53 protein-coding genes and 1 pseudogene (1 of these 54 only partly in view) are annotated in these 57,408 nt (G+C 62.1%); 26 read left to right on the top strand and 28 right to left on the bottom strand.

What is annotated here, in order from left to right:
• The 4 genes from QME24_RS08060 to QME24_RS08045 all read left to right on the top strand — a co-directional run.
• Nucleotides 1–411, top strand: the 3' portion of a protein-coding gene (locus tag QME24_RS08060; protein WP_009684425.1) for a penicillin-binding protein activator. It extends 1,407 nt beyond the left edge of the window; 411 of the gene's 1,818 nt are visible here — the last part of the coding sequence; its start codon lies off the left edge, out of view; the stop codon is at nt 409–411.
• Nucleotides 411–782 carry a YraN family protein gene (locus QME24_RS08055; protein ID WP_054889886.1) on the top strand — a complete coding sequence of 124 codons (372 nt, stop codon included), beginning with the start codon at nt 411–413 and terminating at the stop codon, nt 780–782. The genes QME24_RS08060 and QME24_RS08055 overlap by 1 nt, the downstream gene beginning before the upstream one ends.
• An 86-nt stretch (nt 783–868) precedes the next feature.
• A complete protein-coding gene (locus QME24_RS08050; RefSeq protein WP_029887793.1) occupies nt 869–1,462 on the top strand; it encodes a phosphoheptose isomerase in 594 nt (197 codons plus the stop codon).
• The gene (locus QME24_RS08045) at nt 1,459–2,037 is read left to right on the top strand and encodes a BON domain-containing protein (protein ID WP_192440905.1); all 579 of its coding nucleotides are present in this window, start codon (nt 1,459–1,461) and stop codon (nt 2,035–2,037) included. Before QME24_RS08050 ends, QME24_RS08045 begins: the two co-directional genes overlap by 4 nt.
• Before the next feature lie 148 nt (nt 2,038–2,185).
• On the opposite strand, the gene QME24_RS08040 is transcribed toward QME24_RS08045, so the two are convergent.
• The 7 genes from QME24_RS08040 to rplM form a co-directional block, all read right to left on the bottom strand.
• Complete coding sequence (locus QME24_RS08040) at nt 2,186–2,617, bottom strand: ClpXP protease specificity-enhancing factor (RefSeq protein WP_192440907.1); 432 nt, start codon at nt 2,615–2,617, stop codon at nt 2,186–2,188.
• A 10-nt stretch (nt 2,618–2,627) separates the two neighbouring features.
• The gene (locus QME24_RS08035) at nt 2,628–3,251 is read right to left on the bottom strand and encodes a glutathione S-transferase N-terminal domain-containing protein (protein WP_054905343.1); all 624 of its coding nucleotides are present in this window, start codon (nt 3,249–3,251) and stop codon (nt 2,628–2,630) included.
• Between the two features lie 115 nt (nt 3,252–3,366).
• Entirely contained in the window at nt 3,367–4,146 is a 780-nt protein-coding gene (locus tag QME24_RS08030) for a cytochrome c1 (RefSeq protein ID WP_029886542.1), read from the bottom strand.
• The gene (locus QME24_RS08025) at nt 4,146–5,357 is read right to left on the bottom strand and encodes a cytochrome bc complex cytochrome b subunit (protein WP_029886541.1); all 1,212 of its coding nucleotides are present in this window, start codon (nt 5,355–5,357) and stop codon (nt 4,146–4,148) included. Before QME24_RS08025 ends, QME24_RS08030 begins: the two co-directional genes overlap by 1 nt.
• On the bottom strand, nt 5,357–5,950 hold the full coding sequence (petA, locus tag QME24_RS08020; RefSeq protein ID WP_009684434.1) for a ubiquinol-cytochrome c reductase iron-sulfur subunit: 594 nt from the start codon (nt 5,948–5,950) through the stop codon (nt 5,357–5,359). The genes QME24_RS08025 and petA overlap by 1 nt, the downstream gene beginning before the upstream one ends.
• 262 nt (nt 5,951–6,212) lie before the next feature.
• Nucleotides 6,213–6,605 (bottom strand): 30S ribosomal protein S9, encoded by a 393-nt coding sequence (rpsI, locus tag QME24_RS08015; RefSeq protein ID WP_003260797.1) that lies wholly within the window; start codon nt 6,603–6,605, stop codon nt 6,213–6,215.
• Nucleotides 6,606–6,619: 14 nt separating this feature from the next.
• On the bottom strand, nt 6,620–7,048 hold the full coding sequence (gene rplM, locus QME24_RS08010) for a 50S ribosomal protein L13 (protein WP_003251819.1): 429 nt from the start codon (nt 7,046–7,048) through the stop codon (nt 6,620–6,622).
• A gap of 258 nt (nt 7,049–7,306) precedes the next feature.
• Here rplM and QME24_RS08005 point away from each other — a divergent pair, with 258 nt between their 5' ends.
• Together QME24_RS08005 and QME24_RS08000 are read left to right on the top strand one after the other, a co-directional pair.
• Complete coding sequence (locus tag QME24_RS08005) at nt 7,307–8,347, top strand: NADP(H)-dependent aldo-keto reductase (protein ID WP_009684435.1); 1,041 nt, start codon at nt 7,307–7,309, stop codon at nt 8,345–8,347.
• Between the two features lie 341 nt (nt 8,348–8,688).
• Entirely contained in the window at nt 8,689–9,609 is a 921-nt protein-coding gene (locus QME24_RS08000) for a GlxA family transcriptional regulator (RefSeq protein ID WP_177331338.1), read from the top strand.
• A gap of 120 nt (nt 9,610–9,729) precedes the next feature.
• Here the strand turns inward: QME24_RS08000 and zapE are convergent, their stop codons facing one another.
• The 3 genes from zapE to QME24_RS07985 form a co-directional block, all read right to left on the bottom strand.
• A complete protein-coding gene (gene zapE, locus QME24_RS07995; RefSeq protein ID WP_029886538.1) occupies nt 9,730–10,824 on the bottom strand; it encodes a cell division protein ZapE in 1,095 nt (364 codons plus the stop codon).
• Between the two features lie 84 nt (nt 10,825–10,908).
• Nucleotides 10,909–12,258, bottom strand: coding sequence for a tryptophan--tRNA ligase (locus tag QME24_RS07990; protein WP_192440910.1), 1,350 nt, complete (start codon nt 12,256–12,258; stop codon nt 10,909–10,911).
• 25 nt (nt 12,259–12,283) lie between these two features.
• Nucleotides 12,284–12,919, bottom strand: a complete 636-nt coding sequence (locus QME24_RS07985) for an alpha/beta fold hydrolase (protein ID WP_054905345.1) — start codon at nt 12,917–12,919, stop codon at nt 12,284–12,286.
• Nucleotides 12,920–13,054: 135 nt separating this feature from the next.
• On the opposite strand from QME24_RS07985, the gene QME24_RS07980 reads away from it, so the two are divergent.
• Nucleotides 13,055–13,492 (top strand): DUF1043 family protein, encoded by a 438-nt coding sequence (locus QME24_RS07980; RefSeq protein WP_009684440.1) that lies wholly within the window; start codon nt 13,055–13,057, stop codon nt 13,490–13,492.
• Nucleotides 13,493–13,721: 229 nt separating this feature from the next.
• On the opposite strand, the gene QME24_RS07975 is transcribed toward QME24_RS07980, so the two are convergent.
• Nucleotides 13,722–14,918: a methionine gamma-lyase gene (locus QME24_RS07975; RefSeq protein WP_054905346.1), complete on the bottom strand. Its 1,197-nt coding sequence runs from the start codon at nt 14,916–14,918 to the stop codon at nt 13,722–13,724.
• Between the two features lie 127 nt (nt 14,919–15,045).
• On the opposite strand from QME24_RS07975, the gene QME24_RS07970 reads away from it, so the two are divergent.
• Entirely contained in the window at nt 15,046–15,525 is a 480-nt protein-coding gene (locus QME24_RS07970; RefSeq protein WP_009684443.1) for an Lrp/AsnC family transcriptional regulator, read from the top strand.
• 96 nt (nt 15,526–15,621) lie between these two features.
• Here QME24_RS07970 and cysN read toward each other — a convergent pair whose 3' ends face one another.
• From cysN to QME24_RS07950, 4 genes are all read right to left on the bottom strand, one after another.
• Nucleotides 15,622–17,523 carry a sulfate adenylyltransferase subunit CysN gene (gene cysN, locus QME24_RS07965; protein WP_009684444.1) on the bottom strand — a complete coding sequence of 634 codons (1,902 nt, stop codon included), beginning with the start codon at nt 17,521–17,523 and terminating at the stop codon, nt 15,622–15,624.
• 53 nt (nt 17,524–17,576) lie between these two features.
• On the bottom strand, nt 17,577–17,918 hold the full coding sequence (locus tag QME24_RS07960) for a four helix bundle protein (protein ID WP_029887200.1): 342 nt from the start codon (nt 17,916–17,918) through the stop codon (nt 17,577–17,579).
• Between the two features lie 103 nt (nt 17,919–18,021).
• A complete protein-coding gene (cysD, locus tag QME24_RS07955; protein WP_009684445.1) occupies nt 18,022–18,939 on the bottom strand; it encodes a sulfate adenylyltransferase subunit CysD in 918 nt (305 codons plus the stop codon).
• A gap of 273 nt (nt 18,940–19,212) precedes the next feature.
• Nucleotides 19,213–19,971, bottom strand: coding sequence for a Nif3-like dinuclear metal center hexameric protein (locus QME24_RS07950; RefSeq protein WP_054912045.1), 759 nt, complete (start codon nt 19,969–19,971; stop codon nt 19,213–19,215).
• A 168-nt stretch (nt 19,972–20,139) separates the two neighbouring features.
• On the opposite strand from QME24_RS07950, the gene algW reads away from it, so the two are divergent.
• On the top strand, nt 20,140–21,300 hold the full coding sequence (gene algW, locus QME24_RS07945) for a Do family serine endopeptidase AlgW (protein ID WP_009684447.1): 1,161 nt from the start codon (nt 20,140–20,142) through the stop codon (nt 21,298–21,300).
• 31 nt (nt 21,301–21,331) lie between these two features.
• Here algW and QME24_RS07940 read toward each other — a convergent pair whose 3' ends face one another.
• From QME24_RS07940 to QME24_RS07925, 4 genes are all read right to left on the bottom strand, one after another.
• Nucleotides 21,332–22,096, bottom strand: coding sequence for an amino acid ABC transporter ATP-binding protein (locus tag QME24_RS07940; protein ID WP_003251792.1), 765 nt, complete (start codon nt 22,094–22,096; stop codon nt 21,332–21,334).
• A 10-nt stretch (nt 22,097–22,106) separates the two neighbouring features.
• Nucleotides 22,107–23,204, bottom strand: a complete 1,098-nt coding sequence (locus QME24_RS07935) for an amino acid ABC transporter permease (protein WP_009684448.1) — start codon at nt 23,202–23,204, stop codon at nt 22,107–22,109.
• 10 nt (nt 23,205–23,214) lie between these two features.
• Nucleotides 23,215–24,393: an amino acid ABC transporter permease gene (locus tag QME24_RS07930; protein ID WP_029887285.1), complete on the bottom strand. Its 1,179-nt coding sequence runs from the start codon at nt 24,391–24,393 to the stop codon at nt 23,215–23,217.
• A 67-nt stretch (nt 24,394–24,460) separates the two neighbouring features.
• Nucleotides 24,461–25,489 (bottom strand): amino acid ABC transporter substrate-binding protein, encoded by a 1,029-nt coding sequence (locus QME24_RS07925; RefSeq protein ID WP_009684450.1) that lies wholly within the window; start codon nt 25,487–25,489, stop codon nt 24,461–24,463.
• 332 nt (nt 25,490–25,821) lie between these two features.
• Here QME24_RS07925 and QME24_RS07920 point away from each other — a divergent pair, with 332 nt between their 5' ends.
• Nucleotides 25,822–26,478 carry an alpha/beta fold hydrolase gene (locus QME24_RS07920; RefSeq protein WP_009684451.1) on the top strand — a complete coding sequence of 219 codons (657 nt, stop codon included), beginning with the start codon at nt 25,822–25,824 and terminating at the stop codon, nt 26,476–26,478.
• 101 nt (nt 26,479–26,579) lie between these two features.
• Nucleotides 26,580–28,031, top strand: a complete 1,452-nt coding sequence (rhlB, locus tag QME24_RS07915) for an ATP-dependent RNA helicase RhlB (protein ID WP_054905658.1) — start codon at nt 26,580–26,582, stop codon at nt 28,029–28,031.
• 163 nt (nt 28,032–28,194) lie between these two features.
• Here rhlB and moaE read toward each other — a convergent pair whose 3' ends face one another.
• The 5 genes from moaE to QME24_RS07890 all read right to left on the bottom strand — a co-directional run bounded on the left by moaE (nt 28,195) and on the right by QME24_RS07890 (nt 32,297).
• Nucleotides 28,195–28,641, bottom strand: coding sequence for a molybdopterin synthase catalytic subunit MoaE (moaE, locus tag QME24_RS07910; RefSeq protein ID WP_054905659.1), 447 nt, complete (start codon nt 28,639–28,641; stop codon nt 28,195–28,197).
• A gap of 2 nt (nt 28,642–28,643) precedes the next feature.
• Entirely contained in the window at nt 28,644–28,889 is a 246-nt protein-coding gene (gene moaD, locus QME24_RS07905; RefSeq protein ID WP_054905660.1) for a molybdopterin converting factor subunit 1, read from the bottom strand.
• On the bottom strand, nt 28,889–29,359 hold the full coding sequence (gene moaC / locus QME24_RS07900) for a cyclic pyranopterin monophosphate synthase MoaC (protein WP_029887281.1): 471 nt from the start codon (nt 29,357–29,359) through the stop codon (nt 28,889–28,891). The genes moaD and moaC overlap by 1 nt, the downstream gene beginning before the upstream one ends.
• Nucleotides 29,360–29,496: 137 nt before the next feature.
• Entirely contained in the window at nt 29,497–30,891 is a 1,395-nt protein-coding gene (locus tag QME24_RS07895) for a PhoH family protein (protein WP_009684456.1), read from the bottom strand.
• A 278-nt stretch (nt 30,892–31,169) separates the two neighbouring features.
• Complete coding sequence (locus QME24_RS07890; RefSeq protein ID WP_280091687.1) at nt 31,170–32,297, bottom strand: polysaccharide deacetylase family protein; 1,128 nt, start codon at nt 32,295–32,297, stop codon at nt 31,170–31,172.
• Between the two features lie 137 nt (nt 32,298–32,434).
• Between QME24_RS07890 and yaaA the strand changes: the two genes are divergently transcribed.
• The 15 genes from yaaA (at nt 32,435) to QME24_RS07815 (ending at nt 51,948) form a co-directional block, all read left to right on the top strand.
• A complete protein-coding gene (yaaA, locus tag QME24_RS07885; RefSeq protein WP_009684458.1) occupies nt 32,435–33,214 on the top strand; it encodes a peroxide stress protein YaaA in 780 nt (259 codons plus the stop codon).
• Nucleotides 33,215–34,341: 1,127 nt separating this feature from the next.
• Nucleotides 34,342–35,658 carry a UDP-glucose/GDP-mannose dehydrogenase family protein gene (locus tag QME24_RS07880; protein ID WP_009684459.1) on the top strand — a complete coding sequence of 439 codons (1,317 nt, stop codon included), beginning with the start codon at nt 34,342–34,344 and terminating at the stop codon, nt 35,656–35,658.
• Nucleotides 35,659–35,731: 73 nt separating this feature from the next.
• A complete protein-coding gene (locus tag QME24_RS07875; protein WP_009684460.1) occupies nt 35,732–37,213 on the top strand; it encodes a glycosyltransferase family 2 protein in 1,482 nt (493 codons plus the stop codon).
• A 36-nt stretch (nt 37,214–37,249) separates the two neighbouring features.
• On the top strand, nt 37,250–38,416 hold the full coding sequence (locus tag QME24_RS07870) for a PilZ domain-containing protein (protein WP_054905662.1): 1,167 nt from the start codon (nt 37,250–37,252) through the stop codon (nt 38,414–38,416).
• A 12-nt stretch (nt 38,417–38,428) separates the two neighbouring features.
• Nucleotides 38,429–39,874 (top strand): alginate biosynthesis TPR repeat lipoprotein AlgK, encoded by a 1,446-nt coding sequence (gene algK, locus QME24_RS07865; protein WP_054905663.1) that lies wholly within the window; start codon nt 38,429–38,431, stop codon nt 39,872–39,874.
• Nucleotides 39,871–41,349 (top strand): alginate export family protein, encoded by a 1,479-nt coding sequence (locus QME24_RS07860; RefSeq protein ID WP_054905664.1) that lies wholly within the window; start codon nt 39,871–39,873, stop codon nt 41,347–41,349. The genes algK and QME24_RS07860 overlap by 4 nt, the downstream gene beginning before the upstream one ends.
• A 16-nt stretch (nt 41,350–41,365) precedes the next feature.
• Nucleotides 41,366–42,925 carry a mannuronan 5-epimerase AlgG gene (gene algG, locus QME24_RS07855; RefSeq protein ID WP_192440914.1) on the top strand — a complete coding sequence of 520 codons (1,560 nt, stop codon included), beginning with the start codon at nt 41,366–41,368 and terminating at the stop codon, nt 42,923–42,925.
• A 13-nt stretch (nt 42,926–42,938) separates the two neighbouring features.
• Entirely contained in the window at nt 42,939–44,381 is a 1,443-nt protein-coding gene (locus QME24_RS07850) for an alginate O-acetyltransferase (RefSeq protein WP_192440916.1), read from the top strand.
• Between the two features lie 7 nt (nt 44,382–44,388).
• Complete coding sequence (locus tag QME24_RS07845; RefSeq protein ID WP_054905667.1) at nt 44,389–45,492, top strand: mannuronate-specific alginate lyase; 1,104 nt, start codon at nt 44,389–44,391, stop codon at nt 45,490–45,492.
• 140 nt (nt 45,493–45,632) lie between these two features.
• Complete coding sequence (locus QME24_RS07840) at nt 45,633–47,090, top strand: MBOAT family protein (protein WP_281690800.1); 1,458 nt, start codon at nt 45,633–45,635, stop codon at nt 47,088–47,090.
• Nucleotides 47,091–47,100: 10 nt separating this feature from the next.
• Nucleotides 47,101–48,258: an alginate O-acetyltransferase gene (locus tag QME24_RS07835; RefSeq protein WP_192440918.1), complete on the top strand. Its 1,158-nt coding sequence runs from the start codon at nt 47,101–47,103 to the stop codon at nt 48,256–48,258.
• A 20-nt stretch (nt 48,259–48,278) separates the two neighbouring features.
• A complete protein-coding gene (locus QME24_RS07830; protein ID WP_029887405.1) occupies nt 48,279–48,926 on the top strand; it encodes an alginate O-acetyltransferase AlgF in 648 nt (215 codons plus the stop codon).
• 35 nt (nt 48,927–48,961) lie between these two features.
• Complete coding sequence (locus tag QME24_RS07825) at nt 48,962–50,416, top strand: mannose-1-phosphate guanylyltransferase/mannose-6-phosphate isomerase (RefSeq protein ID WP_054905669.1); 1,455 nt, start codon at nt 48,962–48,964, stop codon at nt 50,414–50,416.
• 202 nt (nt 50,417–50,618) lie between these two features.
• Nucleotides 50,619–51,083, top strand: a complete 465-nt coding sequence (locus QME24_RS07820; protein ID WP_280091688.1) for a multidrug transporter — start codon at nt 50,619–50,621, stop codon at nt 51,081–51,083.
• A gap of 52 nt (nt 51,084–51,135) precedes the next feature.
• Nucleotides 51,136–51,948 (top strand): SDR family oxidoreductase, encoded by an 813-nt coding sequence (locus QME24_RS07815; RefSeq protein ID WP_192440922.1) that lies wholly within the window; start codon nt 51,136–51,138, stop codon nt 51,946–51,948.
• Between the two features lie 130 nt (nt 51,949–52,078).
• Here QME24_RS07815 and QME24_RS07810 read toward each other — a convergent pair whose 3' ends face one another.
• From QME24_RS07810 to QME24_RS07795, 4 genes and pseudogenes are all read right to left on the bottom strand, one after another.
• On the bottom strand, nt 52,079–52,873 hold the full coding sequence (locus QME24_RS07810) for an SDR family oxidoreductase (RefSeq protein WP_235768058.1): 795 nt from the start codon (nt 52,871–52,873) through the stop codon (nt 52,079–52,081).
• A 152-nt stretch (nt 52,874–53,025) separates the two neighbouring features.
• Nucleotides 53,026–54,462, bottom strand: a pseudogene (locus QME24_RS07805) (efflux transporter outer membrane subunit); the annotation flags it as partial.
• On the bottom strand, nt 54,459–55,520 hold the full coding sequence (locus QME24_RS07800) for an HlyD family secretion protein (RefSeq protein ID WP_280091689.1): 1,062 nt from the start codon (nt 55,518–55,520) through the stop codon (nt 54,459–54,461). The gene QME24_RS07800 and the pseudogene QME24_RS07805, both read right to left, overlap by 4 nt.
• 28 nt (nt 55,521–55,548) lie before the next feature.
• A complete protein-coding gene (locus QME24_RS07795; protein ID WP_082414707.1) occupies nt 55,549–57,090 on the bottom strand; it encodes an MFS transporter in 1,542 nt (513 codons plus the stop codon).
• Between the last annotated feature and the right edge of the window lie 318 nt (nt 57,091–57,408).

Below are 57,408 nucleotides of genomic sequence, written 5' to 3'. Positions count from 1 at the left end.
CAAGCGCAGCAGATCAAGCCGACCCTGAATTTCCAGTACGCCGGTGACGTACCGGTGTACGCCACTTCCAACCTGTACAGCGCCAGCGGTGACGTCAACCAGTACAACGACATGAACGGCATCCGCTTCTGCGAAACCCCGTGGCTGCTCGATACCAGCAACAGCCTGCGCCAACAGGTGGTTCAGCAGTGGCCGCAAGCCGCCGGCAGCCTGGGCCGCCTGTACGCCATGGGCGTCGATGCCTACAGCCTGGCACCGCGACTGGGCCAACTGAAGGCGCTGCCGGATAACCGCGTCCAGGGCCTTTCCGGTAGCTTGAGCATCAACGCCAACCAGCGTGTGGAGCGCCAACTGCCATGGGCTGAATTCGCTGGCGGCCAGGTCAAGCGCCTGCCTGATACCCCGCGCTGATGGCTGCAGCATCACCGACCGGCGCCGGCCACGCTGCAGAAACCCAAGCCCTTGAGTACCTTCAGGGGCAAGGCCTGCGGCTGCTGGCGCGCAACTGGCGATGCAAAGGCGGCGAGCTTGATCTGGTCATGCTCGACGCCGATACAGTAGTATTCGTCGAAGTCCGCTACCGGTTGCACGCGGCCTTCGGAGGCGCCCTCGCCAGTATCGATGGGCGCAAGCAGAAACGGCTGGTGCATGCGGCCAGCCTGTTCCTGCTCAAGGAGCCCCAATGGGGCAACCACCCCTGCCGCTTCGACGTTGTCGCCCTGCAGGGTAGCCACCATGCAGGCAAACCGCTTCAGTGGCTGAAAAACGCCTTCGAGTGCTGAACCCTCTACGTTTTTTTTGCTCTATGTATCGCGGGCTGGTCGTTGTTGCGCGTAACAAAGGCCACCGCCCCATTTAAGGTCACCAGATGGACATGCAATCCCGAATTCGCCGGCTGTTCCAGGCCAGCATCGAAACCAAGCAACAGGCGATGGACATCCTGGCACCGCACATCGAGCAGGCCAGCCTGGTCATGGTCAATGCGCTGCTCAATGAGGGCAAGATGCTCGCCTGTGGCAACGGCGGCTCGGCCGGCGACGCCCAGCACTTCTCCTCGGAACTGCTCAACCGCTTCGAGCGCGAACGCCCGAGTTTGCCGGCCATCGCCTTGACCACCGACAGTTCGACCCTGACTTCGATCGCCAATGACTACAGCTATAACGAAGTCTTTTCCAAGCAGATCCGCGCACTGGGCCAACCGGGCGATGTTCTGCTGGCGATCTCCACCAGCGGTAACTCGGCCAACGTGATCCAGGCGATCCAGGCCGCGCATGACCGCGAAATGATTGTCGTAGCAATGACGGGGCGCGACGGCGGCGGCATGGCCTCGCTGCTGCTGCCAGAGGACGTGGAAATCCGCGTACCTTCGACAGTGACCGCGCGCATCCAGGAAGTCCACCTGCTGGCGATCCACTGCCTGTGCGACCTGATCGACAGCCAACTGTTCGGGAGTGAAGAATGACCCCTATGCGCCTTGGCCTGCTGGCCCTGACTCTGTGCCTGAGCGTTACCGGCTGCAGCTCGGTACTCACCTCTGCCCGCAATTCGCCCATTGAAGACGACCGCGGCACGCGCACCATCGGCAGCAAGATCGACGACTCGCTGATCGAAACCAAAGCCGCGGTCAACATCTCCAAGGCCAACCCGGACCTGGACAAGGGCTCGCACATCGTTGTCAGCAGCTACAACGGTATCGTCCTGCTCGCTGGCCAAACCCCACGCGCTGACCTCAAGAACCTTGCCGAGCAAACCGCCAGCCAGGTTCAACGGGTGAAAAAGGTGCACAACGAGCTGCAGGTCATGCAGCCGTCTTCGATTCTGGCGCGCAACAACGATGCCTGGCTGACCACCAAGATCAAGACCCAGATGCTGACTGACAGCGCCGTGCCCAGTTCGCGAATCAAGGTCATTACCGAGAACGGTATCGTCTACCTGCTCGGCCTGGTGACCCAGCAGGAGGCCAATTCCGCCACTGCCGTAGTGCAGGGCGTATCGGGTGTGCAAAAAATCGTCAAACTCTTCGAGTACATCGACTGAAGAACCCTGGGCCGGCAAGGCAACAATCCCGGCCTGGAAAAAGGCGACCCTTCATGGTTGATGCCTGTCAGTTAAGCGTTATTGGGGCTGCTTTGCGGCCCCAAATTACTTAACTGCTGGCATTAACCCTACAAGGTCGCCTTTTTTACTACTTGACCACTTTCAGGCTTGGTCGACCAGTCGGGCGCGGCGGCTGGCCACCACCTTCTGGCGGGCCATCGTCATCCGGCTGCACATCATCGTCTTCCAGGTCATCGCCATCCGTCAGCGGCTGCTCCAGCTCGAAGACCATGCCTTGGCCATTTTCGCGGGCGTAGATGCCCAGGATGGCGCCAACCGGCACGAACAGCAAATGGGTCACGCCACTGAAACGGCCCTCGAAACTGACCGCGTCGTTATCCATGTGCAGGTTGCGCACAGCACTTGGCGAAATATTCAGGACAATCTGGCCATCATTGGCGAAACCATCCGGTACCTGCACCTGTGCGTATTCGGCATTGACCAGCATATGGGGCGTGCAATCGTTGTCGACGATCCACTCGTACAGTGCTCGAACCAGATAGGGGCGACTGGAGTTCATCAACGGCTCCTTAAAGCTTGCGCATTTCACGTTCTACAGAGGACAGGCTCGCCTGGAATGGCTCGCGGGCGAACTGGCGCTCCATGTAATCCAGCAGCGGTTTCGCTTGCCGGGGCAACTCGATGCCCAACACTGGCAGGCGCCAGAGTATGGGCAGTAGACAACAATCGACCAGGCTTTGCTCATCGCTCATGAAACAGGCGAACTCATTGAACAATGGCGAAACACCGGTCAGGCTTTCGCGCAGGGCCTTGCGCGCTTCACTTCGGGTAGCCTCGCTGCTGCGCGAATCGAGCACGCTATCGGCAAGAGCACACCAGTCGCGCTGAATGCGGTGTATCAGCAAACGGCTGTTGCCGCGCGCAACCGGGTATACCGGCATCAGCGGCGGGTGCGGGTAACGCTCCTCGAGGTATTCCATCACCACGGTCGATTCATACAACGCCAGGTCACGGTCGACCAGGGTCGGCACACTGCCATACGGGTTGACCTCGGCCAGCCTGGGCGGCAGGCGCGCCGGATCGACATCGATGACCTGCACGCTGACACCCTTCTCGGCCAGCACCAGACGTACCCGATGAGAATAATGGTCAGCGGGGTCGGAATAGCAGGCTAACCTGTTGGTTGCGCCCATGTAGCGGCTCCTCGCACGAGATGCTGTGCAACTTTAAATGAAAACGCGCCCGGGGCATCCTGGCATTTCTGCCAGGCGCCCCGGGCGCGTTCAACAACCAGAAATTACTGCGTGATCAGTGCACGTCCTTCCAGTATTCACGCTTGAGCAAATAGGCGAATACGAAGAAGAAAGCCAGGTACAGCAACACATAGGTACCGATGCGCTGGCTTTCCAGTTTGACCGGGTTGGCCGAATAGGCCAGGAAGGTCACCAGGTTCTTGACCTTCTCGTCGAACTGCTCGGCGGTCAGGGTACCGGATTTCGGCGTAACGGTCAGCTGGTCACAGGCTTCATGGGTAATCGGGCTACCGGTCAACGGGTCGAATTGCTTCTTCCCATCGGTCACCGTCTGCACCTGCTTGCAGCCGATTACTTGGTTGCCCTGCAGGCCGACCAGCACGTTGGGCATGCCGACGTTCGGGAACACCTTGTTGTTCACCCCATAAGGCCGCGAGGGGTCCTCGTAGAAACTGCGCAGGTAGGTGTACAGCCAATCGGTACCACGTACCCTGGCCACCAGGGTCAGGTCGGGCGGCGCGGCACCGAACCAGGTCTTGGCGTCTTCGGGCTTCATGCCGATCTGCATGTGATCACCGATCTTGGCCCCGGTAAACACCAGCTTTTCGAGCATCAGCTCGTGGGGGATGCCCAAGTCATCGGCCACACGCTCGTAGCGTTGAAACTTGGCACTGTGGCAGCCCATGCAATAGTTGGCGAACGTCCGCGCGCCGTCCTGCATGGCGGCCTTGTCGGTCAGGTCGATATCGACCTTGTCCAGTTCCAGCCCGTGTTCGGCAGCGAAGCAAAAGGCAGGCATCAGTGCCAGCAAAAATACTGCAATCAACTTTTTCATCAGCCAGTCACCCTTTCCGGAACCGGTTTGGTCTTCTCGAGCCTTGTGTAGAACGGCATCAACAGGAAGTAGGCGAAGTACAGCACCGTGCACACCTGCGACAACAGCGTGCGCCCAGGTGTCGGTGCCAGCACGCCCAGCACGCCGAGGATGACGAAGGCCACGCAGAACACCAGCAGGAAGAGCTTGCTGATCCAGCCTTTGTAACGCATGGAACGCACCGGGCTGCGATCGAGCCAGGGCAGTACGAACAGCACCGCAATCGCCGCCCCCATGGCGATCACACCCATCAACTTGTCAGGCACCGCACGCAAGATGGCGTAGAACGGTGTGAAGTACCACACTGGGGCAATATGCTCCGGCGTCTTGAAGGCGTTGGCCTGCTCGAAGTTCGGCTTTTCCAGGAAGTAACCGCCCATTTCCGGGAAGAAGAACACCACCGCACAGAATACGAAGAGGAACACCACCACGCCGACAATATCCTTGACGGTGTAGTACGGGTGGAACGGAATGCCATCGAGCGGAATGCCGTTTTCGTCCTTGTTCTTCTTGATGTCGATGCCATCGGGGTTGTTCGAACCCACTTCGTGCAGGGCAAGAATGTGCAGCACCACCAGGCCGAGGATGACGATAGGCAGGGCGACCACATGCAGGGCGAAGAAGCGGTTCAGGGTAATGCCGGAGATCAGGTAGTCACCACGAATCCATTGGGTGAGGTCGCCACCAATCACCGGGATGGCACCGAACAGCGAAATGATGACCTGGGCACCCCAGTAGGACATCTGGCCCCACGGCAGCAGGTAACCCATGAAGGCCTCGGCCATCAGCGCCAGGTAGATCAACATGCCGAACAGCCAGACCAGCTCGCGGGGCTTCTGGTAGGAGCCGTAGAGCAGGCCGCGGAACATGTGCAGGTAAACCACGATGAAGAACGCCGAAGCACCCGTGGAGTGCAGGTAGCGCAGAATCCAGCCGTATTCGACGTCACGCATGATGTACTCGACCGAGGCGAATGCCTCTTCTGCCGAGGGCGTGAAGCTCATGGTCAGCCACACACCGGTGACGATCTGGTTGACCAGCACCAGTAATGCCAGGGAGCCAAAGAAATACAGGAAGTTGAAGTTCTTGGGCGCGTAATACTTGCTCAGGTGATCTTCCCACATCTTGGTCGCGGGGAAGCGAGCATCAATCCAGTCCATGAACTTGCTCATCATGCTTTCTCCTGGTCGACGCCGATGACGATGATATCGTCCGACTCGTACGAGTGCGGCGGTACGGGCAGGTTGAGTGGCGCCGGCTGCGACTTGTAAACACGCCCAGCCAGGTCGTAGTGGGAGCCGTGGCACGGGCAGAAGTAGCCACCCACCCATTTAGGGCCCAGGTCGGCTGGCGCAACCTCCGGGCGGAAGGTGGGCGAGCAGCCCAGGTGCGTGCACAGGCCGACGAGAATGAGGATTTCCGGCTTGATGGAGCGGACTTCGGGGTCGACATAGGTCGGCTGCACCGAAGATTTGGAATCGGGATCAGACAATTCGCCGGTAATTTTCTTCAGGTTACCGAGGATCTCCTCGGTGCGCCTGACGATGAACACCGGCTGGCCTCGCCACTCGGCTACCATCTGCTGCCCGGCCTCGACCTTGGCGATATTGACCTTCACCGGTGCTCCCGCGGCTTTCGCCTTGGCACTGGGAAACCATGACCCCACGAACGGTACCGCAGCCCCCACTGCTCCCGCTGCCCCGACCACGGATGTCGCGGCTACGAGGAAGCGGCGCCGGCCTGCGTTGACGCCGTCATTGCTCATTCAGTCCTCTCCCATCAGCTTGCTTGGCCTGTTGAACCAGGCCTGTACTTAGGTTGTGTCTGTGGCACTAAAATTTGGTCGCCATGGTAAGAAACAAATCCACACACTGACAAGGGATTAGCCGGGCAAGGGCCCAATACCAGCGCTTTGCTTGATCTGCGTCTATGCGACGAGCGGCCACAGACATGCTGACAGGTTAGTTCAAGGCAAAAAAAAAGCCCGGTTCCAAGGAACCGGGCTTTTTTCGACTGCCGAAGCGGTATTAACGCTTGGAGTACTGAGGACGCTTACGCGCTTTACGCAGACCCACTTTCTTACGCTCGACTTCACGAGCGTCGCGGGTGACGTAGCCAGCACGACGCAGAGCGCCACGCAGGGTTTCGTCGTATTCCATCAGCGCGCGGGTGATACCGTGACGGATCGCACCGGCCTGACCGCTGACACCACCACCGGAAACGGTGACGTAGATGTCGAACTTCTCAACGGTTTCGGTCAGCTCGAGCGGCTGACGAACAACCATGCGAGCGGTTTCGCGACCGAAGAACACGTCCAGAGAACGGTTGTTGATGGAGATGTTACCAGTACCCGGACGCAGGAATACGCGAGCGGTTGCGGTCTTGCGACGGCCAGTGCCGTAATTTTGAGTCGCCGACATAATGAACTATCCCGTTAGATCTTCAGTTCTTGAGGCTGCTGAGCAGTGTGTGGGTGAGCAGCACCCGCGTACACTTTCAGCTTGCGGTACATGTCGCGACCCAGCGGGTTCTTAGGCAGCATGCCTTTGACCGCGGTTTCGATAACACGCTCAGGGGCCTTGGCGATCAACTTCTCGAAGTTGATTTCCTTGATACCGCCCGGGAAACCGGAGTGGGAGTAGTACATCTTGTCGGAAGACTTGGCACCAGTCACACGAACCTGTTCAGCGTTGATAACGACGATGTAGTCGCCGGTGTCAACGTGAGGGGTGTATTCTGGTTTGTGTTTGCCACGCAGACGGGTAGCGATTTCGGTAGCCAGACGACCCAGGGTCTGGCCAGCGGCGTCGACTACGAACCACTCGCGCTTTACTGTTTCCGGTTTAGCAGTAAAAGTTTTCATTCTCTAAAGCCTCAGAGGCCGCCCAGCGAAAAATAGACGGCGAATCTTACTGGATAGTGCACAGCTTGCCAAGGGCAAGCGCGCAGCCGAACACTGACGCTTTTGGGGGCTCGGGTCGGGCACGCCAATATTCGACGGGGTTCTTCCTGCGTGATGGTGCATCACTTCCGCCACGCGGAGAGGGGCTGAATTATCCAGATTGCGCGAAAAATTTCAACCTGCTTTGATGAGCTTCCATTGCCAAGGAGTGTTTACCCGATGGAATACCGCCAGCTCGGCCGAACCGACCTCAACGTCAGCGCCCTGTGCCTGGGCACCATGACCTGGGGCGAGCAGAACGACCAGGAAGAGGCTTTCGGCCAAATTGCCCGGGCCAAGGCCGCGGGGATCAACTTCATCGACACGGCCGAAATGTACCCGGTGCCCCCACGCGCGGAAACCTACGCCGCTACCGAGCGCATCATCGGCAACTGGTTCAGGGCCAACGGTGACCGTGATGACTGGGTGCTGGCCAGCAAGGTTGCCGGCCCCGGCAACGGTATCAGCCACATCCGCGATGGCCAGCTCAAGCACAACCGCCAGCACATCGTCGCGGCGCTGGACGAGAGCCTCAAGCGCCTGCAGACCGATCGCATCGACCTGTACCAGCTGCACTGGCCGGAACGCAGCACCAACTTCTTCGGCAAACTGGGCTACCAGCACCTGCCGCACGATCACTTCACGCCGCTGGAAGAAACGCTGGAAGTGCTGGACGACCAGGTACGGGCGGGCAAGATCCGTCATGTTGGCCTGTCCAACGAAACGCCGTGGGGCACCATGAAATTCCTGCAACTGGCCGAAAGCCGGGGCTGGCCACGGGCGGTATCGATCCAGAACCCGTACAACCTGCTCAACCGCAGCTTCGAGGTGGGCCTGGCGGAAGTCGCCATTCGCGAGCAATGCGGTTTGCTGGCGTACTCGCCGCTGGCATTCGGCATGCTGTCGGGCAAGTACGAGAACGGCGCTCGGCCGGAAAACGCCCGCCTGACCCTGTTCAGCCGCTTTGCCCGCTACTCCAACCCGCAGACCGTGGCCGCCTGCAGCCGCTACGTGCAGCTGGCCCGCGAGCACGGCCTGGACCCGGCGCAGATGGCCCTGGCGTTCGTGACGGGCCAGCCGTTCGTGACCAGCAACATCATTGGCGCTACCAGCCTGCAGCAACTGGACAGCAACCTGGCCAGCGCCGAGCTGCACCTGAGCGACGAGCTGCTGGCGGCGATCGAAGCCATTCACCAAGCGCAGCCGAACCCGGCGCCTTGATCAGAGCTGCAAGCTGCAAGCTACAAGCTACAAGCTACAAGCTACAAGCTACAAGCTACAAGCTACAAGCTACAAGCTACAAGCTACAAGCTACAAGCTACAAGCTACAAGCTACAAGCTACAAGACAGAGCAGTCCGCATGCTGACCTGCTTTATCTTGCAGCTTGTAGCTTGAAGCTTGTAGCTTGAAGCTTGCAGCTCGACCAAAAAAATAAGACGATCCAGCCGGTGATTGACCACTCTACCCTATAAGAACAATGACAATGATGTTTACCCAACCCCCCGCGTCGCTGCGGCGCGTCAGCATCCTGGCCATTGACAAGGTGTTCGCTTCGACCTTGATGCAGGCCAAGGACTTCTTCCACCTCGCCAGCCTGCGCTACGGCAAGCAGCTGGGCCTGGGCTTGCAGCCCATGTTCGAGATCCGCCTGGTGAGCCCCGATGGCCTGCCCGTGGACAGCTTCAGCAATGTTCAGCTACCGGTCGACGGCGGCCTGGATGACGCCGATGTCATCATCCTGCCAGCCTACTGGGACGACTTCGACAACCTGCTGCAACGCTACCCACAGGTGCTGCCGTGGCTGCGTAGCCAGCACGCCCGCGGCGCGGTGCTATGCGCCGAGGCCAGTGGCGTGTTCTGGCTGGCCGAAAGTGGCCTGCTCGACGGCAAGGAGGCGACCACCTACTGGCGCTTCTTCAGCAGCTTCGCCGAGCGCTTCCCGAAGATCCGCCTGAACCAGGACAAGCACCTGACCGACGCCGACAACATCTATTGCGCTGGCGGCGCCACTTCGGCGTGCGACCTGTACATCTATCTGATCGAGCGTTTCTGCGGGGCCAATGTGGCCCGTGCGGTGTCGCGCGACATCCTCTACGAAGTGCAGCGCAACTACACGCCGGGGCGCATGGGGTTTGGCGGGCAGAAGCTGCATCAGGACCTGATCATCCTGCAGATCCAGCACTGGCTGGAAGAGCACTTCGCGGACAAGTTCCGCTTCGAGGATGTGGCGCGCAACCACGGCATGAGCATTCGCAACTTCATGCGCCGGTTCCAGGGGGCGACCGGCGACAAGCCGCTGCACTACCTGCAACGGCTGCGGATCGAAACGGCCAAGGGGTTGTTGTCGAGCACGCGCAAGAGCATCAAGACCATCAGTTACGAGGTCGGTTACGACGATGCCAGTTTCTTTGCGCGGCTGTTCCGCCAGCATACCGAGTTGTCGCCGAACCAGTACCGGCAGCAGTTCATGCAGGAGGCTTGAGGGCTTTCAGCAGCGGCAAGTTTCTAGCTGCAAGCTACAAGACAAAGCAAAAAGCCGGAGCAGCTCGTGGCCTGCTCCGGCTTTTTTTTGAGGCTTGCAGCTAGAAGCTTGCCGCTGATCTCAGGGCTTGTGCGCCCGAGACAGGAACTCGTGCGACTGCATCTCCAGCAAGCGGCTCAAGGTACGCTGGAACTCGAAGCTCAGGCGCCCACCGGTGTAGAGGTCTTTTAGCTCCACCTCGGCCGAGATGATCAGCTTGACATTGCGGTCGTAGAACTCGTCCACCATGTTGATGAAACGCCGCGCGATATCATCGGTGGTCACCCCCATCTGCTCGACATTGCTCAGCAGCACCGCGTGGAAGATCTTGCCCAGCTCGATGTAGTCGTTCTGGCTACGCGGCCCGTCGCACAATGCCCGGAAGTCGAACCAGGCAACGTCGTCGCACGTACGCAAGGCATTGATCGGGCGGTTCTCGATCATCAGCACGTCATTTTCGACCGCCTGGGTGCATTCCGGGGTCAGCGCCTTGAAGCTGGCACGCATGCTTTCGTGCGCTGCCTCATTGAGCGGGTAGTGGAACAGTTCGGCCTGCTCCAGATGACGCAGGCGGTAGTCCACGCCGCTGTCGACGTTCACCACGTCGGTGTACTGCTTGATCATGGCGATGGCCGGCAGGAAACGCGCGCGCTGCAGGCCGTCCTTGTACAAGCCGTCGGGCACGATGTTGGAGGTGGCGACCAGCGACACGCCGTTCTTGAACAGCTCTTCCATCAAGGTGCCGAGGATCATCGCATCGGTAATGTCCGAGACGAAGAACTCGTCGAAGCAGATCACCTTGGCCTCTTCGCTGAAGCGCTTGGCAATGATGGTCAGCGGGTTCTTCTCACCCTTGAGGGTCTTCATTTCCTCGTGCACACGCTTCATGAAGCGGTGGAAGTGGGTGCGCATCTTCTGCTTGAACGGCAGCGCCTCGTAGAAGGTATCGACCAGGTAGGTCTTGCCCCGCCCTACTCCACCCCAGAAGTACAGGCCCTTGACCGGGGTCTGCTCCTTCTTGCCGAACAGCTTGCCGAATACCCCCGGCTTGTTGTTCTGCGCCTGTACCAGGTCGTCGTACAGACGCTGCAGGTGACGCACAGCAGTTTCCTGCGCCGCGTCATGGAAGAAGTCGGGACGTTTCAGATCTGCTTGATAGCGTTCTAAGGGAGTCATGATTCGTTAGCGAGGCAACAAAAAACGGGCCGTCACTGTAGCGACCGGCCCGCTTTATGGCAATTGGAGTTGCGGCGAATTGCCTCAGTCCTGTTGTGGGGCCAGGGCTTCGTGCAGGCTTCGAATGGCTGCATCCCGCGCTTCAGCGCTGGCGAACTGCGGCCCGTCGGCAACCTGTTCACCGTTGAGCCACAAGCCGAAACCCAGGCCCTGCACACGCACATCGGCCTCAGCACCCTGCTGCAGTTGCTTGCTCACCGCACCTGCACTCTTGCCGTCGGCAAAGCTGCGCGACAACAGCAGTTGCTCACCGTCGGCGGCCAGCAGGCGGAAGCGGAAGCTGCCGTCCTCATCACGGAAGCTGACGAAACGCGCGCTCTTGACGGCCTTTTTCTTCACTTCGGTACTGGTTTGCACGCTGCTGCGGAACGAGCGCAGGCCAACCGCCTCGCGGAGTTGCTCCAGGAACGGGGTGGCAATCTTGCGGGCCTTGGCGGCCCCCGCCAGCAGGATATCCTCAAGGTCGGCCGGGCGCGCGATCAGCTGGTGGTAGTGCTCGCGTTTTTCCGCCAACTGGCCGTCCAGCAACTGGAACAGGCGCTGCTTGGCATCGCCCCAGCCCAGGCCCTGCAACAACTCGTCGCGGAACCCGGCGCACTGTTCTGGCGTAGCGAAGGCCTGGTAGAGGGTGAACAGGTGCGAAGTGTCCGGGTCCTTGGCTTCGCCAGGCGCACGCGAATCGGTCACGATGCGCGAGATGGCGTCTTTCATGTCCTTGGCGCTGGTGAACAACGGAATGGTGTTGTCGTAGCTCTTGGACATCTTGCGCCCGTCCAGGCCCGGCAGGGTCGCCACGCTTTCTTCGATCACCGCCTCTGGCAGGGCGAAGAAGTCCTTGCCTTGGCCGAACAGGTGGTTGAAACGCTGACCGATGTCCCGGGCCATTTCCACGTGCTGGATCTGGTCGCGGCCCACCGGCACCTTGTTGGCATTGAACATCAGGATGTCGGCCGCCATCAGCACAGGGTAGCTGAACAAGCCCATGGTCACGCCGGCATCCGGGTCTTCACCGGCTTCCACGTTCTTGTCCACCGAGGCTTTGTAGGCATGTGCACGGTTGAGCAGACCCTTGGCTGCAACGCAGGTCAGCAACCAGGTCAACTCGGGGATTTCCGGAATATCGGACTGGCGGTAGAAGGTCACCTTGTCGGCGTCCAGGCCACCGGCCAGCCAGGTGGCGGCGATTTCCAGGCGCGAGCGCTGGATGCGCAGCGGGTCGTCGCACTTGATCAGCGCGTGATAGTCGGCCAGGAAATAGAACGAGTCGACACCGGGCTGCTGGCTGGCACGGATCGCCGGGCGGATGGCGCCGGCGTAGTTGCCCAGGTGCGGAGTGCCGGTGGTGGTGATACCGGTAAGAATGCGCGTGGTCATGGGTGTTCGCTTATTCAGGCTTGGCTCAGTTCGAAAGGCGCGGCAGCAGCAGATCCTTGAGATCGGTCAGCTTGCCATGAAAGAAGTGTCCGCATTCTGCCACTTTCAGCAGCTCATGGGGGCGCGACAGGCTGTCGGACCAATCGTAAACCAGCTGCGGCGCGACCACTTCATCGGCCTCCGGCTGCACCACGGTGATCGGGCATTGCTGTGGCAGGGGGAATTCGTCGGTCAGGCGCATTACCGCTGGGGCAATCATGAACAAGTGCTGCAGGCTCACGCCGCCCGCCTCCAGGCGGCCAGCCAGGCTGGTGGCAACGAAGCCGCCGAACGAGAAGCCCATCAGCACCAGCGGCAATTGCGGGTGCTTATCGCGCAGCCAGGCCGCAGCAGCCTCGGCATCGGCCACTTCGCCTGCGCCCATGTCGTGGCTGCCAGCGCTCTGCCCAACGCCCCGGTAGTTGAACCGCAGGGTCACATAGCCGGCATCACGGGCGGTGCGCTGCAGGGTCGAGACCACCTTGTTGAGCATGGTGCCGCCCTGAACCGGGTTGGGGTGGCAGATCAGCACCGCTCCGCGGGCATCGGCCACGTCCAGGTACAAGGCTTCCAACTGACCACTGGGGCCATCGATGAACAAGGGGGTTTCGCGGACAAGCAAGGCACTACTCCGTGACCTCGGGGTGGGTCGTTTCGTCTAGGTGAGGAATTCTGTTCTGATTTGCGATCGCTCGCGGTATACAGCGCAGGTCTGAGCCGTTAACGTAAAGCAAAGCCGTTTATAGAGGAAGGACTCGTGGAACTCTCGCTCCTTGTTTGGTTGTTGCCGACCTTGGCCCTGGTCATTGGCGTGGTCGTCGGTTTCGTCGTGGCTCGCCTGCTGCCCAATGCCGCGCCCAGCAGCACGCAGCGCCAGCTGGATGAAATGCAGAAACGCTTCGACAACTACCAGAACGAAGTGGTTACCCACTTCAACAGCACTGCAGTACTGGTCAAGAAGCTGACCCAGAGCTACCAGGATGTCCAGGACCACCTGGCCGACGGTGCCAACACCCTGGCGCTGGACGAACTGACCCGCCAGCGCCTGCTGGCCGCCCTGCACTCCGAAGGTGCGCATGGCCCCCGTGATCGCCTGACCCCGCCGAAGGACACTGCCGAAGTGCCGCGCGATTATGCGCCAAAGGTGCCGAATTCCCCGGGCATGCTCGACGAGAGCTACGGGCTCAAGCGTTGATTCGCTGAACATAAAGAAGGCCTCGCGAGAGGCCTTTTTTGTGGGCAGCCCAGGTACGCCACAGCATTTGAAATCTGCGCAATATCTGTGGGAGCGGGCGTGCACGCGAACACCGGCGTAGCCGGTGCCAGCCACCGCGCTGGATTCTTCGCGGGCACGCCCGCTCCCACAGGACCCTGCTAAATCAATAAGTTATGTACTGTTCTATGAAACGGCCAGCCCAAACAACCTAGCTGCAGGCCTGCAATGCCTGCTCGACATCCGCCAGCAAGTCTTCCACATCCTCCAACCCCACCGACAAGCGCACCAACCCCTCCGATATCCCGTGATGCGCCCGCTCCTCTGGCGTATAGCTGGAATGGGTCATGCTCGCGGGGTGCTGCGCCAACGATTCGGCATCCCCCAGGCTCACCGCCCGGGCAAACAGCTGCAGTGCATTCATGAACTTGCGCCCGGCCTCGATGCCACCCTTGAGCTCAAAAGCAATCATCCCGCCCGGCAAACGCATCTGCCGCTGCGCCAGCTCGTATTGGGCGAACGATGGCAAGCCCGGGTAGTGGATAAGCTCGACCTGAGGCTGCCGAGCCAGGAACTGCGCCACCTGTAGCGCATTGGCGCAATGGCGGTCCATGCGCAGTGCAAGGGTCTTGATCCCGCGCATCAGTAAAGCCGCGTCATGCGGGGATAGCACCGCCCCGGTCATGTCTTTCAACCCTTCCAGACGGATACGGTCGACCAGCGCCTTGCGCCCCACCACCAACCCCGCGGTGATATCACCATGGCCACTGAGGTACTTGGTCGCGGAATGCACCACCAGATCCGCCCCCAACGCCAATGGCCGCTGCAGGTAGGGCGTGCAATAGGTGTTGTCGACCACGATATGCAAGTCATGCCCACGGGCCACGTCGGCGACCGCCGCGATATCCACCAGCTGCATGTTGGGATTGGCTGGCGTCTCAAAGTAGATCATGCGTGTCTTGCGGGTGATGGACGCCCTTAAAGCCTTGGCGTCATTGAGGTCGACGTGACGGACCTTCACCCCGAACTGGCCAATGCCGTGATGCAGAAACGCAAAGGTGCACCCATACAAGGTATGCCCCACGATCAGTTCGTCGCCGGGGCGCAGCAGTGTCCAGATTGTCGAGGTAATCGCGCCCATCCCCGACGCCAGCGCCAAGCCTGCCTCACCACCCTCCAGCGAAGCCATACGCTCCTCCAGCAGCGCCAACGTGGGGTTGGAGATGCGGCTGTAGAAATGCCCTGCCACGTCCCCGGCAAAGCACGCTGCGCCGTGTTCAACAGTGGGAAAGGCATAGGTGGCGGTCTGGTAAACCGGCGGCACCAGCGCGCCACTATGGGACAGCGGGTCGTAGCCGTGGTGGATGGCTCGCGTGGAAAAACCGGTGTTGTTATGGGAGTCGCGCATGGCAACAGCCTCTTGTGGTTTGCTATAAGCTTATGCCACCGAGCTGCCCGAATTTTTCCAAAGTAGCCCACACAGCGGCCTGCTTGGTGGAAAGAAAACAACAATCAAACAAGCAGGAGGGCAAAACATGCCTTCGAGCCTCGATCGCACCGACCGCGCCTTGCTGGCCGCCCTGCAGGACAACGCCCGCCTCACCGTTGCCGAACTCGCTGACCAGGTGGCACTGACCACCTCGCCCTGCTGGCGCCGCGTCAAACTGCTGGAGGACAACGGCTACATCACCGGTTACCAGGCCGTGCTCTCGCCCAAGTCACTGGGGTTCGGCGTCACTGCTTTTGTCAGCATCATGATGGACTCGCACACCAAGGACATGGCCCTGGCGTTCGAGCAGCGGCTGATGGAAATTCCCGAAATCGTCGCCTGCCACAACATCTCTGGGCGCTACGACTTTCTGCTGGAGATTCTGGCGAGGGACCTGGAATCGTTCGGCGAATTCACCCGCGAGGTGCTGCAGCGGTTGCCGGGGGTGAAGGAGATCTATTCGAGTTTTTCCTACAAGGCCGTCAAGGAGCGCCGGGTAATTCCTGTATCGGAACACCACATCTGAACGGCAAGCACGCCCCCCTGGCGCATCACCAGGCGTGAGACAACCTGCACAAAAAAACCCCGCCGAAGCGCGGTTTTTGGTAGTGCAGGCCAGCGCTTAGATAGCACCACGCTGACGCAGTACGTCCAACACCTGTTTAACGCCTTCGTCCACGCTGGTGGCCTGGGTGTCGATCACCAGGTCGGCATCCAGCGGCACATCGAACGGGAAGCTTTCGCCCGGGATGTTGTCGCCACCGGCAGCGTACAGGCCCTGTGGGTCACGCTCGCGGCAAACGAGTGGGGACGCCTGCACGTAAACCGTTACCAGGCGATCCTTGCCGATCAGCGCCTTGGCCTGTTCGCGGCCTTCGGCATCCGGGGCCACGAACGCTGCCAGGGTCAGCATGCCGGCTTCGTTGAACTGGCGCGCCACATGGGCGGCACGGCGCCAGTTTTCGGTGCGGCCAGCGCGGTCCTGCGGCAGGCCCTTGTTCAGGTCATGGCGCAGGTTCTGCCCGTCGAGCACGTACACTGCACGGCCCATGTCGAACAGCTTGCGCTCAACGGCATAGGCCAGGGTGCTCTTGCCGGCGCCAGAAAGGCCACTGAAGAGCACGGTGGCTGGCTGCTGACCGAAACGCAGGGCGCGCTCCTCGGTAGACACGTGGGCCTGCTTGCCATGCTGGCCGGTGCTGCCATGCGGCAAGACTGGCTGGGCGATGATCATGCCGGCGCCGACGGTGCCGTTGGTGAGGCGGTCGATGACGATGAACGCACCGGTTGTGCGGTTGCTGTCGTAACCGTCCAGGGCAATGGCGCTGTCCAGGGATACCTTGACGCGGCCAATCTCGTTCAGCTGCAGGGCGCTGGCGGCGTCCTTCTCGAGGGTGTTCACATCAACCTTGTGGGTGATACTGGCAATCGAGCCCGGCACGTAGCTGGTGGCGCGCTTGATGTCGTACTTTTTGCCCGGGAGCATCGGCTCTTCGGCCATCCACACCAGCATGGCGTCGAACTGGTCAGTGACCGGCGGCACGTTGTCGGCATGCACCAGCAGGTCGCCACGGGAGATGTCGATCTCATCTTCCATGGTCAGGGTCACGGCCTGGCCTGGGCCGGCGCTTTCCAGTTCACCTTCATAGGTGACGATGGACTTGACCCGGCTGCTCTTGCCCGACGGCAGCACGACAATTTCGTCGCCCTTGTGCACCACGCCGCTGGCGAGGGTGCCGGCAAAACCGCGGAAGTTCAGGTTCGGCCGGTTGACGTACTGCACCGGGAAACGCAGGTCGGTGAAGTTGCGGTCAGCCGACACTTCGACGGTTTCGAGGATTTCCATCAGGGTCGGGCCGGTGTACCACGGCGATTGCTCGCTGTGGTTGACCACGTTGTCACCCTTGAGCGCCGACATCGGCACGAAGTGCAGGCTGCTCGGGGTCAGGTTGATGGCTTCGGCGAACTTCAGGTAGTCCGCCTTGATGGCCTCGAAGACGCCTTCATCGAAGCCCTTCAGGTCCATCTTGTTGACCGCGACCACGATGTGCTTGATGCCCAGCAGCGACGCGATGTAGCTGTGGCGGCGGGTCTGGGTCTGCACGCCATAGCGGGCATCGACCAGGATGATCGCCAGGTCACAGGTGGATGCACCGGTGGCCATGTTGCGGGTGTACTGTTCGTGGCCCGGGGTGTCGGCGATGATGAACTTGCGCTTGGCGGTGGAGAAATAGCGGTAGGCGACATCGATGGTGATGCCCTGCTCACGCTCGGCCTGCAGGCCGTCTACCAGCAGCGCCAGGTCGACCTCTTCGCCGGTGGTGCCAGACTTTTTCGAATCGCGGGTGATGGCCTCGAGGTGGTCCTCGTAGATCATCTTGGAGTCGTGCAACAGGCGCCCGATCAGGGTGCTCTTGCCGTCATCCACGTTGCCGCAGGTGAGGAAACGCAGCAGTTCTTTACGCTCGTGCTGAGCCAGGTAGGCGAGGATGTCCTCGCTGATCAGATCGGATTGATGACTCATTGCATTCAAGCTCCAAGCTGTAAGCTTCAAGCAGCAAGCTTGTCGGCGTACAGCTAGTTAGAAATTTTGTTGATCAACCCAGCAAGCATTCTGGATAGCTCACGGGTTTCAGTTATCCAGTCGTTGGCCAATTCGGCAGGCAAATAACCAATTTCACCGGCGATGATCAGTTGGGTCCGCAGTTCTGCGCAGGAAGCCTTCGCCACGCTCAGGAACCATGCTTTCTCCCGCATTCCTCTGCGCTCCATTCCCTCAGCGATATTGGAGGGGATTGAAACGGCTGCTCGAGTGATTTGGGACCTGAATCCAAAATCCCGACACCCAGCAAATGCCCGATATATCTCAACGGCTAAATTTTTACTTCTCTGCCAAACCAGCAACTTCTCAAAACCCACTGCAGGCACTCCCTGTGCGCCCGCAATGCAGGCGGCAGTCCACAAAAATCAGAAACTACTCGCTCCGCTTCTGTCTTGCAGCTTGCCGCTTGTAACTTGAAGCTTAGAAATAACCCTGACGTTTCTTGTCTTCCATGGAACCGGCGCCATCGTGGTCGATGACCCGGCCCTGGCGCTCGGAAGTGCGCGTCAGGAGCATTTCCTGAATGATATCGGTGAGCGTTTCGGCCTCCGACTCGACAGCGCCCGTGAGCGGGTAGCAGCCGAGGGTACGGAAACGCACCTTCTTCTTGACGATGCGGGCCTTTTCTTCCTCGGAGAGATGTTCGAGGATGCGCTCGTCGTCGATCATGATCAGGGTGCCGTTCTTCTCGATGACTTCACGCTCGGCAGCGAAGTACAGCGGCACGATCGGGATGCCTTCGAGGTAGATGTACTGCCAGATGTCCAGTTCGGTCCAGTTCGACAGCGGGAAGACGCGGATCGACTCACCTTTGTTGACCTTGCCGTTGTACACGTTCCACAGCTCGGGGCGCTGGTTCTTCGGGTCCCAGCGGTGCTTGCTGTCACGGAACGAGTACACACGCTCCTTGGCCCGCGACTTCTCTTCGTCGCGGCGAGCACCACCGAAGGCGGCGTCGAAACCATGCTTGTCCAGCGCCTGTTTCAGGCCCTGGGTCTTCATGATGTCGGTGTGCTTGGAGCTGCCATGGGTGAACGGGTTGATGCCCTGCGCCACACCCTCGGGGTTGACGTGGGTGATCAGCTCCAGGCCCATTTCCTCGACCATCTTGTCGCGGAACCTGTACATCTCCTGGAATTTCCACTGGGTGTCGACGTGCATGACCGGGAACGGCAGCTTGCCCGGGAAAAAGGCCTTGCGCGCCAGATGCAGCATCACGGCGGAATCCTTGCCGATCGAGTACAGCATCACCGGGTTGTCGAACTCGGCGGCCACCTCGCGGATGATGTGGATGCTTTCCGCCTCCAGCTGTTTCAAGTGCGTCAGTTTGTCGACCATGGCTACTCACGAAAAACGATCTTATGGACGGCCTGCGGGCCGTGTTCGAGCGGATCACTGTATCACAGGGGCTGCTTCTATTTAGGCGGCCAGCTAGATCGAAAAAGTCTAACGATATGACTGGGGGTTAGGCTAATGCCTGTCAGTCAAGCGTTAACTGGGGCTGCTTTGCAGCCCTTCGCGGGCACGCCCGCTCCCACACGTCTGGCGCTGAACTCAAGAAATGCGCGACCCCCTGTGGGAGCGGGCGTGCCCGCGAAGGGGCCAGTGAGGTCAGATCGGGTTAGGGCAATCGATGAACAGGTGTTCCACGGCAAACCGCCGCGCCAGGTAATCACCCAGCGCCTGCACCCCATACCGCTCGGTGGCATGGTGCCCGGCAGCGATGAAGCTGACGCCATTCTCCCGCGCACTGTGGTAGGTCTGCTCCGATGCCTCACCGGTCAGGTACAGGTCTACCCCGGCGGCAATCGCCGTGTCGATATAGCCCTGCCCGCCCCCGGTACACCAGCCGACCCGGCGGATCATTTCGTCGCCTTCGACCAGCAGCGGCTCACGCCCCAGCACCTCCTGCACGCGCCGGGCAAAATCGCGGGCGGTCACCGGTTCGGCCAGCGAACCGACCAGCCCGACCACCTTGGGGTTCTCCGGGTCAAGCGGCCCTTCGACGGTAATCTCCAGTTGCCGCGCCAGCTGCACGTTGTTGCCCACCTCAGGGTGTACATCCAGCGGCAAGTGGAATGCCAGCAGGCTGATGTCGTTGTTCAGCAAGGTTTTCAGGCGGCGCTGGCGGATGCCGGTGATGCAGGGGTTTTCGCCCTTCCAGAAATAGCCGTGGTGCACCAGCACCAGGTCGGCTCCGGCCTCGACCGCGGCATCCAGCAACGCCTGGCTGGCGGTGACACCGCTGACGATACGGCTGACCTGCGGCCGGCCTTCGACCTGCAGGCCATTGGGGCAGTAGTCCTGGATCCTGGCGCTGCCCAGGTAACGCTCGGCTTCTTCAACCAGGGTGTTTAGCGCGACGGCCATGAAAATCTCCTCGAAAACTGCACACTCCCCAGGCACAACGCACAGGGAACGCCCGTATAATGCCGGCCATTATGGGCCGTCGCCGGCACTGGGGGAACCGGTGTATGATCGCGCGCGCTCATGCCCCACCGCGCGGCCACTGGCCCCCGCCCTTTTCAGGACTCGTTCATGTTCAAGGCTTTGCGTTACTTTGGCTGGCCCCTGCTTACCGGCGTATTGATCGCCGTGCTGATCATCCAGCGGTTTCCGGAATGGGTCGGCCTGCCCAGCCAGGACGTCAACCTGCAGCAGGCACCGCAGACCACGAAGATCATGCAGGGCCCGGTATCCTACGCCGACGCCGTGACCCTCGCGGCCCCGGCGGTGGTCAACCTGTACACCACCAAGGTGGTCAACAAGAGCGCCCACCCGCTGTTCGAAGACCCGCAGTTCCGCCGCTTCTTCGGCGACAACCTGCCCAAGCAGCGCCGCTGGGAATCGAGCCTGGGCTCGGCAGTGATCATGAGCCCCGAGGGCTATCTGCTGACCAACAACCACGTCACCAGTGGCGCCGACCAGATCGTGGTGGCCTTGAAGGATGGCCGCGAGACCCTGGCCCGGGTCATTGGCAGCGACCCGGAGACCGACCTGGCGGTATTGAAGATCGACCTGAAGAACCTGCCCGCCATCACCATCGGCCGCTCCGACACCATCCATATCGGTGACGTGACGCTGGCCATCGGCAACCCGTTCGGCGTTGGCCAGACCGTGACCATGGGCATCATCAGCGCCACTGGCCGCAACCAGTTGGGCCTGAACAACTACGAAGACTTCATCCAGACCGACGCCGCGATCAACCCGGGCAACTCCGGTGGTGCGCTGGTCGATGCCAACGGCAACCTGGTCGGCATCAACACGGCCATTTTCTCCAAGTCTGGTGGCTCGCAGGGCATTGGCTTCGCCATCCCGGTCAAGCTGGCACTGGAGGTGATGAAGTCGATTGTCGAGCATGGCCAGGTGATCCGCGGCTGGCTGGGTATCGAAGTGCAGCCACTGAGCCAGGAACTGGCCGAGTCGTTCGGCATGAAGGACCGCCCAGGCATCGTGGTTGCAGGCATCTTCCGCGAAGGGCCGGCGGCCAAGGCCGGGCTGCAGCTGGGTGACGTGATCTTGAGCATCAACGGCGAACCGGCAGGTGACGGGCGCAAGTCGATGAACCAGGTGGCGCGGATCAAACCGAACGAAAAGATCACCATCGAGGTGATGCGTAACGGGCAGCAGCTCAAACTGGTGGCCGAGGTGGGGCTGCGGCCGCCACCGGCACCCGCTGCCCCACAAGAAGAGAAGTAAACATCGGGGCCGCTTTGCGGCCCCGGCTGTATCAATGCAGGATCTGACTGAGGAACAACTTGGTCCGGTCGCTGCGTGGCCGGTCGAAGAAATCATCCGGTGCCGCCTGCTCGACGATTTCACCTTTATCCATGAAGATCACCCGGTTGGCCACGGTGCGGGCAAAGCCCATCTCGTGGGTCACGCAGAGCATGGTCATGCCATCTTCGGCCAGACCCACCATGGTATCGAGCACTTCCTTGACCATCTCCGGGTCCAGGGCCGAAGTAGGTTCGTCGAACAGCATGATTTTCGGCTTCATGCACAACGCCCGGGCAATCGCCACGCGCTGCTGCTGGCCACCAGACAACTGCCCCGGGTACTTGTGCGCCTGTTCCGGGATACGTACCCGCTCCAGGTAATGCATGGCAATCTCTTCGGCCTTGCGGCGCGGCATCTTGCGCACCCACATCGGCGCCAAGGTGCAGTTCTCCAGAATGCTCAGGTGCGGGAACAGGTTGAAGTGCTGGAACACCATGCCCACTTCACGGCGGATCGCCTCGATCTGCTTGAGGTCGTTGGTCAGCTCCACGCCATCGACCACGATGCGCCCCTGCTGGTGTTCTTCCAGGCGGTTGAGGCAACGGATGGTGGTGGACTTGCCCGAGCCGGACGGCCCGCACAGCACGATACGCTCGCCCTGGCGAACATTGAGGTTGATGTCCTTGAGCACATGGAACTGACCGTACCACTTGTTCACACCCTGCATCTGGATGATCCCTTCGGGGCCGGCAGGCTGCTTGATCGCTTCACTCATTTCGAAACTCCTAACGCTTGTGGCCAGTGTCCAGCTTGCGCTCCAGGTGCATGGAGTAGCGGGACATACCGAAACAGAAAATCCAGAACACCAGGGCGGCGAAAACGTAGCCCTCGGTAGCCATACCCAGCCAGGCCGGATCGGCGGCGGCTTGCTTGACACTGTTCAGCAGGTCGAACAGGCCGATGATGATCACCAGGCTGGTGTCCTTGAACAGGGCAATGAAGGTGTTGACGATGCCAGGGATCACCAGCTTGAGCGCCTGCGGCAGGATCACCAGGCCCATCGCCCGCCAGTACCCCAGGCCCATGGCTGCGGCCGCTTCGTACTGGCCCTTGGGGATGGCTTGCAGACCACCGCGTACCACTTCGGCGACATAGGCCGACTGGAACAGGATCACGCCGATCATCGCCCGCAGCAGCTTGTCGAAGCTCATGCCCTCAGGCAGGAACAACGGCAGCATCACCGAAGACATGAACAGCACAGTGATCAGCGGCACGCCGCGCCAGAACTCGATGAAGGTCACGCACACCACCTTCACCGCCGGCATCCTCGAACGCCGCCCCAAGGCCAGCAGAATGCCCAGGGGCAAAGCGCCGACGATGCCCACGGTGGCGATCACCAAGGTCAGCATCAGCCCGCCCCACTGGCTGGTGGACACGTTGCTCAGGCCCAGCAGGCCACCGTGCAACAAGGTGTAGGCCAGCAGCGGGTAAAGCACCAGGAAGCCCAGGCCATAGAGGGCCTTGCGCGGGAAGCGCTTGATGAACAACGGCGCTGCGCCCAGCACCGCCAGCCATACCGTCAGGTCGACCCGCCAGCGCAGCTCGACGGGGTAGTAGCCGTACATGAACTGGCCGAAGCGCTGCTGCACGAACACCCAGCAGGCGCCGTCCTTGGTGCAGTCGGCGCGGGTGGTGCCAACCCAGTTGGCGTCGATCAGTGCCCACTGCAACAGCGGTGGCACGATCAGCCAGATCAGGTAGAGGGCAAACAGGGTCAACAGGGTGTTCAGCCAGCTGGAGAACAGGTTGGTACGCATCCATGCGAGTACGCCGACGGTTTTCACCGGTGGCGGCATATCGGGTTTGAAAACATGGGCATTCACAGGCGTATCCTCACCGCTCGATCAGCGCAATGCGCTTGTTGTACCAGTTCATCAGCAGCGAAATGCTGATGCTGATGGCGAGATAGACACTCATGGTGATGGCGATCACCTCGATGGCCTGGCCGGTCTGGTTGAGCACGGTACCGGCGAACAGCGAGACCATCTCCGGGTAGCCGATGCCGGCCGCCAGCGACGAGTTCTTCGCCAGGTTCAGGTACTGGCTGGTCAGTGGCGGAATGATCACCCGCAAGGCCTGGGGGATGATCACCTTGCGCAAGGTTGGCCCTTCGCGCAGCCCCAGCGAGCGCGCCGCCTCGGTCTGGCCGTGGCTGACCGAACGGATGCCCGAGCGCACGATCTCGGCGATGAAGGCGGCGGTATAGATCGTCAGCGCCAGGGTCAGCGCCAGCAGTTCGGGGATCAGCACCCAGCCACCGACGAAGTTGAAGCCCTTGAGCTGCGGTGCCTCCCACGTGACCGGGCTGCCGAACAGCAGCACGCTCAGGCCTGGAATGACCAGCAACAGCGCCAGCGCGGCCCAGAACTTGTGGAACGGTACACCGGTCTCGTCGAAGCGTTTGTTGGCCAGGCGCACCATCAGCCAGACCGCCCCCACCGCCACCGCCAACGCCGCGACAAATGGCCAGAAGCCGTCCGCCATGGAGGCACCAGGCATGTTCAGGCCACGGTTGCTGATGAAGAACAGGTCGTTGAGGTTGATACTGCCCCGCGGTCCCGGCAGGGTCAGGAATACGGCGAAGTACCAGAACAGGATCTGCAGCAGCGGCGGAATGTTGCGGAAGGTCTCCACGTACACCGTCGCCAGCTTGTTGATCATCCAGTTCGGCGACAAGCGTGCCACACCGATGATGAAACCCAGGATGGTCGCCAGGATGACGCCAATGAAGGTGACCAGCAGGGTGTTGAGCAGGCCGATGACGAACACCCGTGCATAGCTGTCCGATTCCACATAGGGGATCAGGTGCTGGGCGATGCCGAAGCCGGCACTGCGATCGAGGAAGTCGAAGCCCGAGGTGATACCCCGGTGTTGCAGGTTGGTTTGCGTATTGTGAAACAGGTACCAGCCCAGACCGACCACGAAAACGATGGTGAGAATCTGGAACAGCCACGCGCGCACACGTGGATCGCTCAGGGATAAACCCTTTTGTGCGCCAATATGATTTTGCATGAAGTGCCCCGGAAAATAGGGATTCGAACAACCTGCGGCGGCCGGATGCCGCCGCAGGGTGCAGCCATCAGCGCACAGGTGGCGCGTACTGGATGCCGCCGTTGTTCCACAGGGCGTTCATGCCACGGTCGATCTTCAGGTCGGTACCTTGGCCCAGGTTCTTCTCGAACACTTCGCCGTAGTTGCCGACTTGCTTGACGATCTGCACTACCCAGTCTTTGGGCAGCTTGAGGTCCTTGCCGTACTCGCCGTCCGCACCCAGCAAGCGGGCCACGTCAGGGTTCTTGGTAGCTTTGGCTTCAGCCTCGACGTTCTTCGAGGTGATGCCCGCCTCTTCGGCGTTGAGCATGGCGAACAGGGTCCACTTGACGATGCTGAACCAGTCTTCGTCGCCTTTGCGCACCACCGGGCCGAGTGGCTCCTTGGAGATGGTTTCCGGCAGCACCACATATTCGGTCGGTGCGGCCAGCTTGGAGCGCTGGGCAAACAGCTGCGACTTGTCGGACGTCAACACATCGCAACGACCGGACTCCAGCGACTTGGCGCTTTCGTCAGAGGTATCGAAGGTGATCGGGGTGTACTTCAGGCCATTGGCCCGGAAGAAGTCCGACACGTTCAGTTCGGTGGTAGTCCCTGCCTGGATGCAGATGGTCGCGCCATCGAGCTCCTTGGCACTGGAAACACCGAGCTTCTTGTTGACCAGGAAACCGACGCCGTCATAGTAGGTGACACCGGTGAACACCAGGCCCATGCCGGCATCGCGCGAGCTGGTCCAGGTGGTGTTGCGCGACAGCACGTCAACTTCGCCCGATTGCAGGGCCGTGAAGCGTTCCTTGGCGTTGAGCTGGCTGAACTTGACCTTGTTGGCGTCGCCGAACACGGCAGCGGCCACGGCGCGGCAGACATCGGCGTCGATACCGATGATCTTGCCTTGTGCATCAGGTACCGAGAAGCCTGGAAGACCGTCGCTCACGCCACACTGGACGAAGCCCTTCTTCTTTACCGCATCAAGGGTGGCGCCGGCCTGGGCATTGCTCACGGCGCCCAGCGCGGCGGCAGCGGTCAGGACTGCCAGGGTGGTTTTCAACACTTTCATTCACAACCTCCAAATCGCTCTTGTTGTATCGAGCCGGAATTGCACCGCACCCTTTTGAGGCATGTCCGACCCGTATTGGCTAGTTATTGGGTCAATTGGCGCAATGGGCTGTTCTATGACAGCCTTCGCGTACAAAGGGTGTTACCGTCACGGCCCGCCCTTTGCATCGCACCTTGAACTGCAAAGCGCGTACCAAATGTTTTGGCTGGAGCGTTTAAGCGTTCGTCAAGTAGGGAAAGTTGTATCGTTGCGACATTCTTTTTCAGGCAATCCTGTGCAGCGTTTTTTTTTAACTCACACAACACGATCACCCGCACTCTTTCGGAGCAGTCATGACCAACCCGCTGATTCTCGAACCACAGAAAACCGCTGATGCCTGTGTGATCTGGTTGCACGGCTTGGGAGCCGACCGTTACGACTTCCTACCCGTAGCCGAATTCATGCAGGAGCGTTTGACCAGCACTCGCTTCGTGATGCCCCAGGCACCCACCCGCCCGGTGACCATCAATGGCGGCTATGCCATGCCCAGCTGGTACGACATCAAGGCCATGACCCCGGCCCGCGCCATAGACGAGGCTCAGTTGGAGGAGTCGGCCGAGCAAGTGGTGGCGCTGATCAAGGCGGAGCAGGCCAAAGGCGTCAGCTTGTCGCGCATCTTCCTCGCCGGTTTCTCCCAGGGCGGCGCGGTGGTGTTGCACACTGCCTATATAAAGTGGCAAGAGGCGCTGGGTGGGGTCATCGCCCTGTCCACCTACGCCCCCACCTTCAATGACCAACACCAGCTCAGTGCCTGCCAGCAACGCACCCCGGCCCTGTGCCTGCATGGCGTGCACGACCCGGTGGTGATCCCGGCCATGGGCCGCACCGCCTTCGAGTACCTGAACACCTGGGGCGTAGCTGCCCGCTGGCACGAATATCCAATGGAACACGAGGTAGTGGTCGAAGAGTTGAGCGACATCCACGACTGGCTGGCAAAGCAACTGCAATGAGCCAAGGCCGCCTGTAGTTGTAAGGCTATTCCACTACGCCACGCCCGATTCTTGCATTACACTGCCCGGCGTACATTCCTTAATCAGTTGATGAGACGATCGTGCTCAAGGCACTCAAGAAAATATTCGGCAAGGGAGAGGCTGCACCACAGGCCGCCGCTCCTGCTGCCAGTGTGGCGCCGCCTGCGCCGGCACCCGCCAGCGAGGCGCAACCGGCGGCCCCACGCGCCAACCCTACCCCCAAGGCAGAATCGCCTGTTGCCGCAACGCCAGTGGCCGACAAGCCGGCCAAGGACAAACCACGTCGCGAGCGCAAGCCCAAGCCCCAGGCCAGCCTGTGGAAACTGGAAGACTTCGTGGTCGAGCCGCAGGAGGGCAAGACCCGCTTCCACGACTTCAAGCTGTCCAGCGAGGTGATGCACGCGATCCACGACCTGGGCTTCCCCTACTGCACGCCGATCCAGGCGCAGGTGCTGGGTTACACCCTGCGTGGCCAGGATGCCATCGGCCGTGCCCAGACCGGCACCGGCAAAACCGCAGCGTTTCTGATCTCGATCATTTCCCAGCTGCAGCAGACCCCTGCACCCAAAGAGCGCTACATGGGTGAGCCGCGGGCGCTGATCATCGCGCCAACCCGCGAGCTGGTGGTACAGATCGCCAAGGATGCTGCGGCGCTGACCAAGTACACCGGCCTGAACGTCATGAGCTTCGTCGGCGGCATGGACTTCGACAAGCAGCTCAAGGCCCTGGAAGCGCGCCACTGCGACATCCTGGTGGCTACACCGGGCCGCCTGCTGGACTTCAACCAGCGGGGCGAGGTGCACCTGGACATGGTCGAAGTGATGGTGCTGGACGAAGCCGACCGCATGCTCGACATGGGCTTCATTCCGCAAGTGCGCCAGATCATTCGCCAGACGCCGCCCAAAAGCGAGCGCCAGACCCTGCTGTTCTCGGCCACGTTCACCGAGGACGTGATGAACCTGGCGAAGCAATGGACCACCAACCCGGCCATCGTCGAGATCGAACCGGAGAATGTGGCCAGCGAAACGGTCGAGCAGCATGTCTATGCGGTGGCCGGCAGCGACAAGTACAAGCTGCTGTACAACCTGGTGACCCAGAACCGCTGGGAACGGGTGATGGTGTTCGCCAACCGCAAGGACGAAGTGCGGCGCATCGAGGAAAAACTGGTGCGCGACGGCATCAACGCCGCCCAATTGTCGGGCGACGTGCCGCAACACAAGCGTATTCGTACCCTGGAGAACTTCCGCGAAGGGCGCATCACCGTTCTGGTCGCCACCGACGTGGCCGGGCGCGGGATCCACATCGACGGCATCAGCCACGTGATCAACTTCACCCTGCCAGAGGACCCGGACGACTACGTGCACCGCATTGGCCGTACCGGCCGTGCCGGCACCAATGGCGTATCGATCAGCTTTGCCGGGGAAGATGACTCGTATCAGCTGCCGGCGATCGAAGAGCTGCTGGGGCGCAAGATCAAATGCGAGATGCCGCCGGATGAGCTGCTGAAGCCGGTGCCGCGCAAGCATCACTGACCCGTGGTTGGGAGTACATATCCCCCTGTAGGAGCGGCCTTGCGTCGCGATAGGGCCGCAAAGCGGCCCCGGCAATTGATGCATTCAAGCTGAAATCCTGGGGCCGCTTTGCGGCCCCATCGCGACACAAGGCCGCTCCCACAAAAGGCTGGCGCAGCCTTGACTACCAGCGCCCTGCGGCATCCAGGTCACTCTGCCTGCCTTCCACCCACCTCGGCCCTTCCTGGGTATTTTCCTTCTTCCAGAACGGTGCCCGGGTCTTCAGGTAGTCCATGATGAAGTTGCAGGCATCGAACGCTGCCTGCCGATGGGCACTGGCCACGCCGACGAACACGATTGGCTCACCTGGCTCCAGCGCACCGATGCGGTGCAGCACCTGCACTTTCAACAACGGCCAGCGCTGCTCGGCCTCGGCCACGATCTTGGCCAGGGCCTTTTCGGTCATGCCCGGATAGTGTTCAAGGAACATGCCTGCCACTTCGCGGCCATCATTGAAGTCCCGCACATAGCCGACAAAGCCGACCACAGCGCCTACCCCCACGTTGGCCGCATGCATGGCATTGGTCTCGACGCCCGGGTCGAACACGTGTTCCTGCACTCGCACTGCCATGCTCAGCCCCCCGTCACCGGCGGGAAGAACGCCACTTCATCGCCCTCTTCCAACGGCTCATCCAGCTTGCACAGTTCTTCGTTGCGGGCGCACATCAGGTTCTGCTCGCCCAGCAGTTCATAGGCCCCACCCTTGACCAGCAATGCCCGGCGCACATCGTCGACAACCTTGAACTCACCCTCCATCCGCTCGGCATCCACGCCCAGCAACTCACGGTAACGCGCGAAGTACATCACTTTGACTTTCATCACGCCTGCACCTTGTAGTGGCCGCTCTTGCCGCCCAGCTTTTCCAGCAGGCGGACCTGTTCGATGACCATGCCTTTATCCACAGCCTTGCACATGTCATAGATCGTCAGCGCAGCGACGCTAGCGGCGGTCAGTGCCTCCATTTCCACACCGGTTTGCCCGGCCAGCTTGCAGCGGGCGAGGATCCGCACCGCGTCCTCGCCCTGCGCGCTGAGTTCCACCTTGACGCTGGTCAGCATCAGCGGGTGGCACAGCGGTATCAGGTCGCTGGTCTTCTTCGCCGCCTGGATGCCGGCAATGCGCGCCACGGCGAACACATCGCCCTTGGGGTGTTCGCCGTCGACGATCATCTGCAGGGTCTGCGGCAACATGCGTACCCGCGCCTCGGCGGTGGCCTCGCGCTCGGTCACGGCCTTTTCAGTGACGTCGACCATGTTGGCCCGCCCCTGGGAATCAAGATGTGTCAGCACTGCTCTGCTCCTGTGAAGGGAGCCTGCAGTGTAAACCTGTGGGTCAGGTTTGAGCAGAGGTATGTGTCGGCAGGTCTGGCCGCTGTATGAACACGCTCGTGGAGATGCCGGGCAGCGGGCTGCCCGGCGACAGGGTTTTACAGATGCGACTCGGCGTACTCGGCCAGTACCGAGCGTGGCACACCCTGCAGGGTGATGTGCACGCCATGGGGGAAGTCCTTGAAGCGCTCGGTCAGGTAGGTCAGGCCCGAGCTGGTCGCGGACAGGTAGGGGGTATCGATCTGCGCCAGGTTGCCCAGGCAGACCACCTTGGACCCAGAACCGGCACGGGTGATGATGGTTTTCATCTGGTGCGGCGTCAGGTTCTGGCACTCGTCGATCAGGATCAGGCTCTGCTGGAAGCTGCGGCCGCGAATGTAGTTCAACGACTTGAACTGCAGCGGCACGCGCTCGAGGATGTATTCGACGCTGCCATGGGTGCTTTCATCATCCATGTGCAAGGCTTCGAGGTTGTCGGTAATGGCGCCCAGCCACGGCTCCATCTTCTCTGCTTCGGTACCCGGCAGGAAGCCGATCTCCTGGTCCAGCCCCTGCACGCTGCGGGTGGCGATGATGCGCCGGTAGCGTTTGCTGACCATGGTCTGCTCGATAGCAGCTGCCAGGGCCAGGATGGTCTTGCCGGAACCGGCAGCACCGGTCAGGTTGACCAGGTGAATGTCCGGGTCGAGCAAGGCGAACAGCGCCAGGCTCTGATGGATGTCCCGCGGCTTCAGGCCCCAGGCCTCCTGGTGCAGCAGTGGCTCCTGGTGCAGGTCGAGCAGCAGCAACTCGTCGTCGCGGATGCCCTTCACCCAGCCGACGAAGCCCTGGTCGTCAATGATGAACTCGTTGACGTGAACGGCCGGCAGGGTGTCGATCATGTGCACGCGATGCCAGGTCCGGCCGCGCTCCTGGCGGGTATCGACCTTGCTGACCCGGTCCCAGAACGAACCGCTGACCGAGTGGTAACCCTTGGATAGCAAGGACACGTCATCGACCAGTTGGTCGGTGCTGTAGTCCTCGGATGCGATGCCGCAAGCGCGCGCCTTCAAGCGCATGTTGATGTCTTTGGTGACCAGCACCACGTCCAGGTCGGGGCGCCGGCTGCGAACGTCCAGCAGGGTGTTGATGATGATGTTGTCGTTGAGGTGCTCCGGCAACAACTTGCCAGGCTCGTTGCGTGGGCTCATCAGGATCGAAAGAAAGCCTTTGGCCCCACTCTTGTTGCGCTGGATCGGCACGCCCTGCTCGACATCACTGGGCGAAGCGTCCCCGAGGGTCTGGTCGATCAGGCGGATGGCCTGCCGGCACTCTGCGGCGATGGTCTGTTTACCGGTCTTGAGCTTGTCGAGTTCCTCCAGCACCGTCATGGGGATAGCGACGTGGTGCTCCTCGAAGTTCAGTAATGCGTTGGGGTCGTGAATCAGGACGTTGGTATCGAGCACATAGAGGATTGGCTTGCTGGAGGAAGGGGTGCGTCCTTGGTCATCCATACTCGGTCACCTTATGTCGAAGCCGCACGGCGTGGTCTGTTACGCCGCAGAGTGACTGCCGTGTCCCCGTATCCGCGTTGTTACGGGCGGGGAGCAACCTGGCCAGGAGGGTCTGGATGACGCCACCTGTGCTGCAGGGATCGGCTGTCTGGTTTCTTCATACCGCAAAAGCCATGACCGGAAAAAGCATTTTTACGTGTTTTTGAAGTTTATTTTTCCGATTGACGATAAGGCCTTGGCGGCAGGCCCAGACACGACTACGCTCAGAAGTGGTACCTCTATTCGCTGTACCCATAGGCCCGGCAATCTTCCCAGCCGATACCGCTCTGGGCGGTACTGCGCAGCAACCACTCCACCGCCGGTTGCGCCTTGGCCAGGCTGTCATGCAGCTGGATAACCCCCTTGCGCCACAACAGCATCAGGGTCAGCACGCGTTGCGCCGAGGCTTCGGCAGTCAGTGCAGTGTCATCCTGCGCGTCGATATCCCACAACGACACCCGCAACTGCTGGCTGGCCATGAACGCCTCGCCATCGGCCCGGCGTTGCCCGTAAGGGGGGCGGAACAGCGGCACGTACTGCTCCGGCAGGTCGGCCTGCACGCGGGCCTGGCTGCGCCGCAGCGAGTCCTGCCAATCGACCCACTGTGCATGCGAGCGGTACTCCCAGCCCTGAATACCCACGCACTGGCCGCGATAAAGCCTGGCCACGGTGTTCGGCATGCCGGCATCCCGGCGCTGCTGCAGGCGGTTGCCAAGCACGAAGAAGGTACCCGCCAGCTTTTGCCGGCGCAGGTAATCGGCCAGCAGGTCGGTACTGCCGCCGTCAGGCCCCGGGCCACCGACGAAGGTCAGCAGGAACATACGATCGTTCAGGCGTTCACCATCGAGCTCCCGTGCAGATAGCCGCTCCACCTCGCTGCTGGTCTGGGGCAGCAGCGCAGCTTTGCGCAGCTGTTCGTCCAGGTAGCGGCTGTGGAACTGGTGGCTGGGCTCTACCCACCCGGCATAGAACGCGCCGACATCGGTGGCGAACGTCGCCGCCTGGGTACGTAGATCCGCCATGGACTCAACGGCATAGCAGAACGACGCATCCTGCTCGCAGCTGCGTTGCGCCTTTTGGTAGCCTGCCCATAACCGCTGCCACATGCGCGCCCGCAGTTGGCGAACCTTCTGCAGGTTGATCTGCCGCAAGCCCAGCCGCGCCGCCAGCGTCGCATCATCGAGCAACTCGCTTTCATGCAGTACCCGGGCGAACGACAGAATCTCCGCCCGCGAAGCCACATCGAACAACGCCGGGCTGTTCAGTTGCTCGGGCCACAGGCTGCGATCGAAACTGACCGCGGCTGTGGGGGCGGCTTGCACGGCCAGGCTCAATAGCGCGGCCAGCGCGGCAAAGGCGATGCGCACGGTAAAAGGCTCCGTCACGGCAAAACGCGAACTATAGCGTTAGAACCGGCCATGGTCTGTGACTATTGTCACCATAGTTTGGACTTGCACCGCCCAGCCCGTAGAATCCCAGGCCAACGATGCCAGGAGCCGACCCGATGCTGACGGTGATTTCCCCCGCCAAGACCCTCGACTACGATACCCCGCCGGTAACCGAGCGCTTCACCCTGCCCCAGTACCTGGATGATTCCCAGGTGTTGATCCAGCAACTGCGAACCCTGTCGCCGGCGCAAATCAGCGAGCTGATGCACCTGTCCGACAAGCTCGCCGGCCTGAACGCCGCACGCTTCGGCAGCTGGTCTCCGGACTTCAGCCCAGCCAATGCCAAGCAGGCGCTGCTGGCGTTCAAAGGTGACGTGTACACAGGCCTGGCTGCCGAAACCCTGGGTGAGGACGACTTCAGCTACGCGCAAGACCACCTGCGCATGCTCTCCGGCCTGTACGGCCTGCTGCGCCCCCTCGACCTGATGCAGCCCTACCGGCTGGAAATGGGCACCAAGCTGGCCAATGCCCGCGGCAAGGACCTGTACGCCTTCTGGGGTACACGCATCAGTGAATGGTTGAACCAGGCCCTGGCCGCTCAGGGCGATGACGTGCTGTTGAACCTGGCCAGCAATGAATACTTCAGCGCAGTGAAACGCAGCGCCCTCAAGGCGCGGGTGATCAATGTCGACTTCAAGGACTTGAAGAACGGCCAGTACAAGATCATCAGCTTCTACGCCAAGAAAGCCCGCGGCATGATGAGCCGCTTTGTCATCGAGCAGCGCATCAACGATCCAGAGCAGCTCAAGCAGTTCGATGTCCAGGGTTACTACTACTGTGCCGAACAGTCCAAGCCCGATCACCTGGTGTTTCTGCGCGATCACCCGGGCGAGTAGACCCGCCGATACCGCTTCGCGGCTTGAGCCGTTCCTGCAACCGCCACGCGGTACCCGCAGGACCGCTCCAGCCGCGAGCACCGGCAAGGCCAGGGCCAGTCTCCACCGCCTTCAGGGCAGCTGTACATAGCCGCTTTCCAAACCGATCGCTTCCACCCCCTCGGGCAAAGCCACCCCTGCCTTAACCAAAACCCGCCTCGCCGGCTGGCCGTCTTCGCCGCGCCATACGGCGTAATGTGCACTCGCATGATCCACCCGCGGCAGCAAGTTGAAACGCTGAAAGATAAACCGATCAGCTGATTGCGCATGACCGCACGGTGATCAGCACTGGTTGCTGTCACGTGTGTCATTTATCACGGCTCGGCCGCTGCACCGGCGGTCAAGCAGGCCGAGCAGGTTCAGCAAGGTGAGACTTCGTTATCGTCATTTTTATGACGCCAAAAAAACCTTACATCAACGTGTAAACACCGGCGCCGGTGCGACCGTTCGTACCTTTTCTGACGAAATCTGAAAAAATTTTCCGATGCTGGCATTAAAACATCTCGCAACAGTTTCGCCCTTGATACATCGGGGGCAAACCGGCGCGTGCTATCAAATTGAAATTGTCAGCAGCTTAATAAATATTTAGAAATCTTTCATCAAGACAAAACCCGTTCAGGAACTTCTCATATCAACTACCGCTCATAGAGCCGTAACGAATTTCCTGCCCACGGGTTGTGAGAGATGACTTACAGATGACAATGGCAAGGTATCCACTACCTGCCACAACATACAGACAGGCCGCCCGGCTAACGCCCAAGTGCCTGCCCTTACAGGAGACAAGCGTCCCGTACAACTCGTCCTAGTGGTTGATTTCAAAGGATTTATCCCACTTGAAAAACAAGCACAGCAAAGCGCCGAGTAGCGCCTTGCAATAACGACGGCTGCATGACAGGGCACGTTTTTACTACTTGGCTTTTAAATGCCTAATTTGAGTGCATAACTTTTCGTGCACTCCGGACTTATGTTGCCTGCGCTCGGTGAAGTGTGCATTCGCCATGAACCCGTGCGCCTGAAAACTGCTGTTAATCAACCCAGCCCGGCACTCCACGGAGGCGTCGGCGTGATAAACACATGAGGTGATAGCGATGCGTATTAGCATCTTTGGTTTGGGTTATGTGGGTGCAGTCTGTGCAGGCTGCCTGACGGCGCGTGGCCATGAAGTAATCGGTGTGGACGTGTCCAGCACCAAGATCGACCTGATCAACCAGGGCAAGTCGCCGATCGTCGAACCTGGCCTGGAAGCACTGTTGCAACAAGGCATCGCCAATGGTCGCCTGCGCGGCACCACCGACTTCGCCGAGGCCATTCGCGCCAGCGATGTATCGATGATCTGTGTGGGCACCCCCAGCAAGAAAAACGGTGACCTGGGCCTGGAATACATCGAGTCGGTGTGCCGGGAAATCGGCTATGTGCTGCGCGACACCACGCGCCGCCATACCATCGTGGTGCGCAGTACCGTGTTGCCAGGCACCGTCAAGAACGTGGTGATCCCGATCCTCGAAGATTGCTCGGGCAAAAAGGCCGGCGTTGACTTCGGCGTCGCGGTGAACCCGGAATTCCTGCGTGAAAGCACTGCAATCAAGGACTACGACCAGCCACCGATGACCGTCATCGGCGAACTGGACAGCGCCAGCGGCGACATCCTCCAGGCGCTGTACGAAGAACTCGACGCCCCGGTCATCCGCAAGCCGATCGAAGTGGCCGAGATGATCAAATACACCTGCAACGTGTGGCATGCCACCAAGGTCACCTTCGCGAACGAGATCGGCAACATCGCCAAGGCTGTCGGTGTGGATGGCCGTGAAGTGATGGACGTGGTCTGCCAGGACAAGGTGCTCAACCTGTCGCAGTACTACATGCGCCCCGGCTTTGCCTTCGGCGGCTCGTGCCTGCCGAAGGACGTGCGCGCCCTGACCTACCGTGCCGCCAGCCTGGACGTGCGTGCCCCGCTGCTCGACTCGCTGATGCGCAGTAACGAGTCGCAGGTGCAAAACGCCTTCGAACTGATCGAAGCCCACGACAAACGCAAGGTCGCCCTGCTTGGCCTGAGCTTCAAAGCCGGCACCGACGACCTGCGCGAAAGCCCACTGGTGGAGCTGGCCGAACGCCTGATCGGCAAGGGCTACCAACTGGATATCTACGACGAGAACGTCGAATACGCCCGCGTTCATGGAGCCAACAAAGACTACATCGAATCGAAGATCCCGCACGTATCGTCGCTGCTCAACGGTGACTTCCACAAGGTCATCGACAACGCCGACATCATCGTTCTGGGCAACCGTGACGAGCAGTTCCGTGCCCTTGCCCAGCAAGTACCGGCCGGCAAACAAGTAATCGACCTGGTCGGCTTCATGAGTGAACCGACCAGCGCAGCCAGCCGCACCGAAGGCATCTGCTGGTAAGCCCTGGGCCAGGCGGCGCAAGGTTCCCCACTTGCGCTGCCGCCCTTTCCCGAATTTTCCACGGATGCTGAACATGCAAAGGCTCCAGACAGTGCTGTTGCAGTGCGCCGGTTGGCTGCTCTACATGAGCCTGCTCATGCTGATCGCCCTGGCCCTGCCAGCCGATATCTTCGACTCGCAATCGAAGCACTTCATCTTCCTGGTCGGCGCCGTCGGCATCTGGCGCTACTCGATGGGCGCCACCCATTTCATCCGCGGCATGATCTTCCTCTACGGTGTGTACCCCTACCTGCGCCGCAAGGTGCAGAAAATGGGCAGCGCCGCCGACCCGTCGCACGTGTACCTGATGGTCACCAGCTTCCGCATCGAAGCATTGACCACCGCTCAGGTGTACAGCTCGGTGATCCGCGAGGCGATCAACTGCGGTTTCCCCACCACCGTGGTCTGCTCGCTGGTGGAAATGTCCGATGAATTGCTGGTGAAGAGCCTGTGGGCCAAGTACAACCCGCCGGCCCACGTGAAGCTGGACATCGTCCGTATCGCCGGTACTGGCAAGCGCGATGGCCTGGCCTACGGCTTCCGTGCCATCTCCCGCATGCTGCCGGACGAAAACGCCGTGGTGGCGGTGATCGACGGTGACACCGTGCTGGCCGATGGCGTGGTGCGCAAGACCGTACCGTGGTTCAAGCTGTACCCCAATGTCGGCGGCCTGACCACCAACGAGTTCTGCGAAGTACGTGGCGGCTACATCATGAGCGAATGGCACAAGCTGCGCTTCGCCCAGCGCCACATCAACATGTGCTCGATGGCCCTGTCCAAGCGCGTACTGACCATGACCGGGCGCATGTCGATGTTCCGCGCCAGCGTGGTCACCAACCCCGAGTTCATTGCCGACGTCGAAAGCGACTCGCTGATGCACTGGCGCCTGGGCCGCTTCAAGTTCCTGACCGGTGACGACAAGTCCAGCTGGTTCAGCCTGATGCGCCTGGGCTACGACACCTTCTACGTGCCGGACGCTGCCATCAACACGGTCGAGCACCCGCCGGAGAAAAGCTTCTTCAAGGCCAGCCGCAAGCTGATGTACCGCTGGTACGGCAACAACCTGCGGCAGAACTCCCGTGCGCTGGGCCTGGGCCTGCGGCGCCTGGGGCTGTTCACCAGCATCGTGCTGTTCGACCAGCGCGTATCGATGTGGACCAGCCTGCTGGGCCTGACCGTGGCGGTGATCGCCAGCCTCAAGTTCGGCCTGGCATACCTGCTGGTGTACCTGCTGTGGATCGGCATTACCCGCCTGATCCTCACCGTGATGCTGCTGTGCTCTGGCCACAACGTCGGCCCGGCCTACCCGCTGATCCTCTATTACAACCAGATCATCGGCGCGCTGATGAAGATCTACGTGTTCTTCCGCCTCGACAAACAGTCGTGGACGCGTCAGCCCACTGCCCTCAAGCGTGACCTCGCCAGCTTTCAACAATGGTTCAACACCTGGTCCTCGCGGACCATGACCTTCTCGGCGGCCAGCATCTTCGTTGCTGTGCTGTTCATGGTCGTGTGAGCCCAACCCGGATCGGATCTAACAGGAACAAACCCCATGAATACCGCCGTGAATGTCAACGTCGTGCATGAGTCCGAAGCCCAGCGCCAGCACGCCCGGGTACGCATCCCCGCCAAGCTGCGCTTCATCGACGCCCAGCGCCAGGCCCACGATGTGAAAGTCGACGACCTTTCCGCCGGAGGCTTGAGCTTCCACACCAAGCAGCAACTGGCGGTGGGCGATGCGTTGCGTGGGCGATTGATGTTCACGGTCGACAACCTCGGCCTGTCGATGGACATCGAATTCCAGGTGCGCTCCTACCACCCCGACAGCGGGCGTACCGGTGCGCAATTCCAGAACCTGGAGCCCCGCGACATCGCCACCCTGCGCCATATCATCACCTCGCACCTGTCGGGTGAACTGATCACTGCCGGCGACGTGCTCAGCACCCTGCAGCGCGACAACTTCACCAAGGCGCGCAAGCAGAAGGACGGCGGCAGTGGCCTGAGCCCCTTCGGCCGGCTCAAGGCCGTTACCGTCACCCTCGGTGTGTTCGTGGTCGGCATCGCCGCCTTCGGTTTCGTCGCCAAGTCGTTGTACGGCATGTACTTCATCAGCCATGCCGAAGCCGGTGTGGTCGCAGTACCCACCACCAATGTCACCATGCCGCGCGACGGCACCGTGAACAGCCTGGTGGAGAGCGGTGGGCAGGTGGCCAAGGGCGCGCCACTGGCCAGCTTCACCACCAGCATGCTGGACATGCTCAAGGGCAACCTCGACGACACGCAACTGGAACCGGCGAAGATCGAGGAACTGTTCGGCAAGCAACTCTCCGGCACCCTCACCAGCCCCTGCGATTGCGTGGTCGCCCGCCAGTTGGTGGACGACGGCCAGTACGCGGCCAAGGGCCAACCGATCTTCCAGCTGATTCCGCGTACCACCAACCCGATGGTCGAGGCGCGTTTCAGCTACCGCCAGTTCGATGAGGTCAAGCCAGGCACCCGGGTCAATTTCCAGGTCGCCGGCGAAGACGAAGTGCGTACCGGCCAGATCGTCAGTAGCGCCAGCCTCAACAGCGAAGACCTGGCCTCCGACATCCGTGTGCAGATCAAGCCCGATAGCGGCCTGCCTGCCGAGCTGGCCGGCCGCCCGGCGGCAGTCAACAGCGACCGTGGCCCGTCGCTGAACTGGCTGATCGACAAAGCCGCGGCCCGTGGGCTGTAAGAGGATCGGACGATGATCGCTGATACCAACACCTGCCCCCACAGGTTCCGTGTGAACCTGGGTCTGTGTGGCCTGGCCATGGCCATCACCTTGGCCGGCTGCGCCGGCCTGCCCGACCAGCGCCTGGCCAACGAAGCCCTGAAGCGCGGTGACACGGCATTGGCCGAACGCAACTACAAGGCCCTGGCCGACCTGGGCTACAGCGATGCGCAAGTGGGCCTGGCCGACATCAAGGTGGCCAGCCGCGACCCGGCGCAAATCAAGGAGGCCGAGGCCACCTACCGCGCTGCCGCTGCGTCCTCGTCGCGCGCCCAGGCCCGCCTTGGCCGCCTGCTGGTGGCCAAGCCCGACAGCACCCAGGCCGAGCGTGAAGAAGCCGAAACGCTGCTGAAACTCGCCGCCCGCCAGGGTGAAGGCAACACCCTGATCCCGCTGGCGATGCTGTACCTGAGCTACCCGCAAAGCTTCCCCAAGGTCAACGCGCAGCAGCAGATCGACCAGTGGCGCGCCACCGGCAACCCGGAAGCGGGCCTGGCCCAGGTGCTGCTGTATCGCACCCAGGGCAGCTACGACCAGCACCTGGACGACGTGGAGAAAATCTGCAAGGCCGCCCTGAGCGCCACCGACATGTGCTACGTCGAACTGGCCACCGTTTACCAGAAGCGCGGCCAGACCGACCAGCAGGCCGCCCTGCTCGGCCAGCTGCAGGCGGCCTACGCCCGTGGTGCCGTGCCAGCCAGCCGGGTCGACAGCGTGGCCCGGGTGCTGGCCGATCGCAGCCTTGGCCAGACCGATGAAAAAACTGCCAAGGACTTGCTCGAACAGGTGGCACCGGCCAACCCGGCGTCGTGGGTCAGCCTGGCGCAATTGCTGTACGAGTTCCCCGAACTGGGCGACACCGACCAGTTGCTGGCCTACATCGACAAGGGTCGCGAAGCCGAGCAGCCACGTGCCGAACTGCTGCTGGGCCGCCTGTACTACGAAGGCAAGACCGTACCGGCCGACGCCAAGAAAGCCGAACGCCACCTGCAGGCGGCCGCCGACGCTGGCGAAACCAGCGCCCATTACTACCTGGGCCAGCTGTACCGCCGTGGTTACCTGGGCAACGTCGAGCCGCAAAAGGCTGTCGACAACCTGCTGGCCGCCGCCCGCGGCGGGCAGATCAGCGCCGACTATGCCTTGGCCCAGTTGTTCAGCGAAGGTCATGGCATTCGCCCGCAACCAGGCAATGCCTGGGTGTTCGCCCAGCTGGCACAAGCCAACCCCACGCCGCAGGCGGCAGAAATGCTGCAACGGCTCGAGCCGCAGCTGACCCCGGACCAGCGCCACCAGGCCGAGCAACTGCTGGCTCAGGAAAAGCAGGCCCGCGGCAGCATGAGCCAAGGCGCCAACAGCACCCTGGCCACCGAAGCCCTGCAAGACGACGAACCAGAAGTAGACGGTGAGGACTCGCTATGACGCTCAATCCCTTCGTGAAAGCCGGCATCGGCCTGAGCTTCGCCCTGCTGTGGTCCTGCCCGACCCTGGCGGAAATGACCGCTGAGAAAAATTTCGGCCTGGACGTGAAAATCACCGGCCAATCGGAAGACGACCGTGACCTGGGTACCCGCCCCGGCGGCGACGTCAACGGCCTGGGCCTGGACCTGCGCCCATGGGTGTACGGCGAGCGCGGCAACTGGAGCGCCTACGCCATGGGCCAGGCGGTCGCAGCCACCGACACCATCGAAACCGACACCCTGCGCCAGAACGACGACGGCACCACCACCGACACCGGTGACGACAGCCGCAAGCCAGACAAAAGCTACCTGGCCATGCGCGAATTCTGGGTCGGCTACAGCGGCCTCACCGCCTACCCTGGCGAGCAACTGCGCCTGGGTCGCCAGCGCCTGCGCAGCGATGACGGCATGTGGCGCGACACCAACATCGAGGCGCTGAACTGGACCTTCGACACCACCTTGCTCAAGGCCGACCTGGGCGTGGCCCAGCGCTTCAGCGAATACCGCACCGACCTCACCGAGCTGGCGCCCGAGGACAAGGACCGTACGCACGTCTACGGCAACATCGCCACGCAATGGACGCCCGGCCACTGGGTTGGCCTGCGCGCCCACCACACCCATGACAGCGGCAGCCTGAACCAACCCGGGGAAACCGTCGATGCACTGGACAAGACCCGCACCGGCGACCTCACCTGGCTGGGCCTCGAGGCCAACAGCGACGCCTACAACTGGCGCAATGACCACACCGTCAACTATTGGGGCAGCGTCACCTGGCTGACCGGCGACCGCGACAAGCTCACCACCCAACAGGTGGGTGACGATCAGGTGGCCACCGGCAAGCAGAGCGGCAACGTCAATGCCTGGGCCACCGACCTGGGTATCCGCCTGCGCCTCGACCCGCAATGGCAGGTGGGTGCAGCCTACGCCCGCGGCAGCGGCGGCGGCGGTGACGATGGTTCGAACAACTTCGAGCAGACCGGGCTGGAAAGCAACCGCTCCAACTTCACCGGCACCCGCTCGCGGGTACACCGCTTCGGTGAGGCCTTCCGCGGCGAGCTGGGCAACCTGCAGGCGGCCACGCTGTTCGCATCGTGGCAACTGCGCGACGACTATGACGCCAGCCTGATCTACCACAAGTTCTGGCGCGTCGATGGCAACCAGAACATCGGCTCCAGCGGCATCAACGCCGTGGTCGACGACAACGGTGTGAACCGCCAACTGGTCGACGGTGAAAAAGACCTTGGCCAGGAGATGGACGTGGTCGTGACCAAGTACTTCAAGCAAGGCCTGCTGCCCGCGTCCATGAGCCAGGCCATCGACGAGCCGTCTGCCCTGGTGCGCCTGCGCGCGGGTGTATTCAAGCCGGGCGACGCCTATGGCAAGGAAGCGGACTCGTACATGCACCGCGCCTTCGTCGACGTGATCTGGCGCTTCTGAGGCCGGGAGAAACCTGATGAACCTTCACCCGCACCTACGTCACAGCCTGTTGGCCAGCGCCTTGTTGCTGGCCTCGGGCCTGGCCGTCGCCGCAGAGCCCAAGGTCATTGCCAAGGAGCTGCAGCAGGCCAAGACCTACACCGTGGCCAGCGCGCCGATCGAGCCCCTGCACATGGACCCGCCCAAGCTGCCCGACCTGAACGGCTACACCGCCCAGGCCGTGCAGAAGAAGATCGACCGCAGCCACAAGGGCAAGGTCAGCCTGCGCCGCATGTTCCAGGAGGACACCCTCAAGGAATTTGTCGGCGGCGACAACAAGGCGGCCGAGTGGGTCCAGCGCCAGCACGGTATTCCGCAGGCGATCTTCATCGATGACGGCCATGTCGACCTCGTCGAGCTGAGCAAGCAGGTGCCGCGACAGTACCTGCGCGAAGTCGAGCCCGGCGTGTACCTGGCGCGCCTGCCGATCGTGGTCGGCCGCAAGGGCATCCTCGAGATCGATGGCAAGGTCAAGCAATTGCGCCTGTCCCAGGAGGGCGGCGCGTTCCTGGTCAACGACGGCAAGCTGTTCGTCACCGACACCCAGGTGACTGGCTGGCGGGAAAAAGACAACGGCCCGGCGACCTTCCGCTCGCCCAAGGAGTTCCGCCCGTTCCTGCTGTCGTGGGGCGGTACCGAGACCTATATCGTCAATACCAGGATGGCCAGTTTCGGCTATGCCAAGTCCAAGTCGTACGGCGTGAGCATTTCGCAGTACACCCCGAACATGGCCAAGCGCATGGGCCGCCCGGAACCCACCGGCTGGATCATCGGTTCGCAGTTCAGCGACATGTGGTACGGCTTCTACTGCTACGAAACCCAGGACTTCGTGGTCAAGGACAATACCTACAACGACAACATCGTCTATGGCATCGACCCGCACGACCGCTCGCACCGCCTGATCATCGCCGGCAACACGGTCTACGGCACCAAGAAGAAGCACGGCATCATCATTTCGCGTGAGGTCAACGACAGCTGGATCATCAACAACAAGAGCTACGACAACAAGCTCTCCGGCGTGGTGATCGACCGTAACAGCGTCAACAACCTGGTGGCCTACAACGAGATCTACCGCAACCACACCGACGGCATCACCCTGTACGAAAGCGGCGACAACCTGATCTGGGGCAACAAGCTGATCAACAACCGCCGCCACGGCATACGCGTACGTAACAGCGTGAACATTCGCCTGTACGAGAACGTGGCCATGGCCAACGGCCTGGTCGGCGTGTACGGCCACATCAAGGACTTGTCCGACACCGACCGCGACATCGCCCTCGACCCGTTCGACACCAAGGTGTCGCTGATCGTGGTGGGCGGCGAACTGGCGGCTAACGGCTCAGGCCCGCTGTCGATCGACTCGCCGCTGTCGGTCGAGCTGTACAAGGTATCCATGCTCGCCCCGCGCAAGGCCAGCGGCATCAGCCTCAACGGCGTGCTGGGCGAGCGCCAGGACGAAATCCTCGACCTGCTGGTCCGCCAGCAGAAGGCTGTGCTGATCGACCCGGTCGAGCGCCAGACCGAAATGATCGATTAAGGAAGCCCAGACCATGACTCCACACCTGATGAAACTGCTGGGCCTGTCCGCTGCCCTTCTGGCAATCAGCCAAGGCGTGCGCGCCGATGAAGTCAAGGCCCCGACCTTCACGGCCGAACCCTGCTGCCAGCTGTGCCCCGAAGCGCACGATGCCAGCCGCTACACCACCCGCTACCAGCAGAACTTCACCACCCTGGTGCAAGCCAAGGGCGACTGGCTGTTCCGCACACGCGAAGACTTGCGCACCGAGTTCAGCACCACGCCGGCCGGCTACAAGCGCCTGCAACAAGTGCACGACGCGTTCAAGAAGCGTGGCGTGGAGCTGGTGATGGTGTACCAGCCCACCCGTGGCCTGGTGAACCGCAACATGCTCAACCCGGCCGAGAAAGCTGCGTTCAACTACCAGAAGGCACTGGGCAACTACCAGGCCATGCTCAAGCGCTTCGCCAGCATGGGCTACAACGTGCCCGACCTGTCGCCGCTGACCAACGAGCAACTGGCCGCCGCCGACCAGGGCAAGGACTTCTACTTTCGCGGTGACCAGCACTGGACACCGTACGGTGCCCAGCGCGCCGCCAGGATCGTCGCCGACACCGTGCACAAGATGCCGGCTTTCGAGGGCATCCCGCGCAAGGAATTCGAAACCAAGAAATCTGGCCGCATGGGCAAAACGGGCACCCTGCACAACGTAGCCGGCCAACTGTGTGGCACCAGCTATGCGATCCAGTACATGGACCAGTTCGCCACCGAGCCGAAAGGCTCCAGCGGCGGCGGCGACGACCTGTTCGGCGACAGCGGCAACGCACAGATCACCTTGGTCGGCACCAGCCACAGCGGCAAGAACTACAACTTCTCCGGTTTCCTCGAGCAGTACATCGGCGCCGATGTGCTCAACGTCGCCTTCCCCGGCGGTGGCCTGGAAGGCTCGATGATCCAGTACCTGGGCAGCGAGGAATTCCGCAAGAACCCGCCCAAGATCCTGATCTGGGAGTTCTCGCCGCTATACCGCCTGGACCAGGAAACCATCTGGCGGCAAATCCTTGGCCTGCTCGACGATGGCTGCAATGACCGCCCGGCGCTGATGAGCGCCAGCACCACGCTCAAGCCCGGCAACAACGAGCTGATGGTCAACGGCAAGGGCGGCGTGGTGAAACAGCTGATCAACCGCAACCTGCAGATGGATGTCAGGTTCGACGACCCATCGGTGAAGGTGCTGCAAGCCACCCTGTGGTACCTCAACGGCCGCCACGAAGACATCAAGCTGGAAAAACCGGAAACCTCCGACACCGACGGCCGCTTTGTCTTCCAGATGCGTGAGGACGAGGACTGGGCCGACCAGAGCCTGCTGGCGTTCGAGGTGCAAGGCCCGGAAAGCGGCACCCAAAAAGTCGAAGCCAAACTCTGCAAACGCAACAACTTCGCCGTGGCTGCGCAAACCGCGCAAGCCGGCCAGTGAGGCGACCATGACCGTATTCAAGCAAATCTTTCGCCCTGCCCTGCTCGCCATGGCGCTGTTCGGCAGCGCCGCGCATGCTGCGCTGGTGCCACCCCAAGGCTATTACGAGGGCATCGAGAAACCCAAAACGGGCGACGGCAATTTCCGCTGCGAGCCGGCACCAAAACCCTACACCGGTCCGCTGCAATTCCGCAGTAAGTACGAAGGCTCCGACAAGGCCCGTGCCACGCTCAATGTCGCCTCGGAAAAGGCCTTTCGCAAGTCGACCGAAGACATCACCACGCTGGAAAAGGGCGTGAGCAAGATGGTCGGCCAATACATGCGTGATGGCCGCCCGGCGCAACTCGACTGCACCTTGGCTTGGCTGGGGACCTGGGCGCGGGCCAATGCGCTGCTGTCCACCGACTACAACCACACCGGCAAGTCGATGCGCAAATGGGCCCTGGGCAGCATGAGCGGCTCGTGGCTGCGCCTGAAGTTCTCCACTGCCCAGCCGCTGGCCGCGCACCAGGCCGAAGCCGAGCTGATCGAGAAATGGCTGGACCGCCTGGCCGAGCAGACCGTGCAGGACTGGAGCAACCTGCCGCTGGAGAAGATCAACAACCACAGCTACTGGGCCGCCTGGTCGGTGATGGCCACCGCCGTGGCCACCGACCGCCGCGACCTGTTCGACTGGGCGGTGAAGGAATTCAAGGTGGGTGCCAACCAGGTCGACGAGCAAGGTTTCCTGCCCAACGAGGTCAAGCGCAAGCAACGTGCCCTGGCCTATCACAACTACGCCCTGCCGCCGCTGGCGATGATTGCCAGCTTCGCCCAGGCCAATGGCGTGGACCTGCGCAGCGAAAACAACTTTGCCCTGCAGCGCTTGGGCGAAGGTGTGCTCTACGGCGCCCGCGACCCCCGTCACTTCGCCGAACGAGCCGGTGAGAAGCAGGACATGAAAGACCTCAAGGTCGACAACAAGTACGCCTGGCTCGAGCCTTGGTGCGCGCTGTACCACTGCGTCGGCGACACGCTGGAGCGCAAGCACGGGATGCAGCCGTTCAACAGCTTCCGGCTGGGCGGCGATGTGACCCGGGTCTATGACCCGAGCGCAGCAAGCAAGAAGTGAACTGACTCCCATTGTGGGGTCGGTACCTGTGGGAGCGGGCCTGCCCGCTCCCACAGGGATCTAAGTTGCCCTCCAGCTTTTTGCTGGGGGGTTTGGGGGGCGCTGTGCCCCGGATGCTGTGAACAATAAGGAGAACCGGGATGGTCTTCTCGTCCAACGTGTTCCTGTTCCTGTTCTTGCCGATATTCCTCGGCCTGTATTACTTGAGCGGGCAACGTTATCGCAACCTGCTGCTGCTGGTCGCCAGCTACATCTTCTATGCCTGGTGGCGGGTGGACTTCCTGGCGCTGTTCGCCGGGGTCACCCTGTGGAACTACTGGATCGGCCTGAAAGTGGGTGCCGCCGGCGTGCGCACCAAGCCGGCACAGCGCTGGCTGCTGCTGGGGGTCGGTGTTGACCTGGCCATTCTCGGCTACTTCAAGTACGCCAACTTCGGTGTCGACAGCCTGAATGCGATCATCACCTCGTTTGGCCTGGAGCCCTTCATCCTCACCCACGTGCTGCTGCCGATCGGTATCTCGTTCTACATCTTCGAGTCGATCAGCTACATCATCGACGTGTACCGCGGCGACACCCCGGCCACGCGCAACCTGATCGACTTCGCCACATTCGTGGCCATCTTCCCGCACCTGATCGCCGGCCCCGTGCTGCGTTTCAAGGACCTGGTCGACCAGTTCAACAACCGCACCCATACCCTGGACAAGTTCTCCGAAGGCTGCACCCGCTTCATGCAGGGTTTCATCAAGAAGGTGTTCATCGCCGACACCCTGGCAGTGGTCGCCGACCACTGCTTCGCCCTGCAGAACCCGACCACCGGGGATGCCTGGCTCGGCGCCCTGGCCTACACCGCGCAGTTGTACTTCGACTTCAGCGGCTACAGCGACATGGCCATCGGCCTGGGGCTGATGATGGGCTTCCGCTTCATGGAAAACTTCAAGCAGCCATACATCAGCCAGTCCATCACCGAGTTCTGGCGGCGCTGGCACATCAGCCTGTCGACCTGGCTGCGCGACTACCTGTACATCACCCTGGGCGGTAACCGCAAAGGCACCTTCAACACTTACCGCAACCTGTTCCTGACCATGCTGCTGGGCGGCCTGTGGCATGGCGCCAACTTCACCTACATCATCTGGGGCGCCTGGCACGGCATGTGGCTGGCGATCGAGCGGGCGCTGGGCATCGACACCAACCCGCAGCGTTTCAACCCGGTGAAATGGGCCTTCACCTTCCTGCTGGTGGTGGTCGGCTGGGTGATCTTCCGCGCCGAAAACCTGCACGTCGCCGCACGCATGTATGGCGCCATGTTCAGCTTCGGCGACTGGCAACTGTCGGAACTCAACCGTGCCCAGCTCACCGGCCTGCAGGTCGCCACCCTGGTGATCGCCTACCTCACCCTGGCGTTCTTCGGCCTGCGCGACTTCTACCGCAACGCCAAACCCACGCCCAAGGCCACCCCGGTGCAGGTCAACAGCGACGGTTCGCTGGGCCTGGACTGGACCCGGGTCATGACCCGCGCGCTGGTGTTGCTGCTGTTCGTGGCCTCGATCCTCAAGCTTTCGGCGCAGAGCTACTCGCCGTTCCTCTACTTCCAGTTCTGAGGTGGCTGACATGACCCGAACGTTACGCATTACCTATTCGCTGTCCTTCATCGGCCTGTTGGTGGGCATGGGCGTCTGGTCCACCGGTGGGCTGGAAAGTTTCCAGCGCACCGAACAGATGACCCTGCTCAACGGCAAACTGGCCAAGGCAGCCGAAACCCATTACGACGACCAGTTCCCGATCAAGCGCCTGGGCACCAACCTGTGGGCGGCGATGGACTTCAAGCTGTTCCACGAAGGCCGCCCTGGCGTGGTGCTGGGCCGCGACCAGTGGTTGTTCAGTGACGAAGAGTTCAAGCCCACCGCCGGTGCCGAACACCTGATGCAAGAGAACCTGGCGCTGATCCGCGGTGTACGCGACACCCTGCAGCAGCACGGCGTGCACCTGGTGCTGGCGATCGTCCCGGCCAAGGCGCGGGTGTATGCCGAATACATCGGCAAGCAACAACCGGCCAGCTTGCATGACGACCTGTACAACCAGTTTCACGCCCAGGCACGCCAGGCCAACGTATTTGCGCCCGAGCTGATGGGCCCACTGGCGCAGGCCAAGGCCCGCGGCCAGGTGTTTCTGCGTACCGACACCCACTGGACGCCGATGGGTGCCGAAGTGGCGGCGCAGGCGCTGGCTGACGCCGTGCGCCGGCAGAACCTGCTCGACGGCGCCCCGCAGGCCTTCATAACCGAAGCAGGCAGCACAGCCCCGTACAAAGGCGACCTGACCAACTTCCTGCCACTGGACCCTTTGTTCAGCAACCTGCTGCCCGCCCCGGACAGCCTGCAACAACGTACCACCCGGGCCGCCGAGGCCGAGGGTGACGGTGCTGACGCGCTGTTCGCCGACAGCCGCATACCGGTGGCACTGGTTGGCACCAGCTACAGCGCCAACCCGCACTGGAACTTCCTTGGCGCCCTGCAGCAGGCGCTGCGCAGCGACGTGGCCAATTACGCCGAGGACGGCCACGGCCCGTTGGTGCCCATGCTCAAGTACCTGCAAAGCGATGCCTTCAAGAACGCCGCGCCACAAGTGGTGGTGTGGGAATTCCCAGAACGATATCTGCCAATGAAGAACGACCTCAGCAGCTTCGACCCGCACTGGGTCGCGCAGCTGAAGTACGCCCGTAAATCCGAAGAAAACCTGGCCTTGTCGTCCACCCGGACGAACCACTGACTGAAGAGAGGAACACGCACATGACTACCAAGACTTCCATTGCCAAAGCCCTCACCCTGGCGGCCGGCCTGTCCCTTGCCTCCATGCAGGCCTTCGCCGGCGCCGACGCCGCCCTGTATGGCCCCAGCGCGCCGAAAGGCTCCACGTTCGTGCGGCTGTACAACGCCACCAGTGCACCGGCTGCCGCCAGTGTGGGCAACACCCAGATCAAGCAGGTTGGCGCCCAGGCCAGCAGCGATTTCAGCTTCCTGCCTGGCGGTGACTACACCGCCCAGGTCGGCGGCAAGAGCGTGCCGGTCAAGCTGGCCTCGGACAAGTACTACACCCTGGTCAACAGCAGCAGCGGCAACCCGAAGCTGATCGAAGAGCCGCCGTTCAAGAACAAGCAGAAAGCCCTGGTGCGCGTGCAGAACCTGAGCGACCAGCAGCTGACCCTGAAAACCGCCGACGGCAAGACCGAAGTGGTCAAGCAGGTGGCCGCCAACGGCCGTGGCGAGCGCGAGATCAACCCGGTCAAGGTGAACCTGGCGCTGTACCAAGGTGACAAGAAAGTGGGTGACGTGAAGCCAGTCGCCCTTGAGCGCGGCGAAGCCGCAGTGCTGTACGTAACGGGTTCCGGCAACGCCTTGTCGCCGGTGTGGGTAACTCGCCCCGTGGCTAGCAACTGATTCCCCTGCCTCTCAACGACTATTGGAGAAACATGATGATCCCGGTAATTCTTTCTGGTGGTAGCGGTTCGCGTCTGTGGCCTTTGTCGCGCAAGCAGTTCCCCAAGCAGTTCCTGGCCCTGACCGGTGAACATACGCTGTTCCAGCAAACCCTCTCGCGCCTAGCGTTCGAGGGCATGGACACGCCGATCGTGGTCTGCAACAAGGACCACAAGTTCATCGTGCAGGAGCAGCTGGCTGCCCTGAAGCTGGAAACCCAAGGCATCCTGATGGAGCCGTTTGGCCGCAATACGGCGCCCGCGGTGGCCATGGCCGCGATGAAACTGGTCAACGAAGGCCGCGACGAACTGATGCTGGTGCTGCCTGCCGACCATGTGATCGAGGACCAGAAGGCCCTGCAACGTGCCCTGGCCCTGGCCACCGTCGCGGCAGAGCGCGGCGAGATGGTGTTGTTCGGGGTACCGGCGACCAAGCCGGAAACCGGCTACGGCTACATCCGCTCCAGCCAGGATGCATTGCTACCCGAGGGCGTGGCGCGGGTCGCGCAGTTCGTCGAGAAGCCCGACGAGAAGCGCGCCACCGAGTTCGTCCAGGCCGGTGGTTACTTCTGGAACAGCGGCATGTTCCTGTTCCGCGCCAGCCGCTTCCTTGAGGAGCTGAAAAAGCACGATGGCGATATCTACGACACCTGTGTACTGGCCTTGGAGCGTAGCCAGGAAGACGGCGATGTGCTGAGCATCGACCCCGCCACTTTCGCCTGCTGCCCGGACGACTCCCTCGACTACGCGGTGATGGAAAAAACCCAGCGCGCCTGTGTCGTGCCGATGTCGGCCGGCTGGAGTGACGTGGGCTGCTGGTCGTCGTTGTGGGAGGTGCATGAGAAGGACGACAATGGCAACGTCACCAAGGGCGATGTGGTGGTGCAGGACAGCCGCAACTGCATGATCCACGGTAACGGCAAGCTGGTGTCGGTGATCGGCCTTGAGAACATCGTGGTGGTCGAGACCAAGGACGCCATGATGATCGCCCACAAGGACAAGGTTCAGGGCGTGAAGCAGATGGTCAAGACACTGGACGAACAGGGCCGTAGCGAAACCCAGAACCACCTGGAAGTGTATCGCCCATGGGGTTCTTACGACTCGGTGGACATGGGCGGCCGCTTCCAGGTCAAGCACATCACCGTCAAGCCAGGCGCCAGCCTGTCGCTGCAGATGCACCACCACCGCGCCGAACACTGGATCGTGGTGTCCGGCACTGCCGAGGTGACCTGCGACGAAAACGTGTTCCTGCTGACCGAGAACCAGTCGACCTACATCCCGATTGCGTCGGTGCACCGCCTGCGCAACCCGGGCAAGATCCCGCTGGAGATCATTGAGGTGCAGTCCGGGAGTTACCTGGGCGAAGATGATATCGAGCGCTTCGAAGATGTGTATGGGCGCACCTCTACGCCGGTCGAGCGTGGGGTTTCGGTGAAGACCATCGCGCAGTAAAGCGGCAAGCGGCAAGCGGCAAGCGGCAAGCGGCAAGCTACAAGAAACAGCGGGGCGGCGTCGAATCTAAAATTGTGGGTTCTCCACCGCCCTGCTTTTTCTAGTAGCTTGTAGCTTGCAGCTTGCAGCTTGCAGCTTGCAGCTTGCAGCTTGCAGCTTGCCACTCCAAGATGTGCCGAGACTCGAACGGAATCCGCACATCATGATCATCGGTGCCGTCCTTATCCTCACCTGGCTGGTGCTGCTGTTGCGCTACCCGGCCAAGGCCCTGCCCATTTCCCTGGCCGCCGTGTGCGGCCTGGGCCTGGTGGCCCTGTTCGTTGCCTGGCAGGACACCCGCGAAGCCTCGCAACTGGCCCGCCTGGACCTGCGCCTGCGCTACGCCCCAGACCAGTGCCCCGCCGACCGAACCCTGCAGGTGCACATGAACAACGGCAACCCGGTACCGCTCACCGAACTGCGTTGGCGCGTAGCCGCCTATGCACCGGGCGATACCGTGAACCTCGCCGAAAATACCTACAACGCGCCGCGCTACCGTGGCCCTGGCGAACTGCAGCCGGGGGCCGAGTGGATAGACTGCCTGCCCTTGCCGCCCCTGCGTTCCGGTTACCGAGCACAAACCCTGGAGTTTCGGGCCGAGCACCTGCAAGGTACATTTGCCAATTGATTCATTGACTGTACTGGCGACACACCTCTCACCTTGATCAAAGGCCCCCACCATGCCCACCGTCCTGATCACCGGTTGTTCCAGCGGCATTGGCCGCGCCCTGGCCGACGCCTTCCGCGATGCCGGCCACCACGTCTGGGCCACCGCCCGCAAGCCTGAAGATGTCGAACAACTGAGTGCCGCCGGCTACACCGCCCGGCAACTGGACGTGAACGACAGCGATGCCCTTGCCCGCCTGGCCGAGGAACTGGACAGCCTCGATATCCTGATCAACAACGCCGGCTACGGCGCCATGGGCCCGTTGCTCGATGGCGGCGTGGATGCGCTGCGCCAGCAGTTCGAAACCAATGTCTTCGCCGTGGTAGGCGTCACTCGCGCGCTGTTCCCGCTGCTGCGCCGCTCACGGGGCCTGGTGGTGAATATCGGCAGCGTATCCGGCGTACTGGTCACCCCGTTCGCCGGCGCCTACTGCGCCTCTAAGGCCGCCGTGCATGCCCTGAGCGATGCCCTGCGCCTTGAGCTGGCACCGTTTGGCGTGCAGGTGATGGAAGTGCAACCCGGGGCGATTGCCTCGCAGTTCGCCAGCAACGCCCAGCGCCAGGCCGAGCAGGTAGTGGGGGCGGATTCGGCGTGGTGGCCGTTGCGTGAACAGGTGCAGGCGCGGGCGCGGGCTTCGCAGGACAAGCCGACTTCGGCGGCGGTGTTTGCCAAGGGCGTGCTGGCGGCAGTGAGCAGGTCACCGGTACCGGCTGTGGTGCGCTTGGGCAATGGCAGTACGGCGTTGCCGTTGATGGCTCGGTTGCTGCCGCGGCGTTTGCTGGATTGGGCGTTGCGCAAGCGCTTTGGCCTGCTGCGACCGCTTTGATTCTTTGCTTGCCTGTACCGGCCTCTTCGCGGGCTTGCCCGCTCCCACAGGTATGGCACCCGCTTCGGAATCACACTACTCCTGTGGGAGCGGGCAAGCCCGCGAAGAGGCCGGTACAGGCAGTAGACAATCAGGCAATGGACCGCAGCACCCCGCCGTCCACCCGCAACGCCGCCCCGGTGGTAGCACTGGCCTGCAGCGATGCCAGGTACACCACCATGTTGGCCACCTCTTCCACTGTCGCCAGCCGCTTGATCAACGAACTGGGCCGGTGCTCGGCCAGGAAGCTGGTTTCCAGCTCAGCAGTCGTCACCCCCTGCTCCTCGGCCAGCTTGGCGAAGAAGTCACCCACGCCTTCAGAGCGCGTCGGCCCAGGCAGCACGGCATTCACCGTTACCCCCGTGCCCGCCAGGGTCTCGGCCAGCCCTCGTGACACCGCCAACAGCGCGGTCTTGGTCATGCCGTAGTGAACCATCTCGGTCGGGATCTGCAGCGCCGACTCACTGGACAGGAACACCACCCGCCCCCATTTGCGCTCGGCCATGCCTCGGGCATAGTGGCGCGACAGGCGCACCGCGCTAAGCACGTTGACGTCGAAGAAGCGCTGCCAGTCTTCGTCTTCGATCTCGAAGAACGGCTTGGGCTCGAAGATGCCCAGGTTGTTGACCAGGATGTCGGTATGCGGCACCTGGTCGAACAGCTTTTGCGCACCTTCCTGGGTGCCGAGGTCGGCAGCGATGCCGATGATGCGCGCTTGTGGCAAGCGTTCGCGCACGGCGTTAAGCGCTTCGTCGACGCGGGATTGGGTGCGGCCGTTGAGGACCACTTCGGCGCCGGCTTCGGCCAGACCTATGGCGATGGCCAGGCCAATGCCGGCGGTGGAACCGCTGACGATCGCGCGTTTGCCGTTCAGGGAAATGTGCATCTTTGCCTCCTCATCTGTCTGGGAAATCGCCGGGGCTGCTTTGCAGCCCTTCGCGGGCAAGCCCGCTCCTACAGGTATTGCGCTGTACCTGAGACCTGCGCTGTACTTGTGGGAGTTGGCTTGCCGGCGATGGGCTGCAAAGCTTTCTTCACCGGTTGCTGATCAAACGCCTGCCAGCCACCCCCCAAGGCCTTGTACAGCGCCACCAGCGCCTGCGACACCGCCGCCGAGCTGTCGATCCACTGTTCCTCGCTGGCCAGCAAGGCACTCTGCACCGTCAGCACGTTGAGAAAATCCACCGCCCCTTGCACGTACTGGCGCTGGGCGGTTTCCAAGGCGATGCGGTTCTGCCGCACGGCCTCGGCCAGGTGATCACGGCGCAACTGACTGGCGTTGTACAGGCGTAGCACATCGTCAATCTCATGCCAGGCCCCCAGCACCACCTTGCGATAATTAAGCGCCGCTTCCTGCTGCTGCGCCTCGCGCAACTCCAGGGTGCCCTTGAGTCGGCCGCCCTCGAAGATCGGCAATGAAAGCTGTGGCCCAAAGGCAAACCGGCGCGCGTCCCAGGCACCGAAATCGGACAACTGCATGGCCTGGAAGCCGACACTGCCAGACAGCCGGATGCTCGGGTAGAAGTCGGCCTTGGCCACGCCGATGCTGGCGGTGGCAGCGTGCAGGCGAGCCTCGGCCTGGCGGATGTCCGGCCGGCGCTCGGCCAGCTCGGACGGCAAGCCGATGGCGAACTTCTGCCGCGGCGCAGGCAGTTCGCCGCCCTGTAGCAACTGGGCCTGCAGGCTGCGCGGGGGGTCGGCGGCGAGCAGGCTGAGGGCGTTGATCAGGTCATCGCGCCGGGCTTCGAGGCTGGGCAGACGCGACTCGATGGACGCCACCTGGGCACTGGCCTGGGCTACGTCGAGGCGGGTAGCGACGCCTTCGGCCTGGCGGCTTTCCGAAAGCTTCAGACTGTGCTGGGCGACCTTGAGGTTCTCGCGAGTGACATCGATGGTGTGCTGCACCGCACGCAACTGGATGTAGTTGCCGGCAGTTTCCGACAGTAATGCCAACAGCACCCCGCGGCGGTCGTTCTCCGCCACTTCGACCGTGGCATCGGCCGCCTCGACCTGGCGCCGCACGCGGCCCCACAGGTCCAGCTCCCAACCCGCTACCAAGTCGCCCTGCCAGAGGTTGAAGGCTTGCTTGCCCGCCTTGCCAGACGGGTCGCTCAGGCCTTCGGCGCTGTTGCGGGCACGGCTGTAGCCGGCAGCAACATCCACCGCCGGCATTTCATCGGCGGCCACGGTGCTGCGCAAGGCCCGGCTTTGTACCAGCCGGGCACTGGCCATCTGCAAGTCGAGGTTGCGCTCGGCAACGCGCTGGATCAATGCGCTGAGCTGGGCATCGTGGAAACTTTCCCACCAGCGCAGCTCCAGCGGTTCGGCCTGCGGCTGGCTGGCCGCCGCCTCACCTTGCAGCGGCGCCCATTGTTGCGGTGCCTGGCTGTCGGGGCGCAGGAAGTCCGGGCCCATGCTGCAGCCAGCCATCAGGACGGCCAGCAGTAATGGGCTCACGCGTAATGCCGCTTTCATCGTGCGCTGACCTCTTTGCCGTTCAGCTTGTCGCCACGGGTATCGATGGTCGCTTCCACCGACATGCCCACGCGCAAGCGGGCGAGCAGCGGCTGGCCATCATCGAAAACGATCTTCACCGGAATGCGCTGCACCACCTTGGTGAAGTTGCCGGTGGCGTTGTCCGGCTTGACGGCGGCGAAGGTCACGCCGGTGGCCGGGGCGATACTCTCCACATGGCCTTGCAGCTTCTCGCCGGAGAAGGTGTCGACGCTGATGCTCACCGGCTGGCCCGGCTGCACGTGGGTCAGCTGGGTCTCCTGGAAGTTGCCGACCACATAGGCCTGTTGCAACGGCACCACCGACAGCAGGCGAGCGCCCGGGTTGACGTAGGCGCCGACCCGCAGCGCGCGCTCGCCGACCATGCCGTCCACCGGCGCGGTGATGCGTGTGTAGGACAGGTCAAGCTGGGCTTTTTCCAGGCCCGCTTCGGCGCGTTTGAGCTGGCCATCGGCACTGGCTACCTGGGCGGTAAGGATGTCCACTTGCTTGCGCGCCGCCACCAGCGCTGCTTGGGAATTGGCCAGCCGCGCGCGGGCCTGGTCGACCCTGCTGCGTGCCTGCTGGGCATTCTGCACGGTACCGGCGCCCTGCTCGGCCAGGCGGCTGTAGCGGTTGACCTCATGGTCGGCGAACGCCGCTTCGGCCTGGGCCGCTTTCACCGCAGCTTCGGCCTGGGCAATCAGCGCGGCCTGGCGTTCGAGGGTGGCGCGGGCATCGGCGCTTTGCGCCTTGGCCACCAGCAATTGCGCCTGCGCCGCATCCAGCGCGGCCTGGTAGTCACGGGCATCGATGATCGCCAATAGCTGGCCAGCCGTGACCTGCTGGTTGTCCTCTACCAGCACCTCTTTGATAAAGCCGGCTACCTTGGGCGCGACCACCGTGTAGTCGGCGATCACATAGGCGTCATTGGTGCTCTGGCGGTGGTCGCTGCCGAACAGCCAGGGGCCGACGATGCCAGCCAGGACAGCCACGGCGAGCACCGAGCCGATGAACAGGGTTTTGCGGTTGTTGGTCATATCAGCGGTTCTCGAATTCATCCAGGGTTCAGGCCACCGCGCGCGGCGGGTAGACCCGAGTGGGCACGAAAGGAATCAGGCAGATCAGGGCCACGGCGATGCAGGCCATAACCAGGTAAAGGTCGGCCGAGGTCAGCACCAGCGCCTGATCGTGGATGCGCCTGGCCAGGCCAGCGGCGTTATCGTCGACCAGCGGAGCGTTGCCCAGGCTGTCCACCAGGTGGTTGGAATGGAAGTGCCGGCGCAGGGTGCCAAGCGCATCCAGCAGGCCACCGGCGATCACCGCGGCCAGGCCCTTGACGGTGTTGAACCAGCTGGAGGCGAACGGGCCTTCCTGCGGGGTCATGCCGTTGGTGGACAGCATCAGCAACGGCAGCACCGCCATCGGCTGGCCGAACACCTGCAGCAGGTAGAACGGGTAGAAGTCGCCACGGATCCATTCGCTGGTCAGCAGGCTGCTGCCAACACAGGACACCGCCAGCATCGCCAGGCCGATGCCCAGCACCCAGCGGCAGTCCACCGCGCGGATGTTGCACAGCGCTGCGGTCAATGGCAGGGCGATCAACTGCAGCATCGCCACCAGCATCATCAGCGGGCTGGTCTGCGCCGGCCGGTAGCCCTGGATCTGCGCCAGGTAGGCCGACGGAATGCTGCCGACACCCGACAGCACGACCAGCACGCCGGCCAAGGTCACCAAGGCGAAACTCAGGTTGCGCCGCGACAGCATGCGCAACTGGAAGAACGGCAGCGGCTCGGACCATTCGTTGAACATGAACAGCACCAGCAACAGCAGCCCACCCCCGAGCAGCCAGCAGATCAGCGGCGAGTCGAACCAGCCCCAGCGGTCCCCCAGCGACAAGCCCAGGACGATACTGCTGATGGCCGGCAGGCCAAGCACCACGCCACGCCAGTCGAACTGCCTGAAACGCTCCAGGCGCAGCGGGTCCTGCGGCAGGCCCCAGCCCACACAACACATGGCCAGTGCCGACGGCAGAATGATCTGCCAGAATGCCCATTGCCAGCCCACGTATTCAGTCCACAACCCGGCCAGCGGGGTACCGAGGTTGGGGCCGAACGTGGCGGTCAGGGCGTAACAGGCCAGGCCGTACACTTTGATGCCCGGCGGTAGGAAACGCAGGGCCACGCTCATCAGCATCGGTGGCAAGGCGCCGGCGGCAAAGCCCTGCAGCACGCGCAGCAACATCAGGCTGTGCAGGTTGGGGGCGAACGGCTGCAGCAAGCCGAGCACGGCGAACAGGCCAATGGCGCTCAGGGTGAAGCGCCGCAGCGAGAAGGTGGTGGCCAGCCACGGCGCAAAGGCCATGGCCGAGACCGAAGCGGCGCTGTACACCGCCAGCAGCCAGGCACCTTCGTCGGCCCCGATGCCCATGGCGCCGCGGATATCGGCCAGGGAAATCTTGGTCACCGACTCGTTGAGGCCCGCACACAACACGGCCAGCAATACACCGAACAGTCCGACCACTACCTGCAGGCCGAACGCCGTCTGCGCAGGCGCAGCCGGCGCGGGGGCGGCGGCAGGTGCGGCAGGTGCGGCAGACAGGGCGGACAGGGAACTCATGCAACGACATCTCCAGCAACAAATTTGCGACTGGAGCAAGTCTAAGAAGGTGGAATGCTGACGAAAACTGACTTCTCGGTAGTTTTATGTTGCGTCAGGCGCAATCCACTTTTTTGCAGGTCTGGCCCAATCGCCGGCAAGCCAGCTCCCACAGGGATCGCCTTAGGGCTGACAGGTGTTTGCCACAAGGTATGGCAGCGCCTGTTAGAGCGAGCGCCGCCCGCGCGGCGCAATCGCGAGCTGCGCTCGCTCCTACGTTTGTTTCGGGCCAATTATTCCTGTGGGATTCGCGCGCGAACGCCTTGGTGC

This window comes from Pseudomonas sp. PARCl1, from assembly GCF_947311875.1.
In the GTDB taxonomy this organism is placed as follows: domain Bacteria; phylum Pseudomonadota; class Gammaproteobacteria; order Pseudomonadales; family Pseudomonadaceae; genus Aquipseudomonas; species Aquipseudomonas juntendi.
This window is presented reverse-complemented; position numbering and strand designations above follow the sequence as displayed.

Excerpts from the sequence above, each read along its gene's own strand:
- QME24_RS08055 (WP_054889886.1), top strand. The coding sequence starts at position 411 with ATGGCTGCAGCATCACCGACCGGCGCCGGCCACGCTGCAGAAACCCAA.
- QME24_RS08050 (WP_029887793.1), top strand. The coding sequence starts at position 869 with ATGGACATGCAATCCCGAATTCGCCGGCTGTTCCAGGCCAGCATCGAA.
- QME24_RS08045 (WP_192440905.1), top strand. The coding sequence starts at position 1,459 with ATGACCCCTATGCGCCTTGGCCTGCTGGCCCTGACTCTGTGCCTGAGC.
- QME24_RS08040 (WP_192440907.1), bottom strand. The coding sequence starts at position 2,617 with ATGAACTCCAGTCGCCCCTATCTGGTTCGAGCACTGTACGAGTGGATC.
- QME24_RS08035 (WP_054905343.1), bottom strand. The coding sequence starts at position 3,251 with ATGGGCGCAACCAACAGGTTAGCCTGCTATTCCGACCCCGCTGACCAT.
- QME24_RS08030 (WP_029886542.1), bottom strand. The coding sequence starts at position 4,146 with ATGAAAAAGTTGATTGCAGTATTTTTGCTGGCACTGATGCCTGCCTTT.
- QME24_RS08025 (WP_029886541.1), bottom strand. The coding sequence starts at position 5,357 with ATGAGCAAGTTCATGGACTGGATTGATGCTCGCTTCCCCGCGACCAAG.
- petA (WP_009684434.1), bottom strand. The coding sequence starts at position 5,950 with ATGAGCAATGACGGCGTCAACGCAGGCCGGCGCCGCTTCCTCGTAGCC.
- rpsI (WP_003260797.1), bottom strand. The coding sequence starts at position 6,605 with ATGTCGGCGACTCAAAATTACGGCACTGGCCGTCGCAAGACCGCAACC.
- rplM (WP_003251819.1), bottom strand. The coding sequence starts at position 7,048 with ATGAAAACTTTTACTGCTAAACCGGAAACAGTAAAGCGCGAGTGGTTC.
- QME24_RS08005 (WP_009684435.1), top strand. The coding sequence starts at position 7,307 with ATGGAATACCGCCAGCTCGGCCGAACCGACCTCAACGTCAGCGCCCTG.
- QME24_RS08000 (WP_177331338.1), top strand. The coding sequence starts at position 8,689 with ATGCAGGCCAAGGACTTCTTCCACCTCGCCAGCCTGCGCTACGGCAAG.
- zapE (WP_029886538.1), bottom strand. The coding sequence starts at position 10,824 with ATGACTCCCTTAGAACGCTATCAAGCAGATCTGAAACGTCCCGACTTC.
- QME24_RS07990 (WP_192440910.1), bottom strand. The coding sequence starts at position 12,258 with ATGACCACGCGCATTCTTACCGGTATCACCACCACCGGCACTCCGCAC.
- QME24_RS07975 (WP_054905346.1), bottom strand. The coding sequence starts at position 14,918 with ATGCGCGACTCCCATAACAACACCGGTTTTTCCACGCGAGCCATCCAC.
- QME24_RS07970 (WP_009684443.1), top strand. The coding sequence starts at position 15,046 with ATGCCTTCGAGCCTCGATCGCACCGACCGCGCCTTGCTGGCCGCCCTG.
- cysN (WP_009684444.1), bottom strand. The coding sequence starts at position 17,523 with ATGAGTCATCAATCCGATCTGATCAGCGAGGACATCCTCGCCTACCTG.
- cysD (WP_009684445.1), bottom strand. The coding sequence starts at position 18,939 with ATGGTCGACAAACTGACGCACTTGAAACAGCTGGAGGCGGAAAGCATC.
- QME24_RS07950 (WP_054912045.1), bottom strand. The coding sequence starts at position 19,971 with ATGGCCGTCGCGCTAAACACCCTGGTTGAAGAAGCCGAGCGTTACCTG.
- algW (WP_009684447.1), top strand. The coding sequence starts at position 20,140 with ATGTTCAAGGCTTTGCGTTACTTTGGCTGGCCCCTGCTTACCGGCGTA.
- QME24_RS07940 (WP_003251792.1), bottom strand. The coding sequence starts at position 22,096 with ATGAGTGAAGCGATCAAGCAGCCTGCCGGCCCCGAAGGGATCATCCAG.
- QME24_RS07930 (WP_029887285.1), bottom strand. The coding sequence starts at position 24,393 with ATGCAAAATCATATTGGCGCACAAAAGGGTTTATCCCTGAGCGATCCA.
- QME24_RS07925 (WP_009684450.1), bottom strand. The coding sequence starts at position 25,489 with ATGAAAGTGTTGAAAACCACCCTGGCAGTCCTGACCGCTGCCGCCGCG.
- QME24_RS07920 (WP_009684451.1), top strand. The coding sequence starts at position 25,822 with ATGACCAACCCGCTGATTCTCGAACCACAGAAAACCGCTGATGCCTGT.
- moaE (WP_054905659.1), bottom strand. The coding sequence starts at position 28,641 with ATGGCAGTGCGAGTGCAGGAACACGTGTTCGACCCGGGCGTCGAGACC.
- moaD (WP_054905660.1), bottom strand. The coding sequence starts at position 28,889 with ATGAAAGTCAAAGTGATGTACTTCGCGCGTTACCGTGAGTTGCTGGGC.
- QME24_RS07895 (WP_009684456.1), bottom strand. The coding sequence starts at position 30,891 with ATGGATGACCAAGGACGCACCCCTTCCTCCAGCAAGCCAATCCTCTAT.
- yaaA (WP_009684458.1), top strand. The coding sequence starts at position 32,435 with ATGCTGACGGTGATTTCCCCCGCCAAGACCCTCGACTACGATACCCCG.
- QME24_RS07880 (WP_009684459.1), top strand. The coding sequence starts at position 34,342 with ATGCGTATTAGCATCTTTGGTTTGGGTTATGTGGGTGCAGTCTGTGCA.
- QME24_RS07875 (WP_009684460.1), top strand. The coding sequence starts at position 35,732 with ATGCAAAGGCTCCAGACAGTGCTGTTGCAGTGCGCCGGTTGGCTGCTC.
- QME24_RS07870 (WP_054905662.1), top strand. The coding sequence starts at position 37,250 with ATGAATACCGCCGTGAATGTCAACGTCGTGCATGAGTCCGAAGCCCAG.
- algK (WP_054905663.1), top strand. The coding sequence starts at position 38,429 with ATGATCGCTGATACCAACACCTGCCCCCACAGGTTCCGTGTGAACCTG.
- QME24_RS07860 (WP_054905664.1), top strand. The coding sequence starts at position 39,871 with ATGACGCTCAATCCCTTCGTGAAAGCCGGCATCGGCCTGAGCTTCGCC.
- algG (WP_192440914.1), top strand. The coding sequence starts at position 41,366 with ATGAACCTTCACCCGCACCTACGTCACAGCCTGTTGGCCAGCGCCTTG.
- QME24_RS07850 (WP_192440916.1), top strand. The coding sequence starts at position 42,939 with ATGACTCCACACCTGATGAAACTGCTGGGCCTGTCCGCTGCCCTTCTG.
- QME24_RS07845 (WP_054905667.1), top strand. The coding sequence starts at position 44,389 with ATGACCGTATTCAAGCAAATCTTTCGCCCTGCCCTGCTCGCCATGGCG.
- QME24_RS07840 (WP_281690800.1), top strand. The coding sequence starts at position 45,633 with ATGGTCTTCTCGTCCAACGTGTTCCTGTTCCTGTTCTTGCCGATATTC.
- QME24_RS07835 (WP_192440918.1), top strand. The coding sequence starts at position 47,101 with ATGACCCGAACGTTACGCATTACCTATTCGCTGTCCTTCATCGGCCTG.
- QME24_RS07830 (WP_029887405.1), top strand. The coding sequence starts at position 48,279 with ATGACTACCAAGACTTCCATTGCCAAAGCCCTCACCCTGGCGGCCGGC.
- QME24_RS07825 (WP_054905669.1), top strand. The coding sequence starts at position 48,962 with ATGATCCCGGTAATTCTTTCTGGTGGTAGCGGTTCGCGTCTGTGGCCT.
- QME24_RS07820 (WP_280091688.1), top strand. The coding sequence starts at position 50,619 with ATGATCATCGGTGCCGTCCTTATCCTCACCTGGCTGGTGCTGCTGTTG.
- QME24_RS07815 (WP_192440922.1), top strand. The coding sequence starts at position 51,136 with ATGCCCACCGTCCTGATCACCGGTTGTTCCAGCGGCATTGGCCGCGCC.
- QME24_RS07810 (WP_235768058.1), bottom strand. The coding sequence starts at position 52,873 with ATGCACATTTCCCTGAACGGCAAACGCGCGATCGTCAGCGGTTCCACC.
- QME24_RS07800 (WP_280091689.1), bottom strand. The coding sequence starts at position 55,520 with ATGACCAACAACCGCAAAACCCTGTTCATCGGCTCGGTGCTCGCCGTG.